Origin of the sequence: Streptomyces sp. NRRL S-31 (assembly GCF_000718775.1) — a bacterium.
Taxonomy (GTDB): Bacteria; Actinomycetota; Actinomycetes; order Streptomycetales; family Streptomycetaceae; genus Streptomyces.
Map to the genome: position 1 here is coordinate 1 of NZ_JOCB01000072.1, position 45,498 is coordinate 45,498.

Annotated in this window: 38 protein-coding genes; 21 read left to right on the forward strand and 17 right to left on the reverse strand. The window is 72.4% G+C overall.

Going from position 1 to position 45,498, the window contains the following annotated elements:
* The 3 genes from IF37_RS0125615 to glgB form a co-directional block, all read left to right on the forward strand.
* Nucleotides 1-361: alpha-glucosidase C-terminal domain-containing protein (locus IF37_RS0125615; RefSeq protein WP_030747028.1), on the forward strand; the 361-nt coding region annotated here is incomplete at its 5' end.
* A gap of 85 nt (nt 362-446) precedes the next feature.
* On the forward strand, nt 447-1,850 hold the full coding sequence (locus IF37_RS0125620; RefSeq protein ID WP_030747032.1) for a hypothetical protein: 1,404 nt from the start codon (nt 447-449) through the stop codon (nt 1,848-1,850).
* A complete protein-coding gene (glgB, locus tag IF37_RS0125625) occupies nt 1,847-4,156 on the forward strand; it encodes a 1,4-alpha-glucan branching enzyme (protein WP_079165882.1) in 2,310 nt (769 codons plus the stop codon). Before IF37_RS0125620 ends, glgB begins: the two co-directional genes overlap by 4 nt.
* Nucleotides 4,157-4,229: 73 nt before the next feature.
* On the opposite strand, the gene IF37_RS39685 is transcribed toward glgB, so the two are convergent.
* The 3 genes from IF37_RS39685 to IF37_RS0125640 form a co-directional block, all read right to left on the reverse strand.
* A complete protein-coding gene (locus tag IF37_RS39685; protein ID WP_063886411.1) occupies nt 4,230-4,715 on the reverse strand; it encodes a CAP domain-containing protein in 486 nt (161 codons plus the stop codon).
* A gap of 289 nt (nt 4,716-5,004) precedes the next feature.
* A complete protein-coding gene (locus IF37_RS0125635) occupies nt 5,005-7,299 on the reverse strand; it encodes an AAA family ATPase (protein ID WP_106981852.1) in 2,295 nt (764 codons plus the stop codon).
* Nucleotides 7,300-7,440: 141 nt separating this feature from the next.
* Nucleotides 7,441-9,129 (reverse strand): MFS transporter, encoded by a 1,689-nt coding sequence (locus IF37_RS0125640; RefSeq protein WP_030747043.1) that lies wholly within the window; start codon nt 9,127-9,129, stop codon nt 7,441-7,443.
* A 128-nt stretch (nt 9,130-9,257) separates the two neighbouring features.
* Here IF37_RS0125640 and IF37_RS0125645 point away from each other — a divergent pair, with 128 nt between their 5' ends.
* Nucleotides 9,258-9,881 carry a TetR/AcrR family transcriptional regulator gene (locus IF37_RS0125645; RefSeq protein ID WP_030747050.1) on the forward strand — a complete coding sequence of 208 codons (624 nt, stop codon included), beginning with the start codon at nt 9,258-9,260 and terminating at the stop codon, nt 9,879-9,881.
* Between the two features lie 189 nt (nt 9,882-10,070).
* Here the strand turns inward: IF37_RS0125645 and IF37_RS0125650 are convergent, their stop codons facing one another.
* Entirely contained in the window at nt 10,071-11,477 is a 1,407-nt protein-coding gene (locus tag IF37_RS0125650; protein ID WP_030747053.1) for a cation:dicarboxylase symporter family transporter, read from the reverse strand.
* A 154-nt stretch (nt 11,478-11,631) separates the two neighbouring features.
* Between IF37_RS0125650 and IF37_RS0125655 the strand changes: the two genes are divergently transcribed.
* Together IF37_RS0125655 and IF37_RS0125660 are read left to right on the forward strand one after the other, a co-directional pair.
* On the forward strand, nt 11,632-13,266 hold the full coding sequence (locus IF37_RS0125655) for a sensor histidine kinase (protein ID WP_030747056.1): 1,635 nt from the start codon (nt 11,632-11,634) through the stop codon (nt 13,264-13,266).
* A complete protein-coding gene (locus IF37_RS0125660; protein WP_030747059.1) occupies nt 13,263-13,955 on the forward strand; it encodes a response regulator in 693 nt (230 codons plus the stop codon). Before IF37_RS0125655 ends, IF37_RS0125660 begins: the two co-directional genes overlap by 4 nt.
* A gap of 442 nt (nt 13,956-14,397) precedes the next feature.
* On the opposite strand, the gene IF37_RS0125670 is transcribed toward IF37_RS0125660, so the two are convergent.
* On the reverse strand, nt 14,398-14,955 hold the full coding sequence (locus IF37_RS0125670; RefSeq protein ID WP_030747066.1) for a hypothetical protein: 558 nt from the start codon (nt 14,953-14,955) through the stop codon (nt 14,398-14,400).
* 32 nt (nt 14,956-14,987) lie between these two features.
* On the opposite strand from IF37_RS0125670, the gene IF37_RS44560 reads away from it, so the two are divergent.
* Nucleotides 14,988-15,146 carry a hypothetical protein gene (locus tag IF37_RS44560; RefSeq protein ID WP_158727383.1) on the forward strand — a complete coding sequence of 53 codons (159 nt, stop codon included), beginning with the start codon at nt 14,988-14,990 and terminating at the stop codon, nt 15,144-15,146.
* 50 nt (nt 15,147-15,196) lie between these two features.
* On the opposite strand, the gene IF37_RS0125675 is transcribed toward IF37_RS44560, so the two are convergent.
* Nucleotides 15,197-16,222 (reverse strand): ATP-dependent 6-phosphofructokinase, encoded by a 1,026-nt coding sequence (locus IF37_RS0125675; protein ID WP_030747069.1) that lies wholly within the window; start codon nt 16,220-16,222, stop codon nt 15,197-15,199.
* A gap of 198 nt (nt 16,223-16,420) precedes the next feature.
* Between IF37_RS0125675 and pta the strand changes: the two genes are divergently transcribed.
* The 3 genes from pta to pyk all read left to right on the forward strand — a co-directional run bounded on the left by pta (nt 16,421) and on the right by pyk (nt 21,228).
* Entirely contained in the window at nt 16,421-18,511 is a 2,091-nt protein-coding gene (gene pta / locus IF37_RS0125680; protein ID WP_030747072.1) for a phosphate acetyltransferase, read from the forward strand.
* A complete protein-coding gene (locus IF37_RS0125685; RefSeq protein WP_030747075.1) occupies nt 18,508-19,719 on the forward strand; it encodes an acetate kinase in 1,212 nt (403 codons plus the stop codon). Before pta ends, IF37_RS0125685 begins: the two co-directional genes overlap by 4 nt.
* An 84-nt stretch (nt 19,720-19,803) precedes the next feature.
* Nucleotides 19,804-21,228: a pyruvate kinase gene (gene pyk / locus IF37_RS0125690; protein ID WP_030747078.1), complete on the forward strand. Its 1,425-nt coding sequence runs from the start codon at nt 19,804-19,806 to the stop codon at nt 21,226-21,228.
* A 97-nt stretch (nt 21,229-21,325) separates the two neighbouring features.
* Here pyk and IF37_RS0125695 read toward each other — a convergent pair whose 3' ends face one another.
* The 4 genes from IF37_RS0125695 to IF37_RS0125710 all read right to left on the reverse strand — a co-directional run bounded on the left by IF37_RS0125695 (nt 21,326) and on the right by IF37_RS0125710 (nt 25,761).
* A complete protein-coding gene (locus IF37_RS0125695; RefSeq protein WP_037857034.1) occupies nt 21,326-22,759 on the reverse strand; it encodes a membrane-bound hydrophilic protein in 1,434 nt (477 codons plus the stop codon).
* Nucleotides 22,760-22,853: 94 nt separating this feature from the next.
* Nucleotides 22,854-23,411: a DUF6114 domain-containing protein gene (locus tag IF37_RS0125700; RefSeq protein ID WP_030747084.1), complete on the reverse strand. Its 558-nt coding sequence runs from the start codon at nt 23,409-23,411 to the stop codon at nt 22,854-22,856.
* Between the two features lie 117 nt (nt 23,412-23,528).
* Nucleotides 23,529-24,167 (reverse strand): DUF6230 family protein, encoded by a 639-nt coding sequence (locus IF37_RS0125705; protein WP_030747087.1) that lies wholly within the window; start codon nt 24,165-24,167, stop codon nt 23,529-23,531.
* 622 nt (nt 24,168-24,789) lie between these two features.
* Nucleotides 24,790-25,761: a tetratricopeptide repeat protein gene (locus IF37_RS0125710; RefSeq protein WP_037857026.1), complete on the reverse strand. Its 972-nt coding sequence runs from the start codon at nt 25,759-25,761 to the stop codon at nt 24,790-24,792.
* A 208-nt stretch (nt 25,762-25,969) separates the two neighbouring features.
* Between IF37_RS0125710 and IF37_RS0125715 the strand changes: the two genes are divergently transcribed.
* On the forward strand, nt 25,970-26,584 hold the full coding sequence (locus tag IF37_RS0125715; protein ID WP_030747094.1) for a TetR/AcrR family transcriptional regulator: 615 nt from the start codon (nt 25,970-25,972) through the stop codon (nt 26,582-26,584).
* An 83-nt stretch (nt 26,585-26,667) separates the two neighbouring features.
* Here the strand turns inward: IF37_RS0125715 and IF37_RS0125720 are convergent, their stop codons facing one another.
* The 5 genes from IF37_RS0125720 to IF37_RS0125740 form a co-directional block, all read right to left on the reverse strand.
* Nucleotides 26,668-28,368: a methylmalonyl-CoA mutase gene (locus IF37_RS0125720; RefSeq protein WP_030747097.1), complete on the reverse strand. Its 1,701-nt coding sequence runs from the start codon at nt 28,366-28,368 to the stop codon at nt 26,668-26,670.
* A 75-nt stretch (nt 28,369-28,443) separates the two neighbouring features.
* A complete protein-coding gene (locus IF37_RS0125725; RefSeq protein ID WP_030747100.1) occupies nt 28,444-28,782 on the reverse strand; it encodes a DUF3817 domain-containing protein in 339 nt (112 codons plus the stop codon).
* A 43-nt stretch (nt 28,783-28,825) separates the two neighbouring features.
* A complete protein-coding gene (locus tag IF37_RS0125730; RefSeq protein ID WP_030747102.1) occupies nt 28,826-29,335 on the reverse strand; it encodes a MarR family winged helix-turn-helix transcriptional regulator in 510 nt (169 codons plus the stop codon).
* A gap of 454 nt (nt 29,336-29,789) precedes the next feature.
* Nucleotides 29,790-30,083 (reverse strand): MTH1187 family thiamine-binding protein, encoded by a 294-nt coding sequence (locus tag IF37_RS0125735; RefSeq protein WP_030747103.1) that lies wholly within the window; start codon nt 30,081-30,083, stop codon nt 29,790-29,792.
* Complete coding sequence (locus IF37_RS0125740; RefSeq protein WP_030747105.1) at nt 30,080-30,424, reverse strand: DUF3817 domain-containing protein; 345 nt, start codon at nt 30,422-30,424, stop codon at nt 30,080-30,082. The genes IF37_RS0125735 and IF37_RS0125740 overlap by 4 nt, the downstream gene beginning before the upstream one ends.
* Before the next feature lie 182 nt (nt 30,425-30,606).
* Between IF37_RS0125740 and IF37_RS0125745 the strand changes: the two genes are divergently transcribed.
* The 4 genes from IF37_RS0125745 (at nt 30,607) to IF37_RS0125760 (ending at nt 33,266) form a co-directional block, all read left to right on the forward strand.
* Entirely contained in the window at nt 30,607-31,239 is a 633-nt protein-coding gene (locus IF37_RS0125745) for an AIM24 family protein (RefSeq protein WP_030747109.1), read from the forward strand.
* Between the two features lies 1 nt (nt 31,240).
* Nucleotides 31,241-31,891 carry an AIM24 family protein gene (locus tag IF37_RS0125750; protein ID WP_030747111.1) on the forward strand — a complete coding sequence of 217 codons (651 nt, stop codon included), beginning with the start codon at nt 31,241-31,243 and terminating at the stop codon, nt 31,889-31,891.
* Nucleotides 31,888-32,697 (forward strand): AIM24 family protein, encoded by an 810-nt coding sequence (locus IF37_RS0125755; RefSeq protein WP_030747113.1) that lies wholly within the window; start codon nt 31,888-31,890, stop codon nt 32,695-32,697. The genes IF37_RS0125750 and IF37_RS0125755 overlap by 4 nt, the downstream gene beginning before the upstream one ends.
* 92 nt (nt 32,698-32,789) lie before the next feature.
* A complete protein-coding gene (locus tag IF37_RS0125760; protein WP_030747115.1) occupies nt 32,790-33,266 on the forward strand; it encodes a MarR family winged helix-turn-helix transcriptional regulator in 477 nt (158 codons plus the stop codon).
* A gap of 930 nt (nt 33,267-34,196) precedes the next feature.
* On the opposite strand, the gene meaB is transcribed toward IF37_RS0125760, so the two are convergent.
* A complete protein-coding gene (gene meaB, locus IF37_RS0125765) occupies nt 34,197-35,153 on the reverse strand; it encodes a methylmalonyl Co-A mutase-associated GTPase MeaB (RefSeq protein ID WP_030747121.1) in 957 nt (318 codons plus the stop codon).
* A 109-nt stretch (nt 35,154-35,262) separates the two neighbouring features.
* Nucleotides 35,263-36,462 carry an acetyl-CoA C-acetyltransferase gene (locus tag IF37_RS0125770; protein WP_030747124.1) on the reverse strand — a complete coding sequence of 400 codons (1,200 nt, stop codon included), beginning with the start codon at nt 36,460-36,462 and terminating at the stop codon, nt 35,263-35,265.
* A 149-nt stretch (nt 36,463-36,611) separates the two neighbouring features.
* Here IF37_RS0125770 and mce point away from each other — a divergent pair, with 149 nt between their 5' ends.
* The 6 genes from mce to IF37_RS0125800 all read left to right on the forward strand — a co-directional run.
* Nucleotides 36,612-37,052, forward strand: coding sequence for a methylmalonyl-CoA epimerase (mce, locus tag IF37_RS0125775; protein ID WP_030747126.1), 441 nt, complete (start codon nt 36,612-36,614; stop codon nt 37,050-37,052).
* 206 nt (nt 37,053-37,258) lie between these two features.
* Nucleotides 37,259-41,140 (forward strand): polarized growth protein Scy, encoded by a 3,882-nt coding sequence (gene scy / locus IF37_RS0125780; protein ID WP_030747128.1) that lies wholly within the window; start codon nt 37,259-37,261, stop codon nt 41,138-41,140.
* Between the two features lie 183 nt (nt 41,141-41,323).
* Nucleotides 41,324-42,259, forward strand: a complete 936-nt coding sequence (locus IF37_RS0125785) for a cellulose-binding protein (RefSeq protein ID WP_030747131.1) — start codon at nt 41,324-41,326, stop codon at nt 42,257-42,259.
* 305 nt (nt 42,260-42,564) lie between these two features.
* On the forward strand, nt 42,565-43,518 hold the full coding sequence (locus IF37_RS0125790) for an ABC transporter ATP-binding protein (RefSeq protein ID WP_030747134.1): 954 nt from the start codon (nt 42,565-42,567) through the stop codon (nt 43,516-43,518).
* Between the two features lie 3 nt (nt 43,519-43,521).
* Nucleotides 43,522-44,295, forward strand: a complete 774-nt coding sequence (locus IF37_RS0125795) for an ABC transporter permease (RefSeq protein WP_030747136.1) — start codon at nt 43,522-43,524, stop codon at nt 44,293-44,295.
* A 130-nt stretch (nt 44,296-44,425) separates the two neighbouring features.
* A partial coding sequence (locus IF37_RS0125800) for an ABC transporter ATP-binding protein (protein WP_030747139.1) occupies nt 44,426-45,498 on the forward strand: 1,073 nt, incomplete at its 3' end.

Sequence of the window (45,498 nt, forward strand, 5' to 3'; positions counted from 1 at the left end):
GGTCACCAACGTCGAGGCGTCGATGTCCTCGCCCTCCTCGCTGCTGCACTGGACCCGCCGCATGATCGAGATCCGCAAGCAGAACCCCGCCTTCGGACTGGGGTCCTACACCGAACTGCCGTCGTCGAACCCGGCGGTGCTCGCCTTCCTGCGCGAGTACGAGGACGACCTCGTGCTGTGCGTGCACAACTTCTCCCGCTTCGCCCAGCCCACCGAGCTGGACCTCAGCCGGTTCAACGGGCGTCATCCCGTCGAGCTGTTCGGCGGGGTGCGGTTCCCGGCGGTCGGCGAACTGCCGTACCTGCTCACCCTCGCGGGGCACGGCTTCTACTGGTTCCGGCTGCGCCGGGACGCTGTGTAATGGCCGGGTGAGGCGGTTTTCACCGCCTCACCCGGGGCACCGGACAGTGACACCCCCCTCACGCTCCGGGGAAAGGACGTGACCCATGGCGGAGATGGTCACCTCTTCCGGCACCACCGGCACGACCAGTCACCTCCTCAGCTCGCTGGATCCCCTGCTGCGGGAATGGCTGCCCCGGCAGCGCTGGTTCGCGGGCAAGGGCCGGCCGGTCACCGGTTTCGATCCGGTGGCCGTCACCGAACTGCTGCCACCCGGCGGCCGGCTGGGGCTGTACCACCTGCTCCTGCGGGTCCACCAGCCCGCCGTGCCGGGCGCCCCGCCCGGGCCGGGCGACTGCTACCAGCTCCTCATAGGCGTGCGCGAGGCGCTGCCGCCCCGGCTGGCGCCCGCGCTCGTCGGACACGTCACCGAGGGCCCGCTCGCCGGCCACACGGTGTACGACGCGCTGTACGACCCCCGGCCCGCCGAGGTGCTGCTGGAGGCGCTGCGCGGGCAGGAGCGGATCGGCGGCCTGCGCTTCGAGCGGGACGAACGGCAGGAGATCCGGCCGGGTCTGGTGGCCCGGCTGCTGACCGCCGAGCAGTCCAACTCGTCGGTGGTCTACGGGGACGCGTTCATCCTGAAGCTGCTGCGCCGGGTCGTGCCCGGCGTCAACCCCGACCTGGAGATACCGCTCGCCCTGGCCCGCGAGGGCTGCCCCCGGGTGCCCGCGCCGGCCGGCTGGCTGCGCGCCGAGCCGGACGGGGAGCCGTATGTGCTCGCCGTGCTCCAGCCCTACGTCAGCGGCGCGGGCGACGGCTGGGAGCTGGCCCTGCGCGAACTGGCCAAGGGCGAGGACTTCGTCGCGGAGGCCCACGCGTTGGGCCGGGCCACCGCCGAGGTGCACACCGCCCTCGCCCGGTCCCTGCCGACGGTCACCCTCGGCCGCCCGCAGCTCCAGTCGCTGGTCGACGGCATGACCGAGCGGCTGGCTGCGGCCGTGCGGGCGGTGCCGGGCTTGCGGCCGTACGAGCAGGGGCTGCGCTCGGCCTACACCGCGCTGGCCTCCCTCGCCGCCGAGGGCCGTACCTGGACCGCCCAGCGCGTCCACGGCGACCTGCACCTGGGCCAGTGCCTGCGGTCGCCGTCCGGTCAGTGGTCGCTGATCGACTTCGAGGGCGAGCCGGCCCGGCCGCTGGCCGAACGGCGGATGCCGCAGCCGCCGGTGCGGGACGTCGCCGGGATGCTGCGCTCCTTCGACTACGCGGCCCACTCCGTGAGCCCGCCCGCCCTGGAGTGGGCGCACGCCTGCCGGGCCGCCTACTGCGCCGGCTACGCGGAGGCGTCCGGCCGCGATCCGCGCACCGACCCGGTGCTGCTGCGGGCCTACGAGACCGACAAGGCCGTGTACGAGGTCGTCTACGAGGCCCGGCACCGACCCGACTGGCTCGCCGTACCGCTGGGTGCGGTGCGCCGCCTCGCCCTGCCCGACCAGGAGGCCCGTCCGTGACCCCCAAGGCCCAGAAGCACTCACCAGCCAGGAAGAAGACCGGCGCCCGACAGGCGCCGGGCCGGGACGTCCCGCCGCAGGCCCAGGCGCCCGCGCCGGAGACCGCCGCGGAGGCCGCGGTCTCCCCCGCGGTGGACGCCGGCGACCGCGAGCGGCTGCGGCACGGCACCCACCACGATCCGCACTCCGTCCTCGGCGCGCACCCGGTGCCCGGCGGGGTCGCCGTCCGCGTCTTCCGCCCGTACGCGCGGGCCGTCACCGTGGTCGGCGACGGCCTGCGCGCGGAGCTGCACGACGACGGCGACGGCTTCTTCTCCGGCCTGCTCCGGCTCGCGGAGGTGCCCGCCTACCGGCTGCTCGTGACGTACGACGGCACGGTCCACGAGACGGAGGACGCCTACCGCTTCCCGCCCACGCTCGGCGAGCTGGACCTGCACCTGATCGGCGAGGGGCGGCACGAGCAGCTGTGGCAGGCGCTCGGCGCGCACGTCATCACCCACCAGGGCGTCACCGGCACCCGGTTCGCGGTGTGGGCGCCGAACGCGCGGGGCGTCCGGGTCGCGGGCGGGTTCAGCTTCTGGGACGGCACCGGTTTCCCGATGCGCTCGCTCGGCGGCACCGGGGTCTGGGAACTGTTCGTGCCGGGGGTCGGCGAGGGCGAGCTGTACAAGTTCGAGATCACCCGCCCGGACGGGTCGCGCACCCTGCGCGCCGACCCGATGGCCCGCCGTACCGAGGTGCCGCCCGCCACCTCCTCGATCGTGCACGCCTCGCACCACGAGTGGGGCGACGCCGAGTGGCTGGCCCGCCGGGCGCGGACGCCGGTGCACGAGGCCCCGTTCTCCGTCTACGAGGTGCACCTGCCGTCCTGGCGGCCGGGCTCGACCTACCGCGAGCTGGCCGAGCTGCTCCCCGCCTACGTGTCGGAGATGGGGTTCACGCACGTCGAGCTGATGCCGGTCGCCGAGCATCCCTTCGGCGGCTCCTGGGGCTACCAGGTCACCGGGTTCTACGCCCCGACGGCCCGGCTCGGCACCCCCGACGACTTCAAATACCTGGTGGACAGGCTGCACCAGGCGGGCGTCGGCGTGCTGATGGACTGGGTGCCGGCGCACTTCCCGCGCGACGAGTGGGCGCTGGCCGCCTTCGACGGGCGCCCGCTGTACGAGCACCACGATCCGCTGCGGGCCGCCCACCCCGACTGGGGCACGCTGGAGTTCGACTTCGGCCGGCGCGAGGTGCGCAACTTCCTGGTGGCGAACGCCGTGTACTGGTGCGAGGAGTTCCACATCGACGGGCTGCGGGTGGACGCGGTCGCCTCGATGCTCTACCTGGACTACTCGCGCGGGCCGGGCCAGTGGACGCCGAACGAGCACGGCGGCCGGGAGAACCCGGACGCGGTCGCCTTCCTCCAGGAGATGAACGCCACCGTCTACCGGCGCTGCCCGGGCGTGGTGACCATCGCGGAGGAGTCGACGGCCTGGGACGGGGTCACCCGGCCCACCCACCACCGGGGTCCGAGCGGCTTCGGCGGGCTCGGCTTCGGCTGGAAGTGGAACATGGGCTGGATGCACGACTCGCTCCAGTACATGAGCCACGACCCCGTGTACCGCAGCCACCACCACCACGAGATGACGTTCTCGATGGTGTACGCGTACAGCGAGAACTACGTCCTGCCGATCTCCCACGACGAGGTGGTGCACGGCAAGGGTTCCCTGGTGTCGAAGATGCCGGGCGACTGGTGGCAGCAGCGCGCCAACCTGCGCGCCTACCTGGCCTTCATGTGGGCCCACCCGGGCAAGCAACTGCTGTTCATGGGGCAGGAGTTCGCCCAGGGAGCGGAGTGGTCGGAGGCGCGCGGCCCCGACTGGTGGCTGCTCGATCCGGCGTACGGCGCGGAGGCGGACCACCGGGGCGTACGGGACCTGGTACGGGACCTGAACGCGGTGTACCGGGCGACGCCCGCGCTCTGGCGGCTGGACACCGACCCGGCGGGCTTCGAGTGGATCACCGGGGACGCGGCGGACGACAACGTCTTCGCGTTCCTGCGCCGGGACGCCGACGGCACCCCCCTGCTCGCGGTCTCCCATCTGGCGCCGGTGGTCCGGCACGACTACCGGATCGGTGTGCCGGACGACGTCCCGGCCTGGCTGGAGGTGCTGAACACCGACGCGGGCCGGTACGGCGGCGGTGACGTGGTCCGCGGGGACGTGGTCAAGCCCGAACCGCATCCGTGGCACGGCCGCCCGGCGAGCCTGCGGCTGACGCTCCCGCCCCTGGGCACGGTGTGGCTGCGGCCGGCCTGAAGCCGGTCCGCGGGAGGAGGAGGGGCCGGGGCCGGATGCCCGCGGCCCCCTTCGCCGGTCGGCGGGTGGCGGGTCAGCCGGGTGTGGCGAAGACCTGGACCGCGTAGTCGCCGCTGACGGCGACGCCGGTGTCCTTGAAATCGCAGTCCACGATGTTGCGGTGGTGGCCCGCGCTCTTCATCCAGCCGCTGACTATCGTGTTGGCGTCGGTGCTGCCCCAGGCCATGTTCTCGGCTTCGGCGCGCGCGCCGGTGTAGCCGGCGTCCTTGATCCGCTGGCTGTAGCTGGAGCCGTCCGACCCGGTGTGGTTGGTCAGGTGGTTCTTGCTCGCGTCCTCCGCGAACACCTGGGCCGCCTTGGTCAGCTGCCCGTTCTCGCTCAGCGCCTGGCAGCCGGCCTTCTGGCGTTCCGCGTTGACCAGTTGCAGGATCTCGGAGGGAGAGGCGGCGGGCGCGACGGCCGTCGCGGCGGCGGCACCGGCCGCTCCGCCGAACAGCAGCGGGGCCGCACAGGCGGCGGCGCACAGACAGCGAAGACGTGTGGTCGTGGCATTGCGCATGGGTTTCGGCCTTCGGCTCGGAAGTATCGGCGACAGCCGGCGAGATGTCCTCCGGACCTGCGTGACATGCGTCAAGGGTTCGTGCGGTGGGCACGGACACGCACAGCGAGCGCACGCTGAACCCTGGGTCACCGGCGGGTCCTCGCAAGGATGCCCGGCTCCCGCGCTCGTTCCCCTCCACCGTACGCCCGTTGCCGGGCGCCCACGACTCAAGGCGGAGCGGGCGCCGCGCACCGGCCGCGCGCGGGTGCGCGGCGGTGCGCGAGCCGTCACGCCCGGTGCTCCGACGTCACCCGGAGACGGCCAGCGCCGCCGGCAACTCCCCCGTGTACAGCACCCCGAGCCGCTGGGTGGCCCGGGTCAGGGCCACGTACAGGTCGCTCGTGCCGTACCGGCCCGGCTCCACCACCAGCACCGAGTCGAACTCCAGGCCCTTCGACTGGCGCGGGTCGAGCAGGACGACGGTGCGCGTGAGGTCGGGCTCGGCGCCCGCGGTGACGCCGTCCAGCCGGGCGGCCAGGGCGCGGTGCAGGTCGCGGGGGGCGATGACGGCCAGCCTGCCCTCGGCGGGGGTGAGTTCGGCCACGGCCTCGGCGACCGCGGCGGGCAGGTCGCCGGCCGCCTGCCGCACCCACGGGCGGACGCCGGTGGAGCGGACCGAGCGGGGCGGCTCGAAGTCCGGCCGCTCGGCGCGGACCACGGCCGCCGCCAGCTCCATGATCTCGGCCGGGGTGCGGTAGTTGACGCCCAGGCGGGTGTGGTCGAAGCGGTCCCCGACATAGGGGGCGAGGATGCCCGCCCAGGAACCGGCGCCGGCCTCCTCAGCCGTCTGGACGGGGTCGCCGACCAGGGTCATCGAGCGGGTCGGGCTGCGCCGCATCAGCAGCCGCCAGGCCATCGGCGACAGTTCCTGCGCCTCGTCGACGATGATGTGCCCGAAGGCCCAGGTGCGGTCGGCGGCGGCCCGTTCCGCGGCGCTGCGGTGGTCCGCCTCCTCCTGCCGCTCGGCGAACCGCTCGGCGTCGATGATGTCGTGCGCGGACAGCACCTCGCCGGCCTCGGGATCGCTCTCCTCCTTGTCCTCGAACTCGTAGGACCGGGAGGCGTACGACACGTCGAGCACGCCCTGCGCGTAGGCCACCTGGGTCTCGCGCTCGCGTTCGGCGCGGGCGCGGGCCAGCCGGTCGTCCTCGCCGAGCAGTTCGGCCGCCTCGTCCAGCAGCGGCACGTCGGCGACGGTCCAGGCGCGGGTCACCGGGCGGCGGACCGCCGCGGCGTCCGCGGCCGGGAGGTGGCCCTCCGGCTCGGCGAGGAAGTCGGCGACCAGCCGCCGCGGGGTGATCCGGGGCCACAACCGGTCGATGGCGTCCCAGACTTCGGGGTTCTCGGCGAGTTCGTCGCGGATCTGGGTGATGTCGGAGGCGTCGAGCAGGCTGCTGCCGTCGTAGGGGTCGGTGCCGACGCGCTCGGCGTACAGCTCGGTGAGCGTGTTGAGGATGTACCCCTCGAAGTGCTCGCGGGCGGCGTTGTGCGGCAGCCCGGCGGCGCGGGTGCGGTCACGGGCGACGCCCACCAGGCCGTCGTCCAGCATGAGCACCTCCCGGTCGTGCTCGATCGCGATGACCGGGTCGGGCAGGGCCTGCCGGTCGCGCACGACGGCGGCCAGCACCTCGGCCATCTCCGCGCGGCCCTTGACCGCGGCGGCCTCGGGGGTGTCCGTCGCGGTGGCCCGGACGCCGGGGAACAGCTCGCCCACGGTCGCCAGCAGCACGCCGGTCTCGCCGAGGGAGGGCAGCACCTCGCCGATGTAGCCGAGGAAGGCGGGGTTGGGGCCGACGACGAGGACCGCGCGGCGGGCCAGCAGTTCCCGGTACTCGTACAGCAGGTAGGCCGCCCGGTGCAGGGCGACCGCGGTCTTGCCGGTGCCGGGTCCGCCCTCCACCACCAGGACGCCGCGGTGCGGGGCCCGGATGATCCGGTCCTGCTCGGCCTGGATGGTCTGCACGATGTCGCCCATGCGGCCGGTGCGCGCCGAGTTCAGCGCGGCCAGCAGCACGCCGTCCGCGTCGTGGTCCTCGTGGCCGGTTCGGGTGGCGTCGCCGAGGTCCAGGATCTCGTCGTGCAGGGAGGTGACGGTCCGGCCCTCGGTGGAGATGTGCCGGCGGCGGCGCAGGCCCATCGGGGTGTGGCCGGTGGCCAGGTAGAAGGGGCGGGCGACGTCGGCCCGCCAGTCGATCAGCAGGGGCGTGCGCCCGGCGTCGTCCTCGCGCAGTCCGATCCGGCCGATGTGGTGCCTGGTGCCGTCGGCGAGGTCGATCCGGCCGAAGCAGAGCGAGCCGTCCACGGCGTTCAGCGCGGCGAGCAGTCCCGAGCGCTCGGCGACCAGGATGTCCCGTTCCAGCCGGGCCTGCATGGGCTTGTCGCCCTGGGCGAGCGCGTCCGTGACGGCCGTCTCGGCCTCGCCGCGCAGCACGTCCACGCGCGCGTACAGTCCGTCGATGAATTCCTGCTCGTCGCGCAATTCACCGTCGTGAAATTCACTGTTCGACAGATCCGCGTTTGACAATTCCGCTCCCGCCCGCATATACTGTGCTCACTGGACTTGCTTTGCGACCGATCCAAAATGCCGAATTGAAGTCGCGAACCACTGAATATACGCAGAGAAATCCCCCGGGCGCAATTGCCCGGGGGATTTTTTCGTCCGGTGCCCGCGCGGGCGGGGGGGTCAGCCGGCCGTGCTGTCCGCCGGCTCCCGGTCCCCGCCCTCTTCGTACTCTTCCCGCGTCCGGTCCGCCGCGTCCTCCCGGCGCGGCAGCAGGACGGCCACCAGGACCGTTCCGATGCCGAGGATCACCGCGCCGACCAGGCTGGTGTGGGCGACCGCGTCGGAGAAGGCGGAGCCGACCGCGTCGGCCATCTGCCGTGCGCCGGCGGCCAGTTCGCCGGCCTGCTGCTTGAGCTGCGCGGCCTGCTGCGGGTCGGTCGCCCGCTGGGCCTGGGCCGCGGCCTGGTGCGCCTTCTCGCCGATGCCCTGGGCGACGGCGTACCCGGCGCCGACCGAGTCCTGCGCGGTGTCCAGGGCGCTCGCCGGCAGCTTGCCGCCCGCGGTGGCGTCGGCGAGGTGATCGCCGTACGAGGTGGCGAGCAGCGAGCCGAGGAGGGCGATGCCGAGCGAGCCGCCCAGTTCCAGCGAGGTGTCGTTGACGGCACCGCCGACGCCCAGCTCGGATTCCGGGAAGGCGCCCATGATGGCGTCGGTGCAGGGCGAGAGGGCGAGGCCGATGGCGAGGCCCAGGATGATCAAGGGGGCCACGAAGTCGCCGTACGTGGAGCCGGCGTCCACCCGGGTGAGCAGGGCGAGGGCGGTGGTGCCGCCGACCATGCCCGCGCTGACGGTCCACTTCATGCCGACGCGCGGGGTGAGCCAGCCGGTCAGGGCGGAGCCGACGAAGACGGCACCGGCGAGCGGCAGCATGCGCACACCGGTCTGGAGGGCGTCGTAGCCGAGGACGAACTGGAGGTGCTGGGTGAGGTAGTAGAAGGCGCCGAAGACGGCCAGGAAGAACAGGGCGACGGCGAGATTGGAGCCGGCGAACCGGCGGCCGGCGAAGCGGCGCACGTCCAGGATGGGGCGCGGGTGGCGCAGCTCCCACAGCACGAAGGCGACCAGGCCCACGCCGGCGACGACGGCGGCGCCGACGGCCTTGGCGCCCCAGCCGAAGTGCGGGCCCTCGATGATCATGTAGACCAGCGCGCCGGTCCAGATCACCGACAGCAGGCCGCCGACGTAGTCGATGCGGTCGTGGTGGCCGGCCCGGGAGGGCGGTACGAGGACGAAGGCGGCGACGAGCGCGACGGCCGCGACGGGCACGTTGATCAGGAAGGTCGAGGCCCAGCCGTGGTCGCGCAGCAGGGCGCCGGCCACCACCGGTCCGGCGGCGATGGCGAGCCCGGCGGTGGCGGTCCACAGGGTGATGGCCTTGGCCCGCTCGGCGCGCGGGAAGGTCGCGGCGAGCAGCGAGAGCGTGGCCGGCATGATCAGCGCCGCGCCGACGCCCATCACGGCGCGGGCCGCGATGACGGTGGCCGCGCTGTCGGCGAGGGAGCCGAAGACGGCACCGGCGCCGAAGACGACGAGCCCGAGGACGAGCGCCCCGCGCCGGCTGTACTTGTCGCCGATCGCGCCGAGCAGCAGCATCAGCGCCGCGTAGGGGACGGTGTAGCCGTCGATCACCCACTGGAGGTCGGCGCTGGACAGCCCGAGGTCCTTCGTCATGTCGGGCGCCGCGACCGTGAGGGCGGTGTTCGCCATCACGATGATCAGCAGGCTGAGGCAGAGCACCAGCAGGGCCCACCAGCGCCGGGCGTAGGGGCGCTCCATCCTTTCGACCGGTTCGGTCATGACGAGTCGCATGGCAGGGATCGCTCTCCTCGGGTAAGCGACGGACTTGCACAATGGCGTGCAATTGCACAACCATGTGCAATGTACGCCCACTGCACACCACTGTGCAAGTCGGGTCGGAGAGCGGACGGGGAGGCAGAATGACCGCCATGACCACGGGTAGCACCAGCCGCGCCGACGCCAACCGGCGCCGCATCCTCGACATCGCCCTCGCGGAACTGCTGCGCGATCCCGACGCGTCCATGGACCAGATCGCCCGCGCGGCCGGGGTCGTACGCCGGACCGTGTACGGCCACTTCCCCAGCCGGGAGGCGCTGATCAGCACGCTCGTCGACGAGGCAGTGGGGGCGCTGTCGGACGCGGACGCGGCGGTCCGGGCGGGGGTGCGGGACCCGGCGGAGGCGGTGGCCCGGTCGGTGCTCGCGATCTGGCAGACCGCCGACCGCTACCGGCTGCTGATCGCGCTGGCCCAGCGGACGGTCACCGTCCAGGGCATCCGCGAGCGCCTCGCACCGCTACGCGAGGCCAAGGTGGCGCTGCTCCAGCGCGGTCTGGACACGGGCGTCTTCAACTCCCCGCTGCCCGCGCCGGCGCTCGCGTACGTGCACGAGCAGATGCTGTTCGCCCTGATGGAGGCGGTGAACGACGGACTGCTGGCGGCCCGGGAGGCGGGCCGCTCGGCCACGGTCGCCGTGCTGAGCGCGGCGGGCGTACCGGCCGCGCGGGCCACCGGGCTGGTGAACGAGGTGGCCGAGGGCGCCTAGGCCCTGTCGTCAAACTCCCGCCTGCCTTGCGGGCGGACGGCGGGAGTTCGACGACAGGACCTAAGGGATCTCGTCCGAACGGCAGGAAGCCGGGCGGCTGAGGTACGGGGGAGACTCAGCCGCCCGGCGGCGGGGACCGGACGCCCGGCCCGGGTTCAGGCGGGGTCGGACGTCCGGCGATCCTCGGTGTCAGGCCCTGGCCAGCTCCTTCTCCCCGTCCTCGCGGGACTCGCCGTCCTCGCGGGGCCCGGCGGACCCGCTCGCCGGGGACCCGCCCTCGTCGAGCAGCGTGGTCTCGTCGAACGGCAGCTCACCCGCCAGCACCCGGCCGACCCGGACCTTGTCGATCTCCTTGGTCCAGGTTCCCACGAGCACCGTGGCGACCGCGTTGCCCGCGAAGTTCGTCAGTGCCCGCGCCTCGCTCATGAACCGGTCGATGCCGACGATCAGCCCGACGCCGTCCACCAGCGCCGGCTTGTGCGACTGGAGACCGCCGGCCAGGGTGGCGAGCCCCGCGCCGCTGACACCGGCCGCGCCCTTGGACGCCAGCAGCAGGAACAGCAGCAGCGGGATCTGCTCGCCGACCGACATCGGCGTGCCCAGCGCGTCCGCGATGTACAGCGACGCCATGGTCATGTAGATCATCGTGCCGTCGAGGTTGAACGAGTACCCGGTCGGCACGGTGATGCCGACGACCGGCCGGCTGACGCCCAGGTGTTCCATCTTCGCGATCAGCCGCGGCAGCGCGGACTCCGACGACGACGTGGACAGGATCAGCAGGAACTCGCGGGCGAGGTACTTGAACAGGGAGAACACATTCAGCCCCGCCACGATCCGCAGCAGCGCCCCGAGCACCAGGAAGACGAACAGGAAGCAGGTGAGGTAGAAGCCGAGCATCAGCACGGCGAGGCTCTTGAGCGCGTCGACGCCGGCCGAGCCGACCACGGCCGCGATGGCGCCGAACGCACCGATCGGCGCGGCCCACATCACCATGGACAGGATGCGGAAGACGAGCCGCTGGATGTGCTCGACACCGCGCAGCACCGGCTGCCCGGCCGACCCCATCGCCTGGAGCGCGAACCCGGCGAGCAGCGCCACCAGCAGCGTCTGGAGCACCTGGCCCTCGGTGAACGCGGAGACGAAGGTGGTCGGGATGATCGACAGCACGAAGTCCACCGGCGGCAGCGCGTCGCTCTCCACCTGGGCGTGCCCGGTCTGCTTGAGCGCGTCGGTCAGGTGCAGTCCGTCACCGGGGTGCAGCACGTTGCCGACCACGAGCCCGATGGCGAGCGCCACGAGCGACATCACGAGGAAGTAGCCGAGGGCGATACCGCCGACGGCCCCCACCTTGGCGGCCTTCCGCACGGACCCGATGCCGAGCACGATGGTGCAGAAGATGATCGGGGAGATCATCATCTTGATCAGGCTCACGAAACCGGTGCCCAGCGGCTTCAGCTCCACCGCGGCGTCGGGCCAGATCAGCCCCACGGCGATGCCGAGCGCGACCGCCGCGATGACGGCGATGTACAGGTAATGGGTCCGGTCCCGCTTCACACGGGGTGCGGCAGGTGCCGTATCGGGAGTGCTGGCGGCCACGACTGCCCTCCTTGACGTCTTCGTCGGCGAACAACCGGCGTGCGGCTCACGTCCGGGCGTTGTAAGGGAATGCCGTGACTATCTCCCGGCCTGTGAGGCCGGTCACCCTTCCGTTCATTTAGTTCACGCCCGGCCGCGGAGGCACACTGCTGGCATGCGTCTGCCCACCCTCCCCCGTCCCCGCAGCCTGGCCGGCCAGCTCTTCGCGATGCAGGCCGTGCTGATCGCGGTGGTCGTGGCCGGGTACGCGCTGTTCACCTACGTCAGCGACCGGAGGCAGGCCGAGGACGCCGCCGCCGGGCAGGCCACGGCGGTGGCCCGGTCGATCGCGGACTCCCCCTCGGTGCGCGCGGCGGTCCGCGGCCCGGATCCCACGGCCCTGCTGGAGCCGTACGCCCTCCAGGTCACCCGGGACGCGAACGTCGACTTCGTCACGATCATGAACCCGTCCGGCATCCGCTGGACCCACCCCGACGAGCGGCAGATCGGCCGGCGCTTCCTCGGCAACATCGGCCCCGCCCGGCAGGGCCGCACCTTCACCGAGACCTACACCGGCACGCTCGGCCCGTCCGTCCGCGCCGTCACCCCGATCCGGGACGGCGGCCGGATCGTCGGTCTGGTGAGCGCCGGCATCACGGTGGAGACGATCAGCGCCCGGGTGCAGGACCAGGTCACCGCCCTGCTCGGGGTGGGCGGCGGGGTCCTGCTGCTCGGCGCGGTCGGCACGTACGTGATCAACGCCCGGCTGCGCCGCCACACCCACGGCATGAACGCCGGCGAGCTGAGCCGGATGCACGACTACCACCAGGCGGCGCTGCACGCCGTCCGGGAGGGGCTGCTGCTGCTGGACGGCCGGTACCGGGTGGCGCTGATCAACGACGGCGGCCGGGAGCTGCTGGGCGTGGGCGGCGCCTCGGACGCGGACGTGGTCGGCCGCTCGGTCGCCGACCTGGGCCTGCCCGCCCCGCTGACGGGGGCGCTGCTCTCCTCCGAGCCCCGGGTGGACGAGGTGCACCTGACGGCGTCCCGGGTGCTGGTCGTGAACACCGTCCCGGTCTCCGGCGGAGAGCAGCGGGGCACGGTCGTGACCCTCCGGGACGTCACCGAGCTCCAGTCGCTGACGGGCGAGCTGGACTCGGAGCGCGGCTTCACGCAGGCACTGCGCTCGCAGGCGCACGAGGCCGCGAACCGGCTGCACACGGTCGTCTCGCTGATCGAGCTGGGCCGGTCCGAGGAGGCGGTGGAGTTCGCCACGGCCGAGCTGGAGCTGGCGCAGGCCCTCACCGACCAGGTGGTGGCGGCGGTGAGCGAACCGGTGCTGGCCGCGCTGCTGCTGGGCAAGACCGCCCAGGCGCACGAGCGGGGCGTGGAGCTGGTGGTGTCCCGGGACAGCCGCCTGGACGACGGGCTGCTCCCGGCCGAGCTGCCGTCGAGGGACCTGGTCACCATCCTCGGCAACCTGATCGACAACGCGGTGGACGCGGCCCAGGGCAGTCTCCGGGCGCGGGTGACCGTGACGGCGTACGCCTCGGGCGCCGAACTGGTGCTGCGGGTGTCGGACACCGGACCCGGTGTCGACCCCGCCCATGCCGACCTGGTATTCCAGCGGGGGTTCTCCACGAAGCCGGCCGGGCCCGGCGGACGGGGACTCGGACTGGCCCTGGTCCGGCAGGCGGTGACCCGCCACGAGGGCACGTTGACGGTGACGGAGTCCGGCGAGGACGGCGAGGGCGGAGCGGTGTTCGAGGTGCGGTTGCCGTTGGGCGCGTCCGTGGGCGGCGCCGGATGACGGACGAACGGCAGCCCATCCGCGTCCTCGTCGTGGAGGACGACCCGGTGGCCGCCGACGCGCACGTGCTGTACGTCGGCCGGGTGCCGGGGTTCGTCGCGGTCGGGAAGGCCCACACGGCCGCGGAGGCGCGCCGCTTCCTGGACCGTACGGCGGTGGACCTGCTCCTGCTGGACCTGCATCTGCCGGACGGGCACGGATTGCAGCTGGCCCGCTCGCTGCGGGCGGCCGGTCAGCAGGCGGACGTGATAGCGGTGACCTCGGCCCGGGACCTGGCGGTGGTGCGGGAGGGGGTGTCGCTGGGTGTCGTCCAGTACGTGCTGAAGCCGTTCACCTTCGCCACGCTCCGGGACCGGCTGGTGCGGTACGCCGAGTTCCACGCGGCGGTCGGCGAGGTGAGCGGACAGGACGAGGTGGACCGGGCGCTCGCGGTCCTGCGGGCGCCGTCGTCGGCGGCCCTGCCCAAGGGGCTGAGCGGGCCGACGCTGGAGCGGGTCACCGGGGCGCTCCGCCAGGCGCCGGAGGGGGTCACGGCGGCCGGCGTGGCCGAGACGGTGGGCATCTCCCGGATCACCGCCCGGCGCTATCTGGAGCACCTGGTGGAGGCGGGCCGGGCGGTGCGCAGTCCGCTGTACGGGCAGGTGGGACGGCCGGAGCTGGTGTACCGGTGGGTGTCCCAGGGCCGCTGAGACCGACGGCCCGGGCAGGGACCCCGGGGCCACCTCCCCGGGACCGTTGACGCGGGCGCGGACCCTGTCTCCCCCGACCCCGGGCGCCCGAAGCCCTACCGCCCGGCCCGGCTCCACGGGGTGAGACCGAGACTCCCCCGGGCGGCCGTCCGCCCGCCGGTGCCGGAACGTGCTCCGGTTCCTCGCCCCGGCGCCCCGGACAGGGACCGGAGCGCCCGGTCGGCGGTGACGAGGACCGCCCGCTCGGCGCCGTCACCGGCGGGGTCCGGCGCGGCCCGGAGCCGGCCCGGTTGCCCGTCCCGGCCCGCGCACCCGGCCCGCGCACCCGGCCGTCCGAGGCGGCGGCGCGTTCGGGGCCGTCCGGGCCGGTGCCCGCCGCCGGTGCCCGCCTTCGCGACGACCGTCCAGCGGTGGCCGTCGTCCGGGGACCCGGCGTGATCACTCACCCGGCCCCGCTCCCCGGCCCGAAGGGGACGGCGTACTGGACGACGCACACCCCCAGCCCCGCGACCGCGACCGCCTCCAGCACGGACACGGCCAGCAGCCCGGCCGGGACGTCACCGCCCGCCCAGAACACGACCAGCGCGCTCAACGGCACCACGCAGAAGGCCAGCAGGTCGACCACGCACTGCACGGCCTTCCGGGACACCCGGCGGGCGTCGCCGCGGTGCGCGGTCTCCCACCGGAAGACCTCACCGCCCTCCGCCCGCGCCAGCGCGGCCAGCCGCGGCCCCAGCTCGCCGCGCACGTACGCGCCGATGGCGGAGATCTTCTGGTCGTTGACGAGGTACGTCCAGCCGAGGACGACGCAGACCGGCGGCAGCGCCAGCAGCATCGCCGTCTGCCGGGCCTGCGCCGCGGCGGCGATCACGGCCGCCACCACGGTCAGCGTGACGTAGAGCAGGTTGTCCCGGAACCCGATCCGCGTCTTCTGCTCGTCCTTGACGGTCTGGTACTCGGTGAGCAGCAACTGCCCCACGGTGACGTCTCGTTCCGGCACGCGATCCCCTTCCCCGGCAGCACCTTACGAGTGTGCCGGACGATCAGCCCACCGTTCTCGTCCCGACCGCGGTCCGGCGGGTGGCACTCGCCGAGCCGGGCGAGGGCGCGAGGAACACCGCCGCGCTCACCGCGCCGCGAACAGGACGGCCGCGCCCCGCGGCCGTCCTGTTCGCCGGAGCACGCGCCTGATGCCGCGAGGCCCGCCCTCCGGACGGACGGCGGGAGTTCGACGACAGGACCTAGAAGACCGACTCGGCCTCGTCCATGCGGTCCTTCGGCACCGTCTTCAGCTCGGTGACCGCCTCCGCGAGCGGCACCATCACGACGTCGGTGCCGCGCAGCGCGGTCATCCGGCCGAACTCGCCACGGTGCGCGGCCTCGACGGCGTGCCAGCCGAAGCGGGTGGCGAGGACGCGGTCGTAGGCGGTGGGCACGCCACCGCGCTGGACGTGACCGAGGATGACCGGCTTGGCCTCCTTGCCCAGGCGCCGCTCCAGCTCGTAGGCGAGGGCGGTGCCGATGCCCTGGAAGCGCTCATGGCCGTACTGGTCGATCTCGCCCTTGTTGTAGTCCATGGTGCCCTCGGCGGGGTGGGCGCCCTCGGCGACGCAGACGACGGCGAACTTCTTGCCGCGGGCGAACCGCTCCTCGACCATCTTGACCAGGTCGGCGGGGTCGAAGGGCCGCTCGGGCAGGCAGATGCCGTGGGCGCCGGCGGCCATGCCGGACTCCAGGGCGATCCAGCCGGCGTGCCGGCCCATGACCTCCACGACCATCACGCGCTGGTGGGACTCGGCGGTGGTCTTCAGCCGGTCCATCGCCTCGGTGGCCACGCCGACGGCCGTGTCGAAGCCGAAGGTGCGGTCGGTGGAGGAGATGTCGTTGTCGATGGTCTTGGGCACCCCCACGACCGGCAGGCCCGCGTCGGAGAGCATGCGGGCCGCGGTCAGGGTGCCCTCGCCGCCGATCGGGATCAGCGCGTCGATGCCGAACTCCTCGACCATGTCCGCGGCGCCGTCGCAGGCCTCGCGCAGCCGGTCGCGCTCCAGCCGGGAGGAGCCGAGGATGGTGCCGCCGAGGGCCAGGATGCCGCTGACCGCGTCCAGGTCGAGGCTGCGGTAGTGCCGGTCCAGCAGGCCCCGGTAGCCGTCCTCGAAACCGATGACCTCGTCGCCGTACTGCGCCACCGCCCGGTGCACGACCGACCGGATCACGGCGTTCAGGCCGGGGCAGTCGCCGCCTGCGGTGAGAACTCCGATGCGCATCGTGCTGTATCTCCTGCTCGCTGTCGGTGCCGGTGAGCCAGTGCCGATTGTTTCACGTCCGCCGGACCGGTGAAGTCTTGACGGGCGCCTTATCCGGCGACGGGGGTACTGTCAAGGGGGTTCCGCTCACCTCGGTGAGCGATTTTTATGCCGAAGACGGATATCCGAGACATAAGACATGAGGAACGGAGTCGACACGTGACGCGCAGCGTGTACGTGACCGGGATCGACCGCGGCGACGGCCGCCAGGTCGTGGAGCTGGGGGTCATGGAACTCCTGACCCGGCAGGTCGACCGGGTGGGGGTCTTCCGTCCACTCGTCCACGACGGTCCCGACCGCCTGTTCGAGCTGCTGCGGGCCCGCTACCGCCTCTCCCAGGACCCGGCGACCGTCTACGGCATGGACTACCACCGGGCGTCCGCGCTCCAGGCCGAGCGGGGCACCGACGAACTGGTCTCCGCCCTCGTCGACCGCTTCCACCTGGTGGCCCGCGACTACGACGTCGTCCTGGTCCTCGGCACCGACTTCGCCGACACCCAGCTGCCCGACGAGCTGTCCCTGAACGCCCGGCTCGCCAACGAGTTCGGCGCCTCGGTGATCCCGGTGGTGGGCGGCCGCAGGCAGACCGCCGAGTCCGTGCTCGCGGAGACCCGCAACGCCTACCGCGCCTACGCCGGCCTCGGCTGCGACGTGCTGGCCATGGTCACCAACCGGGTGGCCCGCGAGGACCGCGACGAGATCGCCGAGCGGCTGGCCGACCGGCTGCCGGTGCCCTGCTACGTGGTGCCGGATGACCCCGCGCTGTCCGCGCCGACCGTCGCGCAGATCGCCCAGACCCTCGGCGCCAAGGTGCTGCTCGGCGATGACTCGGGCCTGGCCCGGGACGCGCTGGACTTCGTCTTCGGCGGTGCCACGCTGCCCAACCTGCTGGGCGCCCTGACCCCGGGCTGCCTGGTGGTCACCCCGGGCGACCGCGCCGACCTGGTCGTCGGCTCGCTGGCCGCGCACAGCGCCGGCACCCCGCCGATAGCCGGCGTGCTGCTGACCCTCGACGAGGTGCCGCGCGACGAGGTCCTCACCCTCGCCGCCCGCCTCGCCCCGGGCACCCCGGTGCTCTCCGTGGCCGGCAACAGCTTCCCCACCGCCGAGCGGCTCTTCTCCCTGGAGGGGAAGATGACCGCCGCCACCCCGCGCAAGGCGGAGACCGCGCTCGGCCTGTTCGAGCGGTACGCCGACACCGCAGACCTGGCCCGCCGGGTCTCCGCGCCGAGCGGCGACCGGGTCACCCCGATGATGTTCGAGCACAAGCTGCTGGAGCAGGCCCGCTCCGACAAGCGGCGGGTCGTGCTCCCGGAGGGCACCGAGGAGCGGGTGCTGCACGCGGCCGAGGTGCTGCTGCGCCGGGGCGTGTGCGACCTGACCCTGCTCGGTCCGGTCGACCGGATCCGCAAGAAGGCCGCCGACCTGGGCATCGACCTGGGCGACACCCAGCTGATCGACCCGGCCGAATCCGAGCTGCGGGACGCCTTCGCCGAGAAGTACGCACAGTTGCGCGCCCACAAGGGCGTCACGGTCGAGCTGGCCTACGACGTCGTATCGGACGTCAACTACTTCGGCACCCTGATGGTCCAGGAGGGCCTGGCCGACGGCATGGTGTCCGGCTCGGTGCACTCCACGGCCGCCACCATCCGGCCCGCCTTCGAGATCATCAAGACCCGGCCGGACTCCTCGATCGTCTCGTCGGTGTTCTTCATGTGCCTGGCGGACAAGGTGCTGGTCTACGGCGACTGCGCGGTCAACCCGGACCCGGACGCCGAGCAGCTCGCGGACATCGCCATCCAGTCCGCGGGCACGGCCGCCCGGTTCGGCGTGGAGCCCAGGATCGCGATGCTGTCGTACTCCACCGGCACCTCCGGGTCGGGCGCCGACGTGGAGAAGGTGCGCGAGGCGACCGAGCTGGCCCGCTCGCGCCGGACCGACCTGAAGATCGAGGGCCCGATCCAGTACGACGCGGCCGTGGAACCGTCCGTGGCCGCCACCAAGCTGCCCGGTTCGGAGGTCGCGGGCCAGGCCAGCGTGCTGATCTTCCCCGACCTCAACACCGGCAACAACACCTACAAGGCCGTGCAGCGCTCGGCCGGCGCGATCGCCGTCGGCCCGGTCCTCCAGGGACTGCGCAAGCCGGTCAACGACCTGTCCCGGGGCGCGCTCGTCCAGGACATCGTGAACACCGTCGCCATCACGGCGATCCAGGCCCAGAACACCAACGAGAAGGCGTCCCGGCAGTGACCTCCCCCACCCGTGTCCTCGTCCTCAACTCCGGCTCCTCGTCGCTCAAGTACCAGCTGCTGGACATGCGGGACAGCAGCCGGCTCGCGGCGGGCCTGGTCGAGCGCATCGGCGAGCAGACCTCCCGCCTCAAGCACACCTGCCTCACCGGCGGCGACACCCGGGAGCACAGCGGGCCGATCGCCGACCACGAGGCCGCCCTTAAGGCGGTCGCCGAGGAGCTGGGCCGGGACGGCCTCGGTCTGGACTCCCCCGAGCTGGCCGCGATCGGGCACCGGGTGGTGCACGGCGGGATGTTCTTCACCGAGCCGACCGTCATCGACGACGAGGTGCTCACCGAGATCGAGCGGCTGATCCCGGTCGCCCCGCTGCACAACCCGGCCAACCTCACCGGCATCCGCACCGCGCGGGCGCTCCGCCCCGACCTGCCCCAGGTCGCCGTCTTCGACACGGCCTTCCACACGACGATGCCGGAGTCCGCGGCGCGCTACGCGATCGACCCGAGGATCGCCGACCGGCACCGCATCCGCCGCTACGGCTTCCACGGCACCTCGCACGCGTACGTCTCCCGGGAGACGGCGCGGCTGCTGGGCAAGGACCCGTCCGAGGTCAACGTGATCGTGCTGCACCTGGGCAACGGCGCCTCCGCCTCCGCGGTGGAGAAGGGGCGGTGCGTGGACACCTCCATGGGGCTGACGCCTTTGGAGGGGCTCGTGATGGGTACGCGATCCGGTGATCTGGATCCGGCCGTCATCTTCCATTTGGCACGGGTTGGGGGAATGTCCATGGACGAGATCGACACTCTCCTCAACAAGAGGAGCGGTCTGTTCGGTCTGTGCGGGGACAACGACATGCGGGAGATCCGCCGCCGGATCGACGCGGGCGACGAAGACGCCGCGCTCGCCTTCGACATTTACATTCACCGGCTCAAGAAGTACATAGGCGCCTATTACGCGGTGCTGGGCACGGTGGACGCGGTGGCCTTCACCGCCGGGGTCGGCGAGAACGCGGCTCCGGTGCGGGAGGCGGCGGTCGCGGGTCTGGAGGGTCTGGGGCTGGCGGTCGACCCGGAGCGCAACGCCGTGCGCGCCGACGGGCCGCGGCTGATCTCGCCTCCGTCCGCCCGGGTGGCGGTCGCCGTGGTGCCGACGGATGAAGAACTGGAGATCGCGACCCAGACCTACGCACTGGTCGGAAAGAACAGCTGAATGGCACCTGAGCGGTGCGGCACTCATTTGTATCTTCCACCAGACGGAATATTCCGTAGCGAAACAAACCGATAGGATCGCCCCATGCGCCGTTCGAAAATCGTCTGTACTCTCGGCCCCGCGGTCGACTCCCACGAAAAGCTCGTCGCCATGATCGAGGCGGGCATGAACGTGGCCCGGTTCAACTTCAGCCACGGCACCCACGCCGAGCACCAGGCGCGGTACGACCGCGTCCGGGCCGCGTCCAAGGAGACCGGCCGCCCCATCGGCGTCCTCGCCGACCTCCAGGGCCCGAAGATCCGCCTGGAGACCTTCGCCGAGGGCCCGGTCGAGCTGGAGCGCGGTGACGAGTTCGTCATCACGACCGAGGACGTACCGGGCGACAAGCACATCTGCGGTACGACGTACAAGGGGCTGCCGGGCGACGTCTCGCGCGGCGACCAGATCCTCATCAACGACGGCAACGTCGAGCTGAAGGTCGTGGACGTCGAGGGCCCCCGGGTGCGGACGATCGTCATCGAGGGCGGTGTCGTCTCCGACCACAAGGGCATCAACCTGCCCGGTGCGGCCGTCAACGTGCCCGCGCTCAGCGAGAAGGACGTCGAGGACCTGCGCTTCGCCCTCCGCATGGGCTGCGACATGGTCGCCCTGTCCTTCGTCCGGGACGCCAAGGACGTGCAGGACGTCCACCGCGTCATGGACGAGGAGGGCCGCCGGGTCCCGGTCATCGCCAAGGTGGAGAAGCCGCAGGCGGTGGAGAACATGGAGGACGTCGTCGCGGCGTTCGACGCGGTGATGGTCGCCCGCGGCGACCTCGCCGTCGAGTACCCGCTCGAGAAGGTCCCCATGGTGCAGAAGCGCCTGATCGAGCTGTGCCGGCGCAACGCCAAGCCGGTGATCGTGGCGACCCAGATGATGGAGTCGATGATCACCAACTCGCGTCCGACCCGCGCGGAGGCCTCCGACGTCGCCAACGCGATCCTGGACGGCGCCGACGCGGTCATGCTGTCGGCCGAGTCCAGCGTGGGCGCCTACCCGATCGAGACGGTCAAGACCATGTCGAAGATCGTCAAGGCGGCCGAGGAGGAGCTGCTGGCCAAGGGCCTCCAGCCCCTCGTCCCCGGCAAGAAGCCGCGCACGCAGGGCGGTTCGGTGGCCCGCGCGGCGGCCGAGATCGCCGACTTCCTCGGCGGCAAGGGCCTGATCGCCTTCACGCAGTCCGGTGACACCGCGCGCCGGCTGTCCCGCTACCGCGCGACCCAGCCGATCATCGCCTTCACCACGGACGAGGGCACCCGCAACCAGCTCACCCTCAGCTGGGGCGTGGAGTCGCACGTCGTGCCGTTCGTGAACAGCACCGACGAGATGGTCGAGCTGGTGGACCAGGAGATCGACCGGCTGGGCCGGTTCGACGCGGGCGACACCGTGATCATCACCGCCGGCTCGCCCCCCGGGGTCCCCGGCACCACCAACATGCTGCGCGTCCACCACCTGGGCGGCACCGACTGACGGAGGCCTCGAGGGTTCCGGACGGCACCGAGGGCGCCCCCCGCGACGGGGGGCGCCCTCGGTCTTTCGCGGCTCCCGGACCGGCTTGTGCGACCGCTCAGTCGGTCGTGTACAGGTGCATGCCGGGCACGTGCAGGTTGCCGCCGAACTGCGCGGCCTGCACCACCTTGACGTCGGTGAAGTAGATCAGCGGGATGTTCAGCGGGGGCGGGCTGTCGGGGCTGAACGTCACCGGGATCAGCCCGAACAGGTTGCCCGAGATGCTCTCGGTGTACATCACCGTGTCGCCGCCGGTGATGGTGGACGTGGAGCCCTTGGCCGCCTGGACGTGGTAGGTCTTGCCCGCCTGTTCGTCCTTGACCGTCTGGTGCAGGTCGCCGATGTCGGTCCCGCTGGAGATGACGTACTTCAGCACCTTCTTGGTGGTGCCGTTCGCCGCCTTCACCTCGACGATGCCCTGGTAGTCGGCGCCCTTGAGGAGCAGGGAGCTGGCGTTCAGGTACCAGGGGTCGTCCGCCACGAGCACCTTGTTGTCGACGCCGCCCTCGTCGTCCGTGGCGACCGGACAGCCGTCCGCGGAGGCGGACTCGCTCGCGGACGGGCTCGGCGTGGCCGGCGCGGTCGTGTCCCCGGCCTTGCCGGTGGCCTTCCCCGCCGTGTCCCCGGCCTTGTCCGTGGTCTTCCCGGCCGTGTCCTTGGTCTTGTCGGCGGTCTTCCCGGCCGTGTCCCCGGCCTCGTCGGCGGCCTTCCCCGCCGTGTCCCGCACGGTGTCGGAGGCGCTGCCGCCCGGTTTCCCGGCGCCGCCGGACGAGCCGCCCGCGGGGGACGACGACGCGGAGGCGGACGGCGTGGGGGTCGCGGACACCGTCGGGGTCGCGGCCGGCACGCCGGAGCCGGAGTCCTTGTGGCCGCCGGTGAGGATGTCACCGATCGTGTCGCCGATGGTGTCGAGGACGCCTCCGCCGGCACCGGTCTGCGTCCCGGCCGGGGCACCGCCCGAGCCCGAACCCGAACCCGAGCCGGACCCCGCGTCCGCCGAACCCGAGCCCGTCGAACCCGAGCCCGTCGAACCCGAGTCCGACTTGCCGGAGCCCGTCGAGTCCGACGATCCGGAGCCCGTCGAGTCCGACGATCCGGAACCCGCCGAACCGGAGCCCGTGGAGCCGGAGTCGGAGGAACCCGCCGTGTCGGCCGGCTCGGGCGCGGTCTCGTCGTCGGAACCTGAATCCGGCGAGGAGGGTGCGTCCGATCCGTGGGTCTGCTCGCCGGCGCCCGTCGGGGACGGTGTCGGCGAGGCGGGTGTGCTCTCCGGTGCGGACGGCGACGGCGAGGCCGAGGAGTCGGCGGAACCGCCCTCGCCGTCCAGCGCCTTGACGCAGTCCTTGTACTCGTCGGCCGTCAGGCTCTTCGCCGTCGACGACGGGGACGGGCCGCCGTTGTTGTCGGCGAGCGCGAACGTGGACGTGAAGCCCATGCCCACGAGTACCGCCGTGGGCATCGCCACGGAGGCTATGGCCTTGCCGGCCGGCATGTGGAACCTGTTGAACAGCGGCTTCCTGGGAGCCGCGTGGCGGGGCCCGGTTCTCGCACGGGGCCCGTCCGCGTCGGTCCCGCGGGTCACCTCGTCAGCCGGCACTGTGCCTCCCGTTCGCCCCGTTGGCCGGGTTCGTTCCTGACAGGTCGTTCGGCTCCTGAAGCCCGTGCACGCGCTGCTCCGGCAGGGGCGGCGCGGCGGGGAGACCGCCCTGGCCCGGTGCCGTGTGGGCCGGCGGCGTCGCTTGCGCGGGCACGCCCGGCGCCCAGGCCACGGCCATCGCCCCGCCGATCAGCGAGAAGAAGAACCCGACGACGAAGCCGCCCATGTTGGACATCGGGATGGAGACCAGCCCCAGCAGGATCGCCGCCACACCGGCGAAGACCCGGATGTGCTGCTGGAACCAGAGGATGATGCCGAGGACGATGAGCAGCACACCGATGATCAGGGAACTGGAGCCGCCGGGCGTCCCCATCGTCAAGGTGAGGTGGCCCAGCTGGAGGTGCCCGTACGGGAAGTAGAGGATGAGGAAACCGCCGAGCATGACGAACAGACCGGCCCAGAACGGACGCGCGCCCCGCCAGGCACGGAACTGCTGCCTCCGGCGGGTGAACTGGCCGGATGCGGCGGCAGGAGTCTCGGCGCTCATGGAAAACAGCTCCCTGGTGCGGCGTTGCTGTGGTGGTGATGTGTGCCGCGTGCGGGGACGCGGCCGGAGAGTGCGCGGGCGGGGGCGCCACCGGCTCCCCCGCCCGTCAGCGAGTGCTTAGTAGCACTCCTTGACACCCGTCGACAGCGACATCTTCAGGCCGCTGAGCTTGAAGGTTCCGGCGGTGGTCGCCCACGCCGTCTGCTTCACGCCGGACAGCGTGGCCTTGTCGGCCTGCTGCGCGAACCCGAAGGGGTTCGACTGCTCGCTGCCGCCCTTCATGCCCGGACCCTTGGAGGCGTCCCGGGCGGCCACACCGATGTCGATGTTGTCGAAGACCGCGTCGGCACTGAGGTCCTCGACATCGATGTAGATGTTGTCGGCCTGGACCTTCTCGTGGCCCGCGCCGCCGGCGCGCAGGATGAGGCTGACGTTGCCGAAGATCGGCACGTCCGGCGTGACGACGGACTGGCACAGGTTGGTGATCTCGGCGTGCTTGAACGCCGAGACGGCCACCGGGTGAGCCGTCTTCTTGCCGTCCAGCGTGTAGCCGCTGTCGATGGCGCCGTACTGCGCGAAACCGGTACCGACGAGCTGGTCGGCCGACACCTTGAACGACTGGCCGGACACGCTGAACGAGGCGGCGAGAGCGCCCTGCGCCAGGGCGACGCCTATACACGCCGTGGCGGCCACGCTGGGCACCATGACCACAGCGAACCGCTTCCATCTTGTCCCGCCACGCACCTGGGACTCCATATTTCCTCCTTCTCGGACGTACATCTCCTGGCCCGACTCGCCCCCGGTCGGCGGCTCAGCCGGGCAGGGATGGGAGAAGTGCTACGTCCTCGGGAAGGAGAGCGCCCGTACTCGAAAGGCGCACAACGCGCCCGAATCACCGGCGATCACCCCCGAGCGACAACCACTGGTCGCGCCTGACACGCATCACGCACAACCTTGCTGGGCAGGCTTCGCCGAGTCGGCGAAGACCCCCCTGCCCCAGAGCCGGCGCCACTGCCGCCGGCTCTGCTCGGTGGGGACCCAGAGTCTCCCGCGACCCGACCGGTTGCCGGGGTACGGGAATGGACCGAGCGTCGCCGATCGTGGTGCATTCTCGGCGTGGGCACAAGGGGGTTCGTTACTCGCTAGTAACGGCGGGATAACCGGAGGACGACCGACCGGTCTCGGAACGCCACACTCGGTGGCATCGCTGGGCAGAGCAAAGCCGTTGATCCCTGGACGAATCCCGACAGACCAACGGCCTCGATTTACTCGGAGTAACAGGGTCCGCGATTACCAAGATTTGGTAAAGCGCGGACCCTGACGCCTTGTCGGCCGATCCTTCACCCCGGCATCACAAGACGTGGTGTTCGAGGACCGGTCAGAAGAGCGCCCGCGCCAGGGCCCGGCGCGCGCCGATCACCCGGGGGTCGTCCGGACCCACGACCTCGAACAGCTCCAGCAGCCGCAGCCGTACGGCGTCCCGGTCGGCGCCCGCCGTGCGCTGCACGGTCTCGATCAGCCGCCCGAACGCGTCCTCGACGTGACCACCCACCAGGTCCAGGTCGGCCGCGGCGATCTGCGCGGCGGCGTCCTTGGGCTTCTCCGCGGCTTCCTGACGCACCTTCTGCGGGTCCATGTCCTGCACCCGCTGGAGCAACTCCGCCTGCGCGAGGCCCAGCTTGGCCTCCGGGTGGCCCGGGTCGTCGGCCAGCACGTTCTGGTACGCCCGGACGGCCCCGCCCAGGTCGCCGGCGTCCAGCGCCAGCGCGGCGGCGTTCAGCGCCGCGTCGTACGGGCCCTCCGTCGGCCCGGTGTTCGCCGCGCCGCCCGGTTCGGCGTCAGGGTCGACGGTCAGACCGGTCAGCCCGAAGCGCTGCTCGGCGACCGCCACCAGCTGGTCCAGGGTCTGCCGGATCTCCGCCTCGCCGGCCGCCCCCTGGAAGAGCGGCAGCGCCTGGCCCGCGACGACCGCGAACACGGCCGGGATGCCCTGCACCCCGAACTGCTGCATCAGCATCTGGTTGGCGTCGACGTCGATCTTGGCGAGGAGGAAGCGACCGGCGTACTCGACGGCCAGTCGCTCCAGGACCGGGCTCAGCTGCTTGCAGGGCTGACACCACTCGGCCCAGAAGTCGATGACGACCGGGACTTCGGCGGACCGCTGGAGGACGTCCCGCTCGAACCCCGCCTCATCGACGTCGATGACGAGATCTGCCGGGGAGACGGCCCCCGTCCCGCCCTGCCGGGCGGCTTCGGCGCGCGCCTGCTCGGCCTTGGCCTTGGCCTCCTGGGCCGCCTTCACCGCGGCGAGGTCGACGACACCGCTCATGGACATGTTCCGTGGCTGCATGCGTCTATCCTCCCCCGATCCGGCGCCTGAGTGAAAAAGCGATGTGCGGCGCCGGGTCCCCACCCCACGCCTGACGGTCGTCGCCCGTGTACGTCCCTCACAGGCTTTCGCTACGACCCGTAGCGTAATGCCATCGGGGCACCCCGCGACACCACACCCCGGTGATCTCCCTCACGGCGCCACAGGACCCGCCGGTTATGGTCGTGGCATGCAGAGCCGCACCCCCGCCAGCCGTACCGGACGCCCGCGCAGCGCCGCGGCGGACGCCGCGATCCTGGCCGCGACCCGGGAGGCTCTGGTCGAACTCGGCTGGTCCGGGATGACCCTGGGAGACGTGGCGACGCGGGCCGGGGTCGCGAAGACGACGGTGTACCGCCGCTGGGCGGGCAAGGGCGAGCTGGTCACCGACGCCCTCGCCACCCTCTTCGACGAACTGGTCCTGCCGGACCGGGGCAGTCTGCGCGCCGATGTGGAGGGCGTGGTGCTCCAGTTCGCCGCGCTGCTGGAGCAGCCCGCGACCAAGACGGCGCTGATGGCGGTGGTCTCGGAGGCCACCCAGGACGAGGCGCTGCGGCAGCGGCTCCGGGAGAAGATCGTGGCCCGGCAGAAGCGGCTGGTGGTCGAGGGCCGCCGACGCGCCCAGCGCCGGGGGGAGATCCCCGCGGACGCGACCGACCCGGCCCCGCAGATCGACCTGATCTTCGACATGATCGCCGGGGCGGTGGTGCACCGCACCCTGGTCTCCGGCGAACCAGTGGACGGCGACTGGGCGGCCCGGTTCACCGCGGTCCTGCTGGACGGCCTGGCCGCGCTCGGCGGCTGATCCGCGCCCGCGCCCGTGCCCACGAAGGGCGAACGGGCCGGCGGAGATGCTCCGCCGGCCCGCCACACGGCTCCCGGAAGCCGTCAGAAGCCCGCGGGCTCCGTGTAGACGCCCCACTCGTCGCGCAGCACCCCGCAGATCTCGCCCAGCGTCGCCTCGGCGCGCACCGCGTCCAGCATGGGCCCGATCATGTTGGAGCCGTCCCGCGCGGCGGCCAGCATGCCGTCCAGGGCGGCCCGTACGGCGCCCTCGTCCCGTGCCGCCTTGCGCCCGGCGAGCGCGCGCACCTGCTCCCGCTCCACCTCGTGGCTGACCCGCAGGATCTCCAGGTCCCCGGTCACCGACCCGGTATGGGCGTTGACGCCCACCACCCGCTTGTCGCCCTTCTCCAGCGCCTGCTGGTAGCGGAAGGCGGATTCGGCTATCTCGCCGGTGAACCAGCCGTCCTCGATCCCGCGCAGGATGCCCGAGGTGACGGGCCCGATCGGGTGCCGGCCGTCCGGGTGGGCCCTGAGGCCCCGCTCCTTGATCTGCTCGAAGATCTTCTCCGCGTCCGCCTCGATCCGGTCGGTCAGCTGCTCGACGTACCAGGCACCGCCGAGCGGGTCGGCCACGTTGGCAACCCCGGTCTCCTCCATCAGCACCTGCTGGGTGCGCAGCGCGATCTCCGCCGCCTGCTCGCTGGGCAGCGCGAGGGTCTCGTCCAGTGCGTTGGTGTGCAGCGAGTTGGTCCCGCCGAGCACGGCGGCCAGCGCCTCGACGGCCGTACGCACCACGTTGTTGTACGGCTGCTGCGCGGTCAGCGAGACACCGGCGGTCTGCGTGTGGAACCGCAGCCACTGCGCCTTCTCGGTCTTCGCCCCGTACACGTCCCGCATCCAGCGGGCCCAGATGCGCCGGGCCGCCCGGAACTTGGCGATCTCCTCGAAGAAGTCGACGTGGGCGTCGAAGAAGAAGGAGAGACCGGGGGCGAAGACGTCCACGTCCAGCCCGCGGCTGAGCCCCAGCTCCACGTAGCCGAACCCGTCGGCCAGCGTGTACGCCAGCTCCTGCGCGGCCGTGGAACCGGCCTCGCGGATGTGGTAGCCGGACACCGACAGCGGCTTGTACGCGGGGATGCCCGCCGCGCAGTACTCCATCAGGTCGCCGATCAGCCGCAGGTGCGGCTCCGGCTGGAAGAGCCACTCCTTCTGCGCGATGTACTCCTTGAAGATGTCGGTCTGGAGGGTGCCGTTGAGCACGCCCGGATCGACCCCCTGGCGCTCGGCGGCGACCAGGTACATGCAGAAGACGGGCACGGCGGGGCCGCTGATGGTCATGGAGGTCGTCACGTCCCCCAGCGGGATGTCCTTGAACAGCACCTCCATGTCGGCGGCCGAGTCGATGGCGACCCCGCAGTGCCCGACCTCGCCGAGCGCGCGCGGGTCGTCGGAGTCGCGGCCCATCAGCGTCGGCATGTCGAAGGCGACGGACAGACCCCCGCCGCCGGCGGCGAGGATCATCTTGTACCGCTCGTTGGTCTGCTCCGCGTTGCCGAAGCCGGCGAACTGGCGGATCGTCCAGGTGCGCCCGCGGTAGCCGGTCGGATGGAGCCCGCGCGTGAAGGGGTACTCCCCGGGCCAGCCGATCCGCTCGAATCCCTCGTACGTGTCACCCGGCCGTGGCCCGTACACCGGCTCCACGGGGTCGCCGGAGAGCGTGGTGAAGTCCGCGTCGCGCTTGCGCGCGGCGTCGTAACGGGCCTGCCAGCGTCGGCGGCCCTCCTCGATGGCGTGAGCGTCCATGCACTCGAATTTACTTGGACGTCCTAGTAAATGTCGATGGCAGACCGCCGTACGGCGTCCGTACGGCGGTGGGAGCTACGCCTTGGCGACGGCCGGAGCCGGGGCGTCGGTCCCGGTCTCCAGCTCGTGGCTGATCTTCCGCTCGACGAAGAAGGCGGCGGTGGGGATGGTGCCCGCGAGGAGTACCCACAGCTGCTTGCCGACCGGCCACTTCGCCTTGGAGCCCAGGTCGAAGGCGAAGACCAGGTACACGACGTACAGCCAGCCGTGGGCGATGGCGACGACCCGCGTGAAGTCGGAGGCACCGCTCATGTCCAGCCCGTACTTCGCGATCATGCCCAGGCACAGCAGCACCAGCAGGACACCCGTGGTGTAGGCGAGGACGCGGTAGCGGGTCAGCACGCTCTTTTTCATGGAGTCGAGCGTAACGACCCGTTCCGGGAGATCTTGTCCCGGGTCACTCCGTGGCGAAGTCGTGTGCCGCGATCCGCAGCGGACGGAGCATCGCGAAGATCTCCCGGCACTCGTCCGTGTCGTACACGCCGAGCCCGAACTCCATGGCCATCAGGTCGCGGGTGGCCGCGTCGACCACCTCGCGGCCCTTCTCGGTGATCACGGCCAGGGTGCCGCGGCCGTCGTTGGGGTTGGGGCGCTTGGCGACCAGCCCGGAGCGCACCAGCCGGTCCACGGTGTTCGTCACCGACGTCGGGTGCACCATCAGCCGCTCACCGATCTTGGACATCGGCAGCTCGCCGGCCTTGGAGAAGGTCAGCAGCACCAGCGCCTCGTAGCGGGCGAACGTCAGCCCGTACGGCTTGACCACCGCGTCCACCTCCGCCAGCAGGATCTGCTGGGCGCGCATGATCGAGGTGATCGCGGCCATGGACGGCACGTTTCCCCAGCGCTGCTTCCAGAGCTCGTCGGCGCGGGCGATGGGGTCGAAGGGGAGGCTGAGAGGCTTCGGCACGTCATCAGACCCTACCGGCCGGTCATATGCCGGTCAGCTCCGTCTCGGCTTTCGGTCGCCCGGCACCCCGCGCACCCGGCCCGGCCGACCCCCTCCACGGCTGCCCGCACCCCCCGTGACCTGCGCCGCGGCCCCGGCACCTGGCCGGTCCGGCCCTCTCCACGGTGACAGACCACTCACCGGCGTCCGCCGGCGCCCGCGACGGCCCGGGACCGCTCCCCGCCACCCCCGGGAGCCCGCGTCCACGGGCGACCGGGGTCCACCCATCCGAAGGAATAGAAAAAGAGCGCCTGGTTGACATCGGCCGCCACCGCCACCCGTACGGGGCGGTGGCGGCCTGGCGGTGCCCTGCCCGGCCGGCCCCGGCTCCGGGGACCAGGGGGTTTCGTTCGGACGCCCGGAACGGGAGAACCCCGGCCGCCGGGGGCCGGGGTTCCACGGGGTGCGGTCGCGGTTACCGCGCCAGGTACCGCTCGACGGTCTCCACCTTGGAGGTGAGCCCGTCGGTCACACCGGGCCGGATGTCGGCCTTGAGGACGAGCGACACGCGCGGGGCGCGCGCCTCCACGGCGGCGACGGCGCGCCTGACGACGTCCATGACCTCGTCCCACTCGCCCTCGATGGAGGTGAACATGGCGTCGGTGCGGTGGGGCAGGCCCGACGCGCGGACCACGCGCACGGCGTCGGCGACGTACTCCCCCACGTCCTCGCCGACGCCGAGGGGCGTCACGGAGAAGGCGACGATCATGCGTTCACCACGCCTTCCTGACGGGCCCGGACGGCGATGACGGCGTCCTCGGCCTCGCGGCGCAGCTTGCGCTCGGCGAAGAAGCCGCCGGTGGGCAGCACCGAGAGGACGAAGTAGAGGGCGGCCGTGCCCAGCGACCACTTGGCGCGGTTCCAGGCGTCCGCCCAGAAGATCACGTACAGGACGAAGAGGACGCCGTGGATCGCGCCCATCACGGGGACCGCGTTGAAGTCCGTGGTCCGCTTGAGCACCGAGCAGACGAGCAGGATCAGGAAGGACACGGCCTCCGGGGCCGAGACCAGGCGGAGACGGCGGAGGGCGGTGGCGGTCTTGATGTCCACGGGTCACCTTCGGTGGGAGTGTCGACGACGGTCTGCCGGTTACGGACTGCCGGTTTGTGAACGCACGCACAAGCGTCCCCCCATTGTGACAAACCGCGCCCGTAGGGGTCCGCTCAGGGTCGGTGTCCACCCGCGGGCCCTGTTCCGTCCACCCGCCCGGCCGCTACTTTCGCAGCGTGGCGATGTTCCGGCTCCAAGGGAGCAAGGTGCTCGCCGTCGACATGACCGGGGACGCCGTGAAGGCGAAGAACGGCTCGATGGTCGCGTACGACGGTGAGATGGCCTTCAAGAAGCTGAGCGGCGGCGGCGAGGGGCTGCGCGGGATGGTGACGCGCCGGCTCACCGGCGAACAGATGACGGTGATGGAGGTGAAAGGGCACGGGACCTGCTGGTTCGCCGACCGGGCGACCGAGATCAACCTGGTCACCCTGCGGGGGGACAGGCTGTACGTCGAGGCGGGCAACCTGCTGGCGACGGACGCCGCCCTGCGGACGGGCACCACGTTCACGGGCCTGCGCGGGGCCTCGCAGGGCAACGGCCTGTTCACCACGACCGTGGAGGGCCACGGCCAGGCGGCGATCGTCTCCGACGGCCCGGCGGTGGTGCTCCGGGTCAGCCCGCAGTACCCGCTGATCGTCGACCCGGGCGCCTATGTCGCCCATCAGGGTGATGTCCGGCAGTCCTTCCAGTCCGGCGTGACGTTCCGCACGCTGCTCGGGGAGGGCGGCGGCGAGGCCTTCCAGATCCGCTTCGAGGGCGACGGACTGGTGTACGTGCAGCCGAGCGAGCGGAACACGATCGCGGGGGACCTGTGAGATGACCTTCCGGGAGATCAACTCGAAGATGGTGGAGGCGACCGTGCTGCCGGGGCAGCGGCTGTTCAGCCAGCGCGGCGCGATGCTCGCCTACCGGGGCGAGGTGTCCTTCACGCCCAGCGTCCAGGGCGGCCAGGGCGGGGTGATGTCCATGATCGGGCGCCGGGTGGCCGGCGAGGCGACCCCCCTGATGACCGTGGAGGGCAGCGGCACGGTCTTCTTCGGGCACGGCGGCCACCACGTCCATGTGATCGCCCTCTCCGGCGACACGCTCTACGTCGAGGCCGACCGGCTGCTCGCCTTCGAGGGCACCCTGCGGCAGGGGACGATGTTCATGGGGTCCCAGGGCGGGGTCATGGGCCTGGTGCGGGGGCAGGTCACCGGGCAGGGCCTGTTCACGACGACCCTCCAGGGGCACGGCTCGGTGGCCGTGATGGCGCACGGCGGCGTCTTCGAGGTCCCCGTCACCCCGCGGCGCCCGGTCCACGTCGACCCCCAGGCGTACGTCGCCCACCACGGCGACGTCCGCAACAGGCTGTCCACCGCGCTCGGCTGGCGCGACATGGTGGGCCGCGGCTCCGGCGAGGCCTTCCAGCTGGAGCTGAGCGGCAGCGGCACGGTCTACGTCCAGGCGTCGGAGGAGAAGCTGTGAGCACCTACGGAACCCCGGGCGCCGGACCGGTCGTGTACGACCCGACGACGCTGCCCGCCGACGACAACGTGAACGCCTACACCTTCTGCGTCGAGCTGCGGAGCGGACAGTGGTTCCTCCAGAAGGGGAAGATGATCGCCTACTACGGGGCGATCGAGTTCAACGGCATCGGGCACGGGCGCCTGGACCGGCTCGTCCGCACCTCCTTCCATTCGCCACTGCACGCGAGCGACTGGGTCGTGGCGGAGGGCTCCGGCAAGATGCTGCTGGCGGACCGGGCCTTCGACGTCAATTCCTATGACCTGGACGACGGGAACTTGACCATTCGCGCAGGCAATCTGCTCGCTTTTCAGCCAAGTCTGACACTGAAGCAATCGATCGTGCCGGGTTTTCTGACCCTCCTCGGAACCGGCACGTTCGTGGCCGCATCCAACGGTCCGGTGGTGTTCATGGAACCCCCGCTCCGGGTGGACCCCCAGGCGCTCGTCGGCTGGGCCGACTGCCCCTCCCCGTGCCATCACTACGACCACGGGTACCTGACGGGTGTACTGGGCGGACTACGTGCGATGACGGGCCTCGGCGGGGCCTCCGGCGAGGAGCACCAGTTCGAGTTCGCGGGCGCGGGGACGGTGCTGCTCCAGTCGACGGAGACCCTCATGGCCGAGGTGGCGACGGGGGCGGTGCCGCCCGAACCGGGGGTTCCCGGCAGTGGCGCAACGGCACCGCTCGGACACGGTCAGCAACCGTCGGGCGCACCGCGCCTTCCCGGACAGCTCGGGGACCTCCAGCGTCGCTTCGGGCTGTGAGCGGTAGTCTGCGGAGTGTGACATCGAACGCGTGCGCACCGTCACACCATCCGAAGTAGTTCGCCATTCAACTTCTTAGGTAGACTTCATTCATGGAGACCGAGACGGCCACGCGCTGGCTGACCGATGCGGAGCAGTGCGCCTGGCGCACCCACCTGGAGGTCAACAGGCTGTTGACGTATCAGCTCGAGAAGGACCTCCAGCCGTTCGGCCTGACAATGAACGACTACGAGATCCTGGTGAACCTGTCCGAGTCGGAAGACGTGCGGATGCGGATGAGCGACCTGGCGTCCGCGACCCTCCAGTCCAAGAGCAGGCTCTCGCACCAGATCACGCGCATGGAGAACGCGAACCTGGTGCGCCGGGAGAACTGCGACACGGACCGGCGGGGGCTCTACGCCGTGCTCACGGATCACGGCATGGAGATGATGAAGAAGGTCTCCCCGCATCATGTGGCATCGGTGCGGCGGCACTTCATCGACCTGCTGTCGCCCGACACGCTGGCCGAACTGGACAAGGCACTCAGGCCGATCGCCGAGCACCTGAGGGGACAGCGGGGGCGTCCCTGACCTTCCCGCGCGGCCGGGCCCGGGACGGCCGTTGCCCGCCCGGCGGGTACGCGGTCGTCGGCGCCGGGCCCTGAGGCTCCGCCGACCGGGTGCGGAGCCCGCCGCGCACCGGCACAGCCGGGCGGCCGGCGGGTGAACGCCCTCCGGCCCCGCAGCCGACCGGACCGCCGGGAAGGCGGCCCCGGCCGGGTCCCCGACCGGCGGACCGGAGCCCGCGAGCACACCGGCCGGCGCCGGACCGGAGCCCGAGGGCGCACCGGCCGGCGCATGACCGGAGGCGCACGGCATCCCTTCGGCGCCCCGCGCCAGGTCACGGACCCGCCACAACGGCACCCGGCCGGGCAGCGGCTCGCCCCATCCCGCCGGACGCCCCATCCCGCCGGACGCCCCGCCCCGCCGGACGGCCCATCCCACGGGACGCCCGCCACCCGGCCCGGCGGGGGGCCCGGCCCGGCCGGGAGCCCCGCTCGGCGAGGGGCCTGGACAGGCGCGGGCAGGGGGCCGTGCGCGTCAGCGCATGACCGGAGGCGCACGGCACCCCTTCGGCGCCCCGCGCCAGGTCACGGACCCGCCACAACGGCACCCGGCCGGGCAGCGGCTCGCCCCATCCCGCCGGACGGCCCATCCAACCGGACGGCCGCCACCCGGCCCGGCGGGGGGCACGGACAGGCGGGGAGCCCGGGCGGGCGCGCGGTAGGGGCCGTGCCGCGTCGGCGTGCGGGGGGTGGCGGTGCATGACGGCCGCCTGGCCGCCTGCGCGAGCATGCGGGGGGACGGGGGCGTGATTCCCGCCGTCCGGCCCGCTTGGCTCGTCCGGCCCGCTTGGCTCGTCCGGCCCGCTTGGCTCGTCCGGCCTGTCGGGCCCGTCGGCCCGGGTGCTCGCTCCCCGCGGGAGAATCGCCGGTCGGGAGACCGGAGGCCGTCGGCCCGTCAGTTCTCCGTGAGCCCCGCCACCAGTTCGTCCGCCGCGCGGTACGGGTCCAGTTCGCCGGTGACGATCCGCTCGGCGAGGGCGCTGAGACGGCGGTCGCCGTGCAGGTCGCCGATGCGTTCGCGCAGCGCGGTGACGGCGATGGTCTCCACCTCGCGGGCCGCGCGGGCCCGGCGCCGCTCGGCGAGCACGCCCCGCTCCTCCATCCAGGCCCGGTGCTTCTCCAGGGCCTCCACCACCTCGTCCACGCCCTGCGCGCGGGCCGCGACCGTCTTCACGATCGGCGGGCGCCAGTCGCCGGGGCCACGGGCCTCGCCCAGCCCCAGCATGTGGTTCAGCTCGCGGGCCGTGGCGTCGGCGCCGTCCCGGTCGGCCTTGTTGACCACGTAGACGTCCCCGATCTCCAGGATTCCGGCCTTCGCCGCCTGGATCCCGTCGCCCATGCCGGGGGCCAGCAGCACCACGCTGGTGTCCGCCTGGGAGGCGATCTCGACCTCGGACTGGCCCACGCCGACCGTCTCGACCAGGATCACGTCGCAGCCCGCCGCGTCCAGCACCCGGATGGCCTGGGGCGCCGCCCAGGCCAGCCCGCCGAGGTGGCCGCGGGTGGCCATCGAGCGGATGTAGACACCGGGGTCGGAGGCGTGGTCCGACATCCGGACCCGGTCACCGAGCAGGGCGCCGCCGGAGAACGGGGACGAGGGGTCGACGGCCAGGACGCCGACCCGTTTGCCCTGCTTGCGGTACGCGGTGACGAGCGCGGAGGTGGAGGTCGACTTGCCGACGCCGGGCGAGCCGGTCAGGCCCACCACATAGGCGTTGCCGGTCAGCGGCGCCAGCGCCGCCATGACCTCCCTGAGCTGCGGTGACGCCCCCTCCACAAGGGAGATCAGCCGGGCCACGGCCCGCGGCCGGCCTTCCCTGGCCTGGGCCACCAGAGAGGAGACGTCCTGCATCACAGCTCCGTTCACTTCACCGACGTACCGGAAAACAACCGGACCCGAAACAGCGGACCCGAAACGGCCGGACCGGAGACGATCCGGACCGGAACCGGTCCTGCGGCCCTCAGGCCTTCGGCACCCGCACGATCAGGGCGTCGCCCTGGCCGCCGCCACCGCACAGCGCCGCCGCGCCGACCCCGCCGCCGCGCCGCTTGAGCTCCAGCGCCAAGTGGAGCACGAGCCGGGCGCCGGACATGCCGATCGGGTGACCGAGGGCGATGGCGCCACCGTTCACGTTCACCTTTTCGGTGGAAACGCCGAGGTCCTTGATTGACTGCACGGCGACGGCGGCGAATGCCTCGTTGATCTCGATGAGGTCGAGGTCGGAGACCTCCAGGCCGTCCTTCTTCAGGGCGTGCAGGATGGCGTTGGACGGCTGCGACTGGAGGCTGTTGTCCGGTCCGGCCACATTGCCGTGCGCGCCGATCTCGGCGAGCCACTCCAGGCCCAGCTCCTCGGCCTTGGCCTTGCTCATCACGACCACGGCCGCCGCGCCGTCGGAGATCTGCGAGGAGGTGCCCGCGGTGATGGTGCCGTCCTTGGTGAAGGCCGGGCGCAGCTTGCCGAGGGACTCCGTGGTGGTGTCGCCGCGGATACCCTCGTCCTTGCTGAACAGCACCGGGTCGCCCTTGCGCTGCGGGATCTCCACCGGCGTGATCTCGGCCTCGAACAGGCCGTTCTTCTGCGCGGCGGCGGCCCGCTGGTGGGACTGCGCGGCGATCTCGTCCTGCTCGGCGCGGCCGATGCCGAGGCGGGTGTTGTGCTTCTCGGTGGACTCGCCCATCGGGATGTTCTCCCACGGGTCCGTCAGGCCGTCGTAGGCCATCGCGTCGAGCATCTGGACGGCGCCGTACTTGTAGCCGTCGCGGGACTTGGGCAGCAGGTGCGGGGCGTTGGTCATGGACTCCTGGCCGCCCGCCACGACGATGTCGAACTCGCCGGCGCGGATCAGCTGGTCCGCGAGGGCGATGGCGTCCAGGCCGGACAGGCACACCTTGTTGACGGTGAGCGCCGGGACGGTCATCGGGATGCCGGCCTTGACCGCGGCCTGGCGGGCCGGGATCTGCCCGGCGCCGGCCTGGAGCACCTGGCCCATGATCACGTACTGCACCTGGTCGCCGCCGATCCCCGCACGGTCGAGGGCGGCCTTGATCGCGAAGCCGCCCAGGTCGGCTCCGGAGAAGGACTTCAGCGAGCCCAGCAGCCGCCCCATGGGCGTCCGGGCGCCCGCGACGATCACTGAGCTGGTCGTTCCAGAAGACATGAGGTGCGATCCCCTTCCAGCTACGCAGAGCCGAGGAGTGAACGAGGGTTTACTTCGAATGTACTGAGCGGTTGGACACGGCGTCATCGGCCTGTCGGTGTGATCGCGCGCACGTTGCGTAACCACCCCGGGAGCGCTGCACTGAGTCCATGCTGACGCGAATCGACCACATCGGGATCGCCTGCCACGACCTCGACGCCACCGTCGAGTTCTACCGGGCAACGTACGGCTTCGAGGTGTTCCACACCGAGGTCAACGAGGAGCAGGGGGTGCGCGAGGCCATGCTCAAGATCAACGGGACGTCGGACGGCGGCGCCTCCTACCTCCAGCTGCTGGAGCCGGTCCGCGAGGACTCCACCGTCGCCAAGTGGCTCGCGAAGAACGGGGAGGGCGTCCACCACATCGCCTTCGGCACGGCGGACGTGGACACCGACTCCGAGGAGATCCGCGGCAAGGGCGTACGGGTGCTGTACGACGAGCCGCGGCGGGGCTCCATGGGGTCGCGGATCACCTTCCTGCACCCCAAGGACTGCCACGGTGTTCTCACAGAACTCGTCACATCGGCGCCTGTTGAGTCGCCCGAGCACTGACCCCCGTACATAAGGGCCGGTAGGGTTGGGGGCGGTCGTCCCGGAAACGGGGACGACCGCATGCCGGGGTCCGGGTTTCGGGGGACGAGCGTCGGGGCAGCAGCCCGTGCTCCGCCGTTGATCTGACACCATTCCCCGGGGGCCCCGTCCGGCGGATGGACGGAGCTCGTTGGAGAAGCCGACCAGGGGACGGATGGGACCGCGCAGTGCGGGGCTACGAGAGCCAGGAGCGAGAGCCGGCGGCTGACGTCGACCACCTCTCTCGGTTCGAGGCCGAGATGAAGCGGCTGAGGACCGAGCGGGAAAAGGCGATCCAGCACGCCGAGGACCTCGGCTACCAGGTCGAGGTACTGCGCGCCAAGCTGCACGAGGCGCGCCGGACGCTCATGACCCGGCCCGCCTACGACGGCGGTGACCTCGGGTACCAGGCCGAGCAGTTGCTGCGCAACGCCCAGATGCAGGCCGAGCAGTTGCGCCAGGACGCCGAGCGGGAGCTGAGCCAGGCCCGGGCGCAGACCCAGCGCATCCTCCAGGAGCACGCCGAACAGGCCGCCCGGCTCCAGACGGAGCTGCACCAGGAGGCGGTGACCCGGCGCCAGCAGCTCGACCAGGAGCTGGCCGAACGCCGTGCCACCGTCGAGTCGCACGTCAACGAGAACGTGGCCTGGGCGGAACAGCTGCGGGCCCGCACCGAGCAGCAGGCCCGCCGGCTGCTGGACGAGTCCCGCGCGGAGGCCGAGCAGGCGATGGCCGCCGCCCGCGCGGAGGCCGAGCGGCTGACCCGGGAGGCCCGGGAGCGGCTGCGGAACGACGCCGAGGCGGCCCGCGCGGAGGCCGAGCAGATCCTGCGCCGCGCCCGCGCGGACGCCGAACGACTGCTCAACGCGGCCTCCACGCAGGCGCAGGAGGCCACCGACCACGCCGAGCAGCTGCGCACCGCCACCGCCACCGAGTCCGACGCCGCCCGCCGGCAGGCCGCCGAGCTGAGCCGGGCCGCCGAGGAGCGGATGGCGGCGGCCGAGGAGGCGCTGCGCAAGGCGCAGTCCGAGGCCGAGAAGGTGGTCACGGAGGCGAAGGAGGCCGCCGCCAAGACCCTGTCGAGTGCCGAGGCCGCCAACGAGACGCGGACGCGCACGGCGAAGGAGCAGGTCGCCCGGCTGGTCGAGGAGGCCACCAAGGAGGCCGAGCACACCAGGTCCGAGGCCGAGCAGCTGGTCGCCGACGCCCGCGCCGAGGCCGAGAAGCTCGTCGCCCAGGCCGCCGAGAAGGCGCGCTCGATCACCGCCGAGGAGACGGCCACCCAGCTGTCCAAGGCGGCCAAGACCGCCGAGGACGTGCTCAACAAGGCGTCGGAGGACGCCCGGCGGACCACCCGGGCCGCCGCCGAGGAGGCCGAGCGGATCCGCTCGGAGGCCGAGGCCGAGGCGGACCGGCTGCGCGCCGAGGCGCACGACATCGCCGAGCAGCTCAAGGGCGCGGCGAAGGACGACACCAAGGAGTACCGGGCCAAGACGGTCGAGCTCCAGGAGGAGGCCCGCCGGCTGCGCGGCGAGGCCGAGCAGCTGCGTGCCGACGCGGTCGCCGAGGGCGAGTCGATCCGGGCCGAGGCCCGCCGCGAGGCCGTCACCCAGATCGAGGAGGCGGCCAAGTCCGCCGAGGAGTTGCTGGCCAAGGCCAAGGCGGACGCCGACGAACTGCGGCGGACCGCGACCGCGGACAGCGAGAAGGTCCGTACCGAGGCCATCGAGCGGTCCACCGGTCTGCGCCGGCAGGCCGAGGAGACCCTGGAGCGCGCCCGCGCGGAGGCCGAGCGGCTGCGCGCGGACTCCGCCGAGCGGGCCGAGACGGTCGCGGCGGACGCCGAGCGGGCCGCGCGGGAGCTGCGCGAGGAGACCGACAGGGCCGTCGAGGCCCGACGGGCCGAGGCCGCCGAGGAACTGACCCGCCTTCAGGGCGAGGCGCAGGAACGGCTGGCGTCGGCCGAGCAGGCGCTGGCGGACGCCCGCGAGGAGGCCGCCCGCATCCGCCGGGAGGCCGGCGAGGAGGCCGAGCGGCTGCGCGCGGAGTCCGCCGAGCGGATCCGTACGCTCCAGCAGCAGGCGGAGGCCGAGGCCGACCGGCTGCGCGACGAGGCCGCGTCCGACGCGTCCGCGTCCCGCGCCGAGGGCGAGGCCCTCGCCGTACGGCTGCGCTCGGAGGCCGCCGCCGAGGCCGAGCGGCTGAAGGCGGAGGCCCAGGACACCGCCGACCGGGTACGGGCGGAGGCGCAGGCCGCCGCCGAACGGCTCGGCGCCGAGGCGTCCGAGACGCTGGCCGCCGCCCAGGAGGAGGCCGCCCGACGGCGCCGGGAGGCCGAGGAACTCCTCGGTGCCGCCCGCGAGGAGGCCGACCAGGAGCGGCAGCGGGCCCGCGAGCAGAGCGAGGAGCTGCTGGCCTCCGCCCGCAAGCGGGTCGAGGAGGCGCAGGCCGAGGCGACCCGGCTGGTGGAGGAGGCCGACCGGCGTGCCACCGAGATGGTCGCCGCCGCCGAGCAGCACGCGCAGCAGGTCCGGGACTCCGTCGCCGGGCTGCACGAGCAGGCCCAGGAGGAGATCGCCGGGCTGCGCTCGGCCGCCGAGCACGCGGCGGACCGGACGAGGCGGGAGGCCGAGGAGGAGGCGGACCGGGTCCGCGCCGACGCCTACGCCGAGCGCGAGCGGGCCAGCGAGGACGCCTCCCGGATCCGCCGCGAGGCGAACGAGGAGTCCGAGGCGGCGAAGGAGCTGGCCGAGCGGACGACGGCGGAGGCGATCGCCGAGGCCGAGCGGCTGCGCGCGGACGCGGGCGAGTACGCGCAGCGGGTGCGCACCGAGGCGTCGGACGCGCTGGCCGAGGCGGACCAGGCGGCGGCGCGTACCCGGGCGGACGCCCGCGAGGACGCCAACCGCATCCGCTCCGACGCGGCCACCCAGGCCGACACCCTCATCACCGAGGCCCGCAGCGAAGCCGAACGGCTCCAGAACGAGACCGTCGCCGAAGCCGACCGCGTCCGCACGGAGGCGATCGCCGAGGCCGAACGGCTGCGCACCGAGACGGCCGCCGAGGTCGAGCGGCTGCTCGGGGACGCCACCGGCGACGCCGAGCGGCTGCGTGCCGAGGCCGCCGAGACCGTCGGTTCCGCCCGGCAGCACGCCGAGCGGGTGCGGGCGGACGCCGAGCAGCTCAAGGCGGACGCGGAGGCGGCGGCCGAACGGCTCCTGGGCTCCGCCCGCGAGGAGGCCGAGCGGACCCTGGACGAGGCCCGCAAGGACGCCAACAAGCGGCGTTCGGAGGCGGCCGAGCAGGTCGACACGCTCATCACGGAGACCGCGGCCGAGGCCGACAAGCTGCTCGGCGAGGCGCAGCAGCAGGCGCTGAAGACCACGGCGGACGCCGAGTCGCAGGCCGACACGATGGTCGGCGTGGCCCGCAGCGAGGCCGAGCGGATCGTCTCCGAGGCGACCATCGAGGGCAACTCGCTGGTGGAGAAGGCCCGGACGGACGCGGACGAGCTGCTGGTCGGCGCGCGCCGGGACGCCACCGCGATCCGGGAGCGCGCGGAGGAGCTGCGCGACCGCATCACCACCGAGGTCGAGGAGTTGCACGAGCGGGCCCGCCGCGAGGCCGCCGAGACGATGAAGTCCACCGGCGACCGGTGCGACGCGCTCATCAAGGCCGCCGAGGAGCAGCTGGCGAAGGCCGAGGCGAAGGCCAAGGAGATGGTCTCGGACGCCGATTCCGAGGCGGGCAAGGTGCGGATCGCCGCCGTCCGGAAGGCGGAGGGGCTGCTCAAGGAGGCCGAGCAGAAGAAGGCCCGTCTGGTCAAGGAGGCCGAGGAGCTGAAGGCGGAGGCGATCCGGGAGGCCCGCAGTACGGTGGAGGAGGGCAAGCGGGAGCTGGAGATCCTGATGCGCCGGCGCGAGGACATCAACGCCGAGATCTCCCGCGTGCAGGACGTCCTGGAGGCGCTGGAGTCCTTCGAGGCCCCCTCGTCGGGCAAGGACGGCGGAGTCAAGGCCGGTGCCACGGTGGGTGCACCCCGTTCGGGTGGCAAGTCGTCAGAGAGCTAGCGGGCGGAGTGTGTTGCAGTGTTGTGTGGAGGCTTTGCCCAGCTCCTCGACGGTCCCCCCGGGGGTCGGCTGCTCGAAAGACGTGCCATTCTCCAGATCAACACCGTATCCGCTCGATGACACACCGCTTCGGCCCCTAGGATTCCCCCTATCACCTCACCGGTCTCATTCGACAGGAACCCCATGAGCGACACTTCCCCCTACGGCTTCGAGCTTGTGCGGCGTGGGTACGACCGCGCTCAGGTGGACGAACGAATCTCCAAGCTCGTCTCCGACCGTGACAGCGCTCTCGCCCGCATCACCGCCCTGGAGAAGCGCATCGAGGAGCTGCACCTCGAAACGCAGAACGCCCAGGCCCAGATGACGGACGCCGAGCCGTCCTACGCCGGTCTCGGCGCGCGCGTCGAGAAGATCCTGCGGCTGGCCGAGGAAGAGGCCAAGGAACTGCGTGAGGAGGCGCGGCGGGCGGCCGAGCAGCACCGCGACCTCGCCGAGTCGGCGGCCCAGCAGGTCCGCAACGACGCCGAGACGTACGCGGCCGAGCGCAAGGCCAAGGCCGAGGACGAGGGCGTCCGGATCGTCGAGAAGGCCAAGTCCGACGCCACCCAGCTGCGGGCCGAGGCGCAGAAGGACGCGCAGTCCAAGCGCGAGGAGGCGGACGCCCTCTTCGAGGAGACCCGCGCGAAGGCCGCGCAGGCCGCCGCCGACTTCGAGACGAACCTGGCCAAGCGCCGCGAGCAGTCCGAGCGTGACCTGGCCTCGCGTCAGCAGAAGGCCGAGAAGCGCCTCGCCGAGATCGAGCACCGGGCGGAGCAGCTGCGCCTGGAGGCGGAGAAGCTGCGCACCGACGCCGAGCGCCGGGCCCGCCAGACGGTGGAGACCGCCCAGCGCCAGGCCGAGGACATCGTGGCCGACGCGAACGCCAAGGCCGACCGCATCCGTTCGGAATCCGAGCGGGAGCTGGCGGCGCTCACCAACCGCCGCGACAGCATCAACGCCCAGCTGACGAACGTCCGCGAGATGCTCGCCACGCTGACCGGTGCCGCGGTGGCCGCGGCCGGCACGTCGACCGACGACGAGTCGGTCTCCCGGGGTGTTCCGGCGCAGCAGTCCCGGTAGCCGTACGGCACGGTGATCCCCGAGAGGGGCGGTGGGACCCGGTCCCGCCGCCCCTTTCGCGTGCGCGTGGCGTGGAACGTGGAAAGGGAACGCGGGGCGTGCGGGGGACGCGCGGCGTGCGGGGGACGCGGTCGCCGTGACCGGCCGTGGAGACCCCCGGCACGGCACCCCCGTCGGCCGGTCCCTCCGCATCCGTGTCCCGTCCGCCCGGCGCCCTGCGGCACCGCCCCCGCCGATCGAGGGGGCTGGAGCACACCCCGGCCGCTCCGGTGGCGGCCCCGCGGAGGCCGACCTAGCGTGGCCGCATGATCGAGCTGGACGGGCTGACCAAGCGGTACGGCGAGAAGGTGGCGGTCGACCACCTCACCTTCTCCGTGCGACCGGGTGTGGTGACGGGCTTTCTGGGCCCCAACGGCGCCGGGAAGTCGACGACCATGCGGATGATCCTCGGGCTCGACCACCCCACCGCCGGAGACGTCCGCGTCGACGGCCGGCGCTACGACCGGCTCAAGGACCCGCTGACGTACGTCGGCGCCCATCTGGACGCCAAGGCCGTGCACGGCGGCCGGAGCGCCTACCAGCACCTGCTCTGCCTCGCGCAGAGCAACGGCATCCCGCGGAGCCGGGTGGCCGAGGTGCTGGAGACCGTCGGGCTCACCGCCGTGGCCCGCATGAAGGCCAAGGGGTTCTCGCTGGGCATGGGGCAGCGGCTGGGGATCGCGGGCGCGCTGCTCGGCGATCCACGCATCCTGATGTTCGACGAGCCGGTGAACGGGCTCGACCCGGAGGGCATCCACTGGATCAGGAACCTGATGAAGTCGCTGGCCGCGCGGGGCCGGACGGTGTTCGTCTCCAGCCACCTGATGAGCGAGATGGCGCTGACCGCCGACCACCTGGTGGTCATCGGGCAGGGACGGCTGCTGGCGGACACCTCCATGGCCGACTTCATCCGGACGAACTCCCGGTCCTACGTCCGGATCCGCTCCCCGCAGCGCGAGCGGCTGCTCGACGTGCTCCACCAGGCGGGGATCACCGCCGTGGCGGCGGGCGACGGGGCGCTGGAGGTGGAGGGCGGCAAGACGGAGCAGATCGGCGGGCTGGCCGCGCGGTACGGGCTCGTGCTGCACGAGCTGAGCCCACGGCAGGCGTCGCTGGAGGAGGCGTTCATGCGGCTGACGGCACAGGCGATGGAGTACCACGCGCAGACCGGGCCCGCCGGGGTCCGGCAGGACTGGGACGCCGGCTGGAAGGGAGCCTGAACCATGGCGGCCGTACACGTCATCCGGTCCGAGTGGACCAAGATCCGGTCGGTGGCCTCCACGCTGTGGACGCTGTCGCTGGCCCTGGTGGTCACCGTCGCCGTCGGGACGCTGGTCTCCGCGCTGTCGGACAGCCGGCTCGGGAACGTGCCCGCGCGCGAGCGGCCGGCCTTCGATCCGACGGTGGTCAGCTTCGCGGGCATGACCCTCGGCCAGCTCGCGATGATCGCCTTCGGGGTGCTGGTCGTGTCGAACGAGTACAGCACCGGCATGATCCGGCTCTCGCTGGCCGCCGTGCCGCGACGCGGGACCTTCCTGTTCGGCAAGGTGGCGGTGGCCACGGCGCCGGCGCTGGCCGTCGGACTGGTCACCAGCTTCGCCGCGTTCTTCCTGGGCCAGGCCGTGCTCGGCCCCCGCCGGGCCGGCATCGGCGACCCCGGGGTGCTGCGCGCGGTCTGCGGCGGCGGGCTGTACATGGCGCTGATCGCGGTGTTCTCCATGGGGGTCGCCGCGATGCTGCGCTCACCGATGCTGTCCCTCGGCATCCTGATGCCGTTCTTCTTCCTGGTCTCCAACGTCCTCGGCAACGTCGACGCCACGAAAAGGATCGGCCGGTTCCTGCCGGACCAGGCGGGCAGCCGGATCATGCAGGTGGTGCCGCGGGCCGGTGACGACACGCCCTACGGCCCGTGGGCCGGGCTCGGGATCATGGTGCTGTGGGTGATCGCCGCGCTGGCCGGCGGCTACGTGCTGCTGCGGCGCCGGGACGCCCAGTAGTCCGGAATCGTCACCCTCGGGAGGCCACGGCTTTACTTTCTCTTGGCCGGAACCGTCAGCGCCTGGATATCCTCCTAACCCTTACGGGGGCGTGTGCCCTGCTGTCCTGAACCTCTGATGGGTGCGGAGCATGATCGAGGCTGTCGGCCTGACCAAGCGCTACGGCGACAAGACCGCCGTGTACAACCTTTCCTTCCGGGTGCGGCCGGGAGCCGTGACCGGCTTCCTGGGGCCGAACGGCTCGGGCAAGTCCACGACGATGCGGATGATCCTCGGGCTGGACAACCCCACCTCCGGGTCGGTCACCATCGGCGGCTACCCGTACCGCAAGCTGCCCAACGCCCCCCGGCAGGTAGGCGCGCTGCTCGACGCCAAGGCCGTGCACGGCGGCCGGACCGCCCGCAACCACCTGCTGAGCCTCGCCCAGCTGTCGGGCATCCCGGCCCGGCGGGTGGACGAGGTGCTCGGCGTGGTCGGCCTCCAGGGCGTGGCCGGAAAGCGCTCCAAGGGCTTCTCGCTCGGCATGGGCCAGCGCCTCGGCATCGCCGCCGCGCTGCTCGGCGACCCGCAGGTGCTGCTCTTCGACGAGCCGGTCAACGGCCTCGACCCCGAGGGCATCCTCTGGGTCCGCAACCTGATGAAGGCCCTGGCGGCCGAGGGCCGTACGGTCTTCGTCTCCTCCCACCTGATGAGCGAGATGGCGCTGACCGCCGACCACCTCATCGTCATCGGGCGCGGCCAGCTGCTCGCCGACATGAGCGTGACGGACTTCATCTCGGCCAACTCCGCCGACTTCGCGCGCGTGCGCACCCCCGACACCGAGCCGCAGCTGCGCGAGAAGTTGTCCGCGGCGCTCACCGAGGCGGGCGGGCACGTGCTGCCCGAGCAGGACGGCGCGCTCCGGGTGACCGGGCTGCCGCTGCCGCGCATCAGCGACCTCGCGCACGAGGCGGACGTCCGGCTGTGGGAGCTGTCCCCGCACCAGGCGTCGCTGGAGGAGGCGTACATGCGGATGACGCAGGGCGCCGTGGACTACCGCTCGACCGCCGACCAGAAGGCGGGCCTCCAGCAGCCGCTGCCGCCCGGCGCCCAGCCGCCCGCGCCGGTCCCCGGCCAGGGCCAGCCCGGCTGGTACGCCCCGCCGCCGCCCCAGCAGGGCGGCCGGCCCTTCGCGATGCCGGCCCCGCCCGCGGGCCCTTACGG

Excerpts from the sequence above, each read along its gene's own strand:
- IF37_RS0125620 (WP_030747032.1), top strand. The coding sequence starts at position 447 with ATGGCGGAGATGGTCACCTCTTCCGGCACCACCGGCACGACCAGTCAC.
- IF37_RS39685 (WP_063886411.1), bottom strand. The coding sequence starts at position 4,715 with ATGCGCAATGCCACGACCACACGTCTTCGCTGTCTGTGCGCCGCCGCC.
- IF37_RS0125635 (WP_106981852.1), bottom strand. The coding sequence starts at position 7,299 with ATGCGGGCGGGAGCGGAATTGTCAAACGCGGATCTGTCGAACAGTGAA.
- IF37_RS0125640 (WP_030747043.1), bottom strand. The coding sequence starts at position 9,129 with ATGCGACTCGTCATGACCGAACCGGTCGAAAGGATGGAGCGCCCCTAC.
- IF37_RS0125645 (WP_030747050.1), top strand. The coding sequence starts at position 9,258 with ATGACCGCCATGACCACGGGTAGCACCAGCCGCGCCGACGCCAACCGG.
- IF37_RS0125655 (WP_030747056.1), top strand. The coding sequence starts at position 11,632 with ATGCGTCTGCCCACCCTCCCCCGTCCCCGCAGCCTGGCCGGCCAGCTC.
- IF37_RS0125660 (WP_030747059.1), top strand. The coding sequence starts at position 13,263 with ATGACGGACGAACGGCAGCCCATCCGCGTCCTCGTCGTGGAGGACGAC.
- IF37_RS0125675 (WP_030747069.1), bottom strand. The coding sequence starts at position 16,222 with ATGCGCATCGGAGTTCTCACCGCAGGCGGCGACTGCCCCGGCCTGAAC.
- pyk (WP_030747078.1), top strand. The coding sequence starts at position 19,804 with ATGCGCCGTTCGAAAATCGTCTGTACTCTCGGCCCCGCGGTCGACTCC.
- IF37_RS0125695 (WP_037857034.1), bottom strand. The coding sequence starts at position 22,759 with ATGCCGGCCGGCAAGGCCATAGCCTCCGTGGCGATGCCCACGGCGGTA.
- IF37_RS0125700 (WP_030747084.1), bottom strand. The coding sequence starts at position 23,411 with ATGAGCGCCGAGACTCCTGCCGCCGCATCCGGCCAGTTCACCCGCCGG.
- IF37_RS0125705 (WP_030747087.1), bottom strand. The coding sequence starts at position 24,167 with ATGGAGTCCCAGGTGCGTGGCGGGACAAGATGGAAGCGGTTCGCTGTG.
- IF37_RS0125710 (WP_037857026.1), bottom strand. The coding sequence starts at position 25,761 with ATGCAGCCACGGAACATGTCCATGAGCGGTGTCGTCGACCTCGCCGCG.
- IF37_RS0125715 (WP_030747094.1), top strand. The coding sequence starts at position 25,970 with ATGCAGAGCCGCACCCCCGCCAGCCGTACCGGACGCCCGCGCAGCGCC.
- IF37_RS0125720 (WP_030747097.1), bottom strand. The coding sequence starts at position 28,368 with ATGGACGCTCACGCCATCGAGGAGGGCCGCCGACGCTGGCAGGCCCGT.
- IF37_RS0125725 (WP_030747100.1), bottom strand. The coding sequence starts at position 28,782 with ATGAAAAAGAGCGTGCTGACCCGCTACCGCGTCCTCGCCTACACCACG.
- IF37_RS0125735 (WP_030747103.1), bottom strand. The coding sequence starts at position 30,083 with ATGATCGTCGCCTTCTCCGTGACGCCCCTCGGCGTCGGCGAGGACGTG.
- IF37_RS0125745 (WP_030747109.1), top strand. The coding sequence starts at position 30,607 with ATGTTCCGGCTCCAAGGGAGCAAGGTGCTCGCCGTCGACATGACCGGG.
- IF37_RS0125750 (WP_030747111.1), top strand. The coding sequence starts at position 31,241 with ATGACCTTCCGGGAGATCAACTCGAAGATGGTGGAGGCGACCGTGCTG.
- IF37_RS0125760 (WP_030747115.1), top strand. The coding sequence starts at position 32,790 with ATGGAGACCGAGACGGCCACGCGCTGGCTGACCGATGCGGAGCAGTGC.
- meaB (WP_030747121.1), bottom strand. The coding sequence starts at position 35,153 with ATGCAGGACGTCTCCTCTCTGGTGGCCCAGGCCAGGGAAGGCCGGCCG.
- IF37_RS0125770 (WP_030747124.1), bottom strand. The coding sequence starts at position 36,462 with ATGTCTTCTGGAACGACCAGCTCAGTGATCGTCGCGGGCGCCCGGACG.
- mce (WP_030747126.1), top strand. The coding sequence starts at position 36,612 with ATGCTGACGCGAATCGACCACATCGGGATCGCCTGCCACGACCTCGAC.
- IF37_RS0125785 (WP_030747131.1), top strand. The coding sequence starts at position 41,324 with ATGAGCGACACTTCCCCCTACGGCTTCGAGCTTGTGCGGCGTGGGTAC.
- IF37_RS0125790 (WP_030747134.1), top strand. The coding sequence starts at position 42,565 with ATGATCGAGCTGGACGGGCTGACCAAGCGGTACGGCGAGAAGGTGGCG.
- IF37_RS0125795 (WP_030747136.1), top strand. The coding sequence starts at position 43,522 with ATGGCGGCCGTACACGTCATCCGGTCCGAGTGGACCAAGATCCGGTCG.